Genomic DNA, 57,671 nt, shown 5'->3' on the forward strand with positions numbered 1-57,671 from the left:
GTTTTCGCATCGGCAGCGACGTTTGCCATGCTATCAGCGCCCGATGGCCACACCCCAGATCCTGATGCCCGCCCCGCTGGCACCCGACGTCGTCGCCGCACTCGACGAACGGTTCACGCTGCACCGTTTGTGGGAGCAGGACGACCGCGATGCGTTTCTGGCGAGGGTCGGTCCGGATATCGTCGGCCTCGCCGCGACGACGCTGGCGGGAACGATCGATGCGGCGTGGCTCGACCGGCTGCCTGCGCTGGAGATCATTGCCAGCTTCGGGGTCGGGTACGACAATGTCGATGCCAAGGCCGCTGCGGCGCGGGGCGTGGTAGTTACCAACACACCCGGCGTCCTCGACGACGAGGTTGCCGACCTGACCGTCGGGCTGCTGCTGGCGACGCTGCGCTGCATCCCGCAGGCTGACGCCTTCGTACGGGCGGGGGAATGGCCGTCGGGCGCATTTCCACTGTCGCCGACGCTGCGTGGGCGGCGGGTCGGCATCGTCGGGCTGGGGGCGATCGGGAAGGCGATTGCGCGGCGGCTGGAGGCGTTCGGGGTGGCCATCACCTATCACGGACGCTCGCGGCAGGATGGGGTCGCCTATCGATATTACGACACGCCGGTCGCGCTGGCGGCGGCGTCGGACGTCGTCATCGCGATCGTGCCGGGCAATAGCGGTACCCGGCACCTGATCGACGCGGCGGTATTGGAGGCGCTGGGGCCGGACGGCGTGCTGATCAACGTGGCGCGGGGGAGTGTCGTCGACGAGGCGGCGCTGGTGGCGGCATTGCAGGCGGGCACGATCGGCGGTGCGGGGCTGGACGTGTTCGAGGACGAGCCGCATGTGCCCGACGCGCTGCTGACGATGCCGAATGTCGTGCTGCTGCCGCATATCGGATCGGCGTCGGTGGCGACGCGGGCGGCAATGGGGCGGCTGGTGGTCGACAATCTGGTGGCGTGGTTCGATGGGGAACCGGCGTTGACGCCGGTACCGGAGACCGGTCAGCTAAACCGGGCGGGTGCCCATCGCCTCGCCTAGCCGGACCGGGCGTTCGGGGGCCCAATCGGGGTTGAAGGCGATCTGGCCGGGTTCGAACAGCATGACGATGGTCGATCCGAGCAGGAAACGGCCCATTTCATCGCCCTGTGTCAGTGCGACTTCGCCGGGCGCGTAGCTCCATTCGGCGATGCGGCCGGTCCGTTTCGGGTTGACGACGCCGTGCCAGACGGTCGCCATGCTGCCGACGATCGTCGCACCGACCAGGACCATGATGAAGCGGCCATGTTCCGCCGAGTCGAAGACGCAGACGACGCGTTCGTTGCGGGCGAACAGGTTCGGCACGCCGCGGGCGGTGACCGGGTTTACCGAGTAGAGCGAGCCGGGGACGTAGATCATCCGCGAGAGCGTACCGTCGCAGGGCATGTGCAGGCGGTGATAGTCGCGGGGCGAGAGATACAAGTTGGCGAAGTTGCCACGTTGGAATGATTGCGCGAGGGTCGCATCGCCTCCAATCAATTCGACTGTATTGAACCAGTGACCTTTGGCCTGGACGATGCGGCCATCGTCGATCGGGCCGAACTGGCTGATCGCGCCGTCCACCGGACACACGAAGTTGACACCGGCGAGCGGGCGGACGCCGTCGCGAAGCGGGCGGGTGAAGAAATCGTTGAACGATTTGTAGCTATTGAGGTCCGGATTCGCCGCTTCGGTCATGTCGACACCATAGTGCCTAGCGAACCAGCGGATGAGGCGCGGCGCGACCAGCGCCGATTCCGAACGCGCCACCCGGCCCGCAAAGCCGGTCAGATGGCGTTTGGGCAGGAGGTGCTGGAACAGGATCTTCAGACGGTCGGACATTAAGCCTCGGCATGGGACGCGCGGATAGCGATGACGTCGCGACCGGCTGGACAGGTCGCCAGACGCTAGGCAGGCGGCGACAGATGTCCAGCGGAAACGCGTGGCGTCACCGACCGGTCCGCCCTATAGCCGCCGCCCATGACCATCCTGTCCCGCGTCGCGCGCATCGTCGCCCTCCCGCTGCTGGCGGTATCGCCCATCGCCCATGCCCAGACCCCGCCAGCGGCAGCGGTGAAGCCCAACAACGCCATCATCCCCCTGCCGCTCAACCCGATCGTGCCGGCCGCCCAGCGGCTGTGTACGGCGAAGACCGCGTCGGGGCTGGGCTATACCGTGCTGCGTCCCGGCACGGGCACGAAGCCCACCGCGAACGATATCGCGCTGGTCAACTATCTCGGCTATCTAGCGGCGACCGGTGCGGTGTTCGACCAGAACATGCAGTCGCCGCTGCCGATCGATCAGGTCATCCCCGGCTTTTCGGAAGCGTTGCAGACGATGAACCGGACGGCGGTGGTGCGGTTCTGCATTCCCGCGACGCTGGGCTATGGCGCGCGGGAGGCCGGATCGATCCCGGCCAATTCCGATCTGGTGTTCCAGGTCGAATTGCTCGATTTCAAGACCGCCGCCGAAGTGCAGGCGATGAACAATCCCGCTGCCCCGCCCCCCGCCGAGCCGCAGCCGGCCACACCGACCAAGCCGTAAGGCCCGAGAGTTTGATGAGCCTGAACCGTTCGTGCTGAGTAGCCGTTGAGCTTGTCGAAATGGCGTATCGAAGGACCGCTGGTGGCGGGTGCTTCGATACGGGTCTTCGTCAGGCTCAGTCCCTACTCAGCACGAACGAGGCAGGCTCCTGTCATCACACCCCAGATTCTGATTCAGTAACGCTGATGAGTTCCGTCATACCAGCGAACGCTGGGATATCCCGGTGGTAGCGTGGAGCAGGAGCCGCCAGAGGCCCCAGCCTTCGCTGGAGCGACGATTCCGGGCAGATGGATCACACCTTAACGGGCCGCCAGCGTCGGTGCGGCGGCCCCGTCGGTCATCCGGATCGGTAGGATGCGGCCATCGCGGGCATAGCGGACCCGGTCGACCGCCACCTGCCGTTCGCCGCGATAGGGTTCGGTCCCTTTCGGATTTTCCCAGCGGTGATAGACAATCAGCCACTCACCGTTCGGCGCCTTCACGAAGCTGTGATGCCCCGGCCCCTTGTGCGTTGCATCGCTGGTCAGGATCGCACCGCGATATTTCCATGGGCCGACCGGCGATGGCGCGGTGGCATAATGGACCGAATAGCTGGGTCCGTTGAAGCGGCCATGGCTGTACGACAGGTAATAGGTGCCGCCGCGTTCATGCAGGAACGCGCCTTCGGTAAATTGCGGCGGGTTGGCGACCGGTACCTCGCGGGCGATCGTCACCATGTCGGGTTTCAGTTCCCAGACGCGCAGTTTCGAACCGGCGCTACCGCCCGCGTAGAGATAGCTTTTGCCCGAACGCGCGTCGTTGAAAACCATGGGGTCGATCGCCTCGAACCCCTGCCCCCCGGTCACCAGCGGGCGGCCGCTGTCGGTGTACGGTCCCTCCGGCCGATCGGCGACGGCGACGCCGATCCGGCTGGGCGTGGGGTTTTGCGGCCCGACCGAGAAATAGAGATAATATTTGCCGTTTCGCGTCGCGACGCCCGGCGCCCACAGGAAATGTTCGGGCGCGCCGTCATCCTTGATCCAGCCGATCTGATCGCGACGGATCAGTTCACCGCGCGGTTGCCAGCTTTTCAGGTCGCGGGTCGAAAAGGCGCCGAACCGGTCGGCGGCCCAACTGCCGCCGGGGCCGCCGGTCGGAAAGACCCACAGTTCGTTGCCGATGAACATGGCGTGCGGATCGGCGCCCTCGAACTGCGGGTTGCCGGCCGGGGCGGCGGCGACGCTGGTGAGGAGGATCAGCGGCAGGAACAGGTGTTTGCGCATATGGGGTTCCCGTGAGGTCGGAGGAGGCAGTCGGTGATCGGGCCTTCTCCCCTCCCTGACAAGGGAGGGGTCGGAGGTGGGTTGGCCCGCGAAGGAGCGTTGCGCGCGCCACGAACCTACCCACCCCCGGCCCCTCCCTTCCAGGGAGGGGAGAACCGTCAGAAGCGGAAGCGGACGCCGAGCGAATAGACGCGTTCGAGATACTGAATCTGCCGGGTGTAAACGTCCCCAGCATCGTTGAACTGGCGGGTCCGCTTGATCGGGTTGCCGAGCAGGTTGACGATATCGAAGGCCAGCGTGACGTTCGGCACCGGCGTCAATGTCGTCGAGAAGTCAAGCTGCCCCCGCCCCTTTTCGATCACGGCGCGGGTGCGCGGCGACCCGTCCGTGCCGACGTCGAGCGGTTCGACGCTGTAATAGCTGACGAAGTCCGACCGGTAATTGTACGCCAGCCGCGCCGAGAAGAACGAGCGTTCGTAGAGGCCGACAAGGTTGCCCGACCATTCCGACACGCCGGTGAACGGCACCCGCGTTCCCGCAACATTGGGCGAGGCGCTGAGGCCGGTGGCGAGGTCGCCGCGCGCGTCGATATAGGTCGCGTTGGCCTGTACGCCGAAGCCGCGCATCCATTCGGGCAGGCTATCGAAGTCGAGAAAGCTGGTGAAGGCGACCTCCGCCCCGTTGAACCGGGTCTTGCCAGTATTTTCCGGCCGGTCGAAGCGCGACGGGCCATAGCCCAAATCGACCGGGGCGATGGCGACGCGCGAGATGAACCCCTGCGCATCGCGGCGGAACAGCGCGCCGGTCAGCGATCCGGTGCGCGAGAAATACCATTCGAGGCTGACGTCGTAGTTATCCGACGTCAGCGGGTTCAGTTCGGGGTTTCCGCCCGAGATGTTGCGCAGATTGCTGTTCGGATCGTTCGGGTTGGGCGGATTGTTCGGATCGATCACCGGCGGCGGCCCGACGGTCAGCGTCGGGTTCAGGTCAAAGAAGTTCGGCCGCGTCCGCGTCTGGGTATAGGCGAGGCGCATCTGCAATTCTTCTGTGAAGCGGACCCGCGCGCTGACGTTGGGCAGGTAATCAGTGTATTCGTTTTCGGCCGTAACCGGGCTGAAGGTCGGATTGGCGGGATCGGTTTCGTCACGCGCGAAGCCGCCAATACGCGTCTTTGTCTTGACCGCGCGCACGCCAACCAGACCGTCGACGCTCATCGTCGCGCCGAGGTCGAAGCCGTATTTGACCTGTGCATAGGTCGCGAACGCCTTTTCATTTGCGCGGAAGTTTTCGGTCGGGTTGTAGGCCGGGTTGCCGGCCGGCGCGCCGAAGAACGAGCGCAGTTCGGCGATGTTCGCGCGGATGCTGGGTTCGGTGATCGACGCAAAGGTTTTGACCGGAAAAGCATTGTCGAATTTGAACGCGGGCCGCGTCGATCCGATTTCGATCGGCAGCGCCGAAATCGGAATACGCTGATCGGTCAGCGCACTGCCGTTCAGTGTGCTGATATAGGGCGCGCCGCGATCGCGGTTGGCGTCGCGGTCGTTGTAGCGGAAGCCGACCTTGAATTCCTTCAGGAAGCCGTCGCCGAGATCATATTGCGCGTCGAAGCGAGTCTGAATGTCCTTGCCGCCGACCTTCAGAAATTCCTGGAAGAAACCGCGCGTCAGGAAATTGGCGGGATCGGTCACGTCGAAATCGACGAAGTTGAAGCTCGGCCCGCCATAATTGGCGCTGGGCGTTTCGAACACGACGTTGCGGGTCGGCGAACTGGCGAACAGATAGTCGATATTGTTGAGGGCGAAGGTATAGGCGCTGTCGGTATAGGCGACGTCCGCCGACAGGCGCAGCCGGTCGCGGCTCCAGGTGGCGCCGCCGCCGACCTGATAGGTATCGGTGCGGCCGTTGGCCGAGGTGAAATAGCCATCGGGCGTGTTGGCACCGACCACGGTTGCGCCTTGGGCGATGGTCGGATTGCCGTCGCGGGTGGTCAGGTTGTTCAGCCGGAACGCATCGCCGCCGAAGATCGGCACGAACATCCACTGGTTGGAATCATGGCCGCGATAGCCCTGATAGAGACCGTCGACATAGATTTCGAGTTCGCTGCTCGGCCGCCACTGGAACGCGGCGTTGGCGGAGGGGCGGAAGCGCTTGCCGTTGCTGGTGAAGCGGCCCTGCGCATCGGGATAGCGGACGCCGTCGGCGCCGGCGTTGGCGACGCTGGTCGTGCCGATCACCAGCGACTGTTCGCGCGTCGCGTCGAGATAATTCAGCCCGACATAGGAGGCGTTGACGAGCAGCCCCATCTCGCCGATGCCGGTGTTCCACCGTCCGCTGACCAGGAGGTTGCCGTTCCACGTCAGCCCGCCCGATTGCTCCCAGTTGACGCCGTTCAGCGAGCCGGAGATTTCGAGGCCCTTGAAGTCGAACGGCCGACGGCCGCGAACGTTGACCTGCCCACCGATGCCGCCCTCGATCAGGTTCGCGGTGCTCGATTTATAGACTTCGAGGGCGGCGACGGTGCCGGCCGGGAAATCCTGGATCGCGACGAAGCGCCCTTCGGCGGTGAAGATCTCGCGGCCATTATAGGTGGTGCTGATATCCGGCAGGCCGCGGATCTGGACGCCCGCCGCCTCGCCCGCGCCGCGCGTCACCTGTACGCCGGTCACGCGCGCAAGGGCGGCGGAGGCGAAGGTGTCGGGGAGCTTGCCGATATCCTCGGCGATGATCGCATCGACGATGCCGTCCGAATTCTGCTTCAATTGCTGCGCCGATTGCAGGCTGCGGCGCAGGCCGGTGACGACGATGTCGCCGTCTTCGGTGGTGCCGGCCTGTTCATAGGGCGCGGGTACGGTCGGGCTGACCGACTGGTCGGACGGGGTTGTCGGCTTGGGCGTTTCCTGCGCGCCGGTCTGTGCGAGCGCGGTCAGCGGCAGCGTGCCGGCGGTGGCGGCCAGCAACGACGCCGATGCGCGCCATAGATGGTTGCGGTGCATATTTCCTCCCCAGTTCAAATCGTTGCGGTCTGTTGCCGCCGATTTGTCCGACCTAACAGCGCGGGAAGGCGTTCACAATACAGATATATGTGATAATTGAAAACGGTTACGAACGAAGCGTTTTCGCTGTCGGGTCGCACCGAGCGGTCGGATGGAGGAAACGGATAAGGGAGAGAATGGATGAAGGGATTTGCCGTCGCGCTGCTGGGCGCGACCATGCTGACCATGGCCCCGGCCGAGGCGCGCGATCGCTGGACCGAGGCACAGGCGAATGCGTGGTATGCGAAGCAGCCATGGCTGGTGGGTGCGAACTTCACGCCCGCAAGCGCCATCAACCAGTTCGAAATGTGGCAGGCCGAAACCTGGGATCCGAAGCGGATCGATTACGAACTCAATCTTGCGCAGGGCATCGGCATGAACACCATGCGCGTGTTCCTGCATGACCAGCTGTGGACGCAGGATCCCGAGGGCTTCAAGCGGCGGATCGACGAGTTTCTCCAGATCGCGGCACGTCACAAGATCAAGCCGCTGTTCGTGCTGTTCGACAGCTGCTGGGATCCGAACCCGAAGCTGGGGCCGCAGCATCCGCCGATTCCCGGCGTCCATAATTCGGGCTGGGTACAGGGGCCGGGCATGGCGGGCCTGCGCGACAAGAGCCGCTATCCGGCGTACAAGGCCTATGTGCAGGGGGTGATCGCGGCGTTCGGGCGCGACGAGCGCGTGCTCGGCTGGGACGTGTGGAACGAACCGGACAACGGCGCCGACCAGTATAAGGGGCAGGAGGGAAAGGAGCCGCTGGTCCGGGCGCTGCTGGCACAGGTGTTCGACTGGGCGCGCGATGCCGATCCGATGCAGCCCATCACCTCGGGCGTATGGATCGGTCAGGACTGGACGCCGGGCGGCAAGGGTTCGGCGATGGAGAAGCTGCAGCTTGGTCAGTCGGACGTCATTACCTTCCACGACTATAGCTGGCCGGAGACGTTCGAGGGGCGCATCCGGCAATTGCTGCCGTATAATCGCCCGATCATCTGCACCGAATATATGGCGCGCGGCAACGGATCGACCTTCGACGGGTCGCTGCCGATCGCCAAGCGGTACAATGTCGGCATGATGAACTGGGGCTTCGTCGATGGAAAGACGCAGACGCGGTTGCCATGGGACAGCTGGCAGAAGCCCTATGTGCTGAGCGAGCCGACCATCTGGTTCCACGAGGTGTTCCGCGCCGACGGCACCCCCTATCGCACCGCCGAGACCGACCTGATCCGGCGGCTGGCGGCGGCGCCAAAGGGGGTGGTGCCGGCGGTCGGGTCCGTGTCGCCGATGCCGCAACGCCGCCGCTGACCACCGCCCTGCCCGCTGCCGTCGCGGACGGTAGCGGGCGGGTCGTTTTCTAACTTCTTGGTAATTTCTTTACGCTACTTTCCGACGTTCCACGGGGAGTCGCCGGTGCATCTCTCGATTTCGACCAAGGTAACTGTCGCGTGCGCAGCCGTGTTGCTGCCGGCGCTGTTGCTGTTGGCGAGCTGGCTGCACATCGGCGCGGAGGTCGGATCGGCGGCGGGGCATATCGGCCACCTGACCGAATTGCTGCGCGGACAGGAGCGGCAGGATGCGGCCCAGCGGGCGCTGCGGCTGTCGATCGGCGATGCGACCCGCCAGGCCGAGCGGCACGGCACCGTGCCGGAGGCGCAGTGGCGCGCGCTGTCCGCCGAATTGCTGGCGTTCCGCGCGCTGTCCGACGTCCCCGCGACCGATCCGGACCAGGCGCTGCCGGGCGAGCTGCGCGTCGCGGTGGCACAGACCCGCGCCGCGACGCTGGCGTTCGTGCCGATCGGACAGGAACTGATCGACACCGCCCGCCGCGATCCCGACGGCATCAAGCCGGCAATGCCGCATTTCCTCGACGCGCTCAAACGGCTCGAGAACGAGCGGACCCGGACGCGCGACGTGCTGGGCCGCGCGATCGGCGATGCCGCCGACGACGCCATCGCGCTCAATCATCGCGGCACCTTTCGCGCGCTGCTGAGTGCCGGGGCGGTGATCCTGACGCTGCTGGTCATGGCGCTGTGGCTGCACCTGCGCGTCATCGAACCGATCACCGCGATCGCCGGCATCCTGCGCGCGTTCCGCGCCGATCGGCCGGTCGGGCAGAGCGTGCCGTGCCTCGACCGCCATGACGAGGTCGGTGACCTGGCGCGCGGCGTGTCCGAATATCACAAGGCGATGGAAGCGCAGCGCTGCGCCCAGCGACGTGTCGATTTCCTGGCGCACCACGACGCGCTGACCGGCCTGCCGAACCGGTTGCTGTTCGAAAACCGCCTGACCCACGAACTGATCCGTGCACGGCGAACCGGCGAGAAGGTGACGCTGTTCGCGATCGACCTCGACGAATTCAAGAGTATCAACGATCGCTGCGGCCATGCCGGCGGCGACGATGCGTTGCGGCGCGCGGCCAAGCTGTTGTCGGGGTGCGTGCGTGCCAGCGACCTCGTCGCGCGGATCGGCGGCGACGAATTCGCGATCATCCAGGTCGCACAGTCCCAGCCCGCCGCCGCCGAGGCATTGCTGCGCCGCATCGCCCGCGCGAGCGAGGCGACGATGACCGCCGACGTGCCGATCCAAATGAGCATCGGCGTCGCCATCGCCACGCCCGATCAGGGTGGCGACGACCTGCACAACCTGGCCGATATGGCGCTGTATCGGGCGAAGTCGGATGGGCGGAACACCGCGCGCTTCTTCGATACCGGGCTGCTGGAAGAAGTCAGCCTGCGCAGCCGGCTGGGCCGCGACCTGGAACGTGCGATCGACGCGAACCAGCTGCACATCGCCTACCAGCCGATCGCGACCCCCGATGGCCGCATTACCGGGTTCGAGGCTCTGCTCCGCTGGACCCATATCGATCTGGGCGACATCCCCCCCGACATCTTCATCCCCATTGCCGAAGCGACCGGGCAGATCGGGCGCATCGGCCATTGGGTCGCCGATACGGCGATGGCCGCCGCCGCGCGGTGGCCCGAGGCGATGCGGCTGGCGCTGAACCTGTCGCCGCTCCAGTTCCGCGATGCCGAACTGGCCGGCGGCCTGCTCGACCTCGCCGCGAAACATGGCATCGCCAGCCGCCGGCTCGAACTGGAAGTCACCGAGAGCGCGACGCTGCTCGACCAGCATCGCCATGCCGTCCAGACGACGCTGCGCCGGTTGCAGGCAGCGGGTGCGATCATCGCGATGGACGATTTCGGCACCGGCCATTCGTCGCTCAGCAACCTGAAGGAATTCACCTTCGACAAGCTGAAGATCGATCGCAGCTTCGTCGCGACGATGTTGTCGGACGCCGCCTCCGCCGTCATCGTCAAGGCGACGATCGGCCTCGGCAAAAGCCTCGGCATGTCGATCGTCGCCGAGGGGGTCGAGACCGCCGAGCAGCTGACCCAATTGCGCGAATGGGGCTGCGACCAGTTGCAGGGATATCATATCGGGCGACCGATGCGCGTCGTCGATCACCTGCTGGCACCGCCCGAAATGGCGATCTGACCGAAGCGACCTTGCGCCCCGGCCGTTCAGTCGCCAAGCAGCGGCGATGCGGATCGCCCTGTATGAACCCGAAATCGCCGGCAATGTCGGGGCCGTGCTGCGGCTGGGCGCCTGTCTCGGCGTCGCGGTCGACCTGATCGAACCGCTCGGGTTCGCATGGGACGACCGCAGGGTGCGGCGGACGGCGATGGACTATATCGATCATGTCGCGGTCACCCGCCATACGGGCTTCGATGCATTCCGGTCGGTGGTGGCGCCGCCGCGCCTCGTGCTGTTCACTACAAAGAGCGACCGGTCGGCCTATGATTTCGCGTTCCGGCCGGACGACGTGCTGCTGTTCGGGAAGGAGAGCGCCGGCGTTCCCGCCGCGATATCCGATGCCTGCGACGAGCGGCTGCGCCTGCCGATCCGGGCGGAGGTGCGATCGATGAACCTCGCCACCGCCGCCGCGCTCGCGCTGGGCGAGGCGCTGCGCCAGACCAGCGGACTGCCGGGCTGAACCCCCCGCTTCGCGCGATTGCGTACCGTCGTTGATCGCACGGGGCGATCGGCGCATTCGTGCGTTGTCCCGGTTTCCGGGATGTTCCCCGACAAGGATGATCGATCGAATGGCGGATAGGCCCGAACTGGAAATCTCGCGCCGTGGCGTGTTGGCAAGCGGCGCGATGGGTGCCGCGATCGCGGTGGCACCCGGCGCGGCGGTGGCGCAAGGAACCTCGGCACCACAGGCGCCGCCGACCATGCCGGTCCGGTTCAAGGTGAACGGCAAGCCCCAGCAGATGACGCTGGATACGCGGACCACGCTGCTCGACGCGTTGCGCGAACATCTGCGCCTGACCGGTACCAAGAAGGGGTGCGATCACGGGCAATGCGGCGCCTGCACCGTGCTGGTCGGCGGCAAGCGGATCAATTCGTGCCTGACGCTGGCGGTGATGCACGAGGGCGACGACATCGTGACGATCGAGGGGCTGGGCACGCCCGACAAGCTGCATCCGATGCAGGCGGCGTTCGTCAAGCATGACGGATATCAGTGCGGCTATTGCACGCCAGGCCAGATTTGTTCGGCGGTGGCGGTGCTCGACGAGATACGGCGCGGGGTGCCGAGCCATGTCCAGTCCGACCTAACCAAGCGTCCAGCCGCAACCGGCATGGAAATGCGTGAACGGATGAGCGGCAATATCTGTCGCTGCGGTGCCTATTCGAACATCGCCGAGGCGATGGCGGAAGTCGCGGGAGCCAAGGCATGAGAGCCTTCACCTATGAACGCGCCAGGGACGCGGTCGAAGCCGCTCGGATCGTCGCCGGTCGTCCCGATGCCAAGTTCATCGCCGGCGGCACCAACCTGCTCGACCTGATGAAGCTGGAGATCGAGACGCCGACGCATCTGGTCGACGTGCAGGACCTGGGCTTCGACAAGATCGAGAAGACGCGCGACGGGGGCCTGCGCATCGGAGCGCTGGTTACCAATACCGATCTGGCCGCCGACGAACGAGTGCGGCGCGATTATGGCGTGCTGACGCGGGCGATCGTCGCCGGTGCGTCGGGCCAGTTGCGCAACAAGGCGTCGACCGCCGGCAATCTGCTGCAACGGACGCGCTGCCCCTATTTCTACGACACCAACATGGCCTGCAACAAGCGCAAGCCGGGTTCGGGATGCGCGGCGATCGGCGGCTATTCGCGGCAATTGGGCGTCATCGGCGTCAGCAACGCCTGCATCGCGACCTTTCCCGGCGACATGGCGGTGGCGATGCGCGTGCTGGATGCCTCGATCGAGACGGTCGACGGCGGCGGGCAGCGGCGTACCATCCCGATCGCCGAGTTCCACCGGCTATGGGGCGACCGGCCCGAGGTCGACACGGTGCTCAAGCCCGGCGAGCTGATAACCGCCGTCACCCTGCCCCGCCCGATCGGCGGCAGGCACTTCTATGAAAAGGTCCGCGACCGCGCATCCTATGCCTATGCACTGGTATCGGTCGCGGCGGTGATCCAGCGCGACGGCACGGGACGCGTCGCGTTCGGCGGCGTGGCACCCCGGCCCTGGCGGGTCGAGGCGGCGGACGCGCTGCTGCCGCAGGGTGCCGCCGCGGTCACGGCCCGCGCGTTTCAGGGCGCTACCCCGACGAAGGACAATGCGTTCAAGCTGCCGCTCGCCACCCGCGCGCTGGCATCGGTCATCGCGCAAGCCAAGGCGTAATCCATGCAGTTCGACACCCCCGCGACGACCAATCCCATCGACCGGATGAAGGTGGTCGGTCGTCCGCACGACCGCATCGACGGGCCGCTCAAGACGACCGGCTTCGCGCCCTATGCCTATGAGCATAAGGAGATCGCCAATGCGGCCTATGGCTATATCGTCGGGTCGGCGGTCGCGAAGGGCACGATCCGGTCGATCAACCTCGACGAGGCCCGCGCGGCAACGGGCGTGCTGACGATCGTCACTGCGCAGAATGCCGGCAAGCTTGGCAAGGGGCAGATGAACACTGTCAAGCTGCTCGCCGGGCCGCAGGTCGACCATTATCATCAGGCGGTGGCGCTGGTCGTTGCCGAGACGTTCGAACAGGCGCGGGCCGCCGCCGGGCTGATCCGCATCGATTATGCGCGGTCGCCGGGCAGCTATGACCTTGCCGAAGCGCTCAAGGCCGCGCCGCTGACCGGCGGTGATAGCGGCGAGGGTAGCGGTGCGCCGCCGGTCGACCGGACCGGCAAGTTCGAGGACGCCTTCGCCGCCGCGCCGGTCAAGATCGATGCCGAATATACGACGCCCGATCACAGCCATGCGATGATGGAGCCGTTCGCGTCGATCGCGTCGTGGAAGGGCGACGAACTGACGCTGTGGACGTCGAACCAGATGATCGACTGGGGGCGCGGCGACCTTGCCAGGACGCTCGGCATTCCGAAGGACAAGATCACGCTGATGTCGCCCTATGTCGGTGGCGGCTTCGGCGGCAAGCTGTTCCTGCGTGCCGACGCGGTACTGGCGGCGTTGGGGGCGAAGGCGGCGAAGCGGCCGGTGAAGCTGGCGATGCAGCGGCCGATGATGGTCAACAATGCCACTCACCGCCCGGCGACCCGGCAGCGCATTCGGCTGGGCGCACAGGCGGACGGAACGATCACGGCGATCGCGCATGAGAGCGGATCGGGCGATCAACCGAATGGCGGCCCGGAGGCAGCGGTCAACCAGACCAAGCTGCTCTATGCCGGGGCGAACCGTCTGACGTCGATGCGGCTCGCGGTGCTGAACCTGCCCGAGGGCAATGCGATGCGCGCGCCGGGCGAAGCACCGGGCATGATGGCGCTCGAAATCGCGATGGACGAACTGGCCGAAAAGCTCAGGATGGACCCGGTCGCGCTGCGGATCAGGAACGATACGCAGGTCGATCCAGAAAAGCCCGAGCGCCGCTTTTCGCAGCGGCAACTGGTCCGGTGCCTGACCGAGGGTGCGCAACGCTTCGGCTGGTCGCGCCGCAATGCGACGCCGAGACAGGTGCGCGACGGCAAATGGCTGGTCGGCATGGGCGTCGCCGCCGCCTTCCGCAACCACGTCAACCGCACATCGGGGGCGCGGGTCCGGCTGGGACGCGACGGGGTGGTGATGGTCGAGACCGACATGACCGATATCGGCACCGGCAGCTATACGATCATTGCGCAGACCGCCGGCGAGATGCTGGGCGTACCGGCCGAGGCGGTGGTGGTGAAGCTCGGCAGCTCGGCCTTTCCGGTGTCCGCCGGGTCGGGCGGGCAATGGGGCGCGGCCAATGCCACGGCCGGGGTCTATGCCGCATGCGTCAAGTTGCGTGAACAGGTGGCGCAGCGGATGGGGATCGATCCCGCGAGCGCGGATTTTGCCGATGGTCGGGTCAGCGGCGGCGGGAAGAGCGGTGACCTGCGCGCGGCGGCGGCGGGCGCGGAGCTGGTCGGCGAGGACAAGATCGAGTTCGACAAGCTCGACAAGACCTATCAGTTCGCGACGTTCGGCGCGCATTTCGTCGAGGTCGGGGTGGACGCCTATACCGGCATCACCCGCATCCGCCGGATGCTGGCGGTGTGTGCCGCCGGGCGGATCATCAACCCCAAATCGGCGCGCAGCCAGGTGATCGGCGCGATGACGATGGGCGCCGGATCGGCGCTGATGGAGGAACTGGCGGTCGACAAGCGCTTCGGCATGTTCGTCAACCACGACCTCGCCAGCTACGAAGTGCCGGTCCATGCCGACATTCCGCATCAGGAGGTCGTGTTCCTAGACGAAGCAGATGACAAGGCCAACCCGATGAAGGCGAAGGGCGTCGGCGAACTGGGCATGTGCGGGGTCGCGGGCGCGGTGGCGAATGCGGTCTATAACGCGACCGGCGTGCGGGTCCGCGACTATCCGCTGACGCTTGAAAAGCATCTAGAGCGGTTGCCGCCGGTCGTCTGACGGCGCTTCAGGGGGTGGCAGCCTTCGCCACCTCCACCGCATAGATATGCGTGGCACCTTCGAAATTGCCGCGGAACACCACCCATTTCGCGTCGGGGGTGAAGGTCATGTTCGGTTCCAGCCGGTAGTCGTGCTGGCGCATATCGACCAGCTTCTCGACCTCCAGCGTGCCGGGCACGATCAGCGTGTCGGCATTGGCGGCGTGGATATCGGCGACGTCGGGGATCGCCTTGGGCGTGAACAAGTAGAGATATTTGCCGTCGGGTGCATGGGCGACCATCTCGCTGTCACCGCCGTCCCCTGAGAAACGCTGTCCGCCGGGCATCTGGTTGTAATGGACCGACCATTGGTTGCGGTCGACCTTGTACCAGTGGCGCTTGGCCGTCGTCAGGTCATAGCCGGCGATCCAGAACACCTCCCCGCGCGGGGTCTGCAGATCGTACCAGATCGTCTTGCCGTCGACCGAGAAGAACTCGTGGCCGGCAATCTCCATGTTCATCGCGCGCTTGTGGACCAGCGTCTTGCCGGTGCCGTCGGCGCGGATCGTCCAGATGCGGTCGACCTTGTGCCATGGCCCTTCGTGGCAATACATGATCTGCTGCGGATCGGTCGGCGAGAACTGGATATGGTTCAGCCAGTCGGTCGAGGCGGTGACGACGCGGCGCTGGCCGGTGCGCAGGTCGATGGTGAAGATCTCCATCGGGATGCCTGCCTCCAGCCGTTCGTTCAGGCGGCGTTCCTTGGCGTCGGCGAAGCTGTAGGGCGTGCCGTCGGCGCGGGTGGCGCGATAGTCGGCCTCGCCCGGCCCGACGACGCGGCCGGGGGCATGGCGATCGTCCTGTCGCGTACCGTCGGGGCGGAGCGTGCCTTCGCCCAGCGCAACCTGTCCCAGCAGCAGCGTTTCGTCGGCATTGATCGAACCGATCGATCCGCCGGGGACGTCGGCGACCTTCCGGCTCCGGCCACTGTCGATATCGACGGCATAGATCGACGACGGTCCGCTGGCATCGTTGCGAAGCTGCCGCGCGTAATATGCGCTGCGTGTGCGCCGACCGGTGAACAGCAGCGTCACGCCCTTCTCACGGACCAGCGGCTTCAGTTCCCATGTCTTAAGGTCGACGGTGGCGATGCCGCCGGGGACGCTGACGACCATCCGGTCGCCCTGCGGCGTATAGCTGTTCTGATGGAAATACAGGCTGGTGCTGTCCGGCACGCGGCTGATGCGGACGATGCGGTGGCCGGTCAGCCGATCGACCCATTCGGCCGCCGGCCTGGCGGGTGCCGGGGCGGCGGTCATCAGCATCGCCGCGAGGCCAAGGATCATCGGGGTCCGCATTGCACTCTCCAAACGCACTTGTGAATGTTCCACATAGTATGATAGCAATTCACATATTGAGCATGCCGAGCCGGGCGACGCAAGCCCGGACCATGCGTAGGAGAGAGCGCGCGTGATATCCGCCCCACCAGCCAAGCGTCCGGTCCGGCTTATTAATTACCTCGCTTACGGGTCGAACGACGTGCTGGGCGCGGGTTCGATGGCGGTCATTTCGGGCTGGGTGCTGATCTTCTACACCCAGTTCTGCGGACTGACGGCGGGGCAGGCGGCGCTGATCTTCGCCGTGGCCCGTATCCTCGATGCGATCGCGTCGCCGGTGATCGGCTATCTCTCCGACCATTTCGGCACGACGGCGCTCGGGCGGCGGTTCGGGCGGCGGCGCTTCTTCATCCTCGCCGCGATCCCGTTGCTGCCGAGCTTCGCGCTGATGTGGCTGCCGGGCATGACCTTCTGGTATTATCTGGTCAGCTATGTCGGGTTCGAGCTGGTCTATGCGATGGTCATCATCCCGTACGAGACGCTGGCTGCAGAAATGTCGACCGACTACAAGACCAAGGCGAAGTTTGCCGGCTTCCGCATCCTGTTCGGTCAGACCGCCGCGATCCTCGCCGGATTCCTGCCGCTGTGGCTCATCAACTATCTGGGGCGGGACAGCGCGCAGACGTTCTTCTATATGGGGTTGATCTTCGCGGCGCTGTTCATGGCGACCGCCGCCTTCCTGTACCGGTTCAGCTGGGAACGCCCCCTGCCCCCGCAGGCCGCCGGACGGCAGAGCGCGGGCGTCGGTTCGGCGTTCAAGGCGCTGTATCGCAACCTGTTCTCGACGATGCGCATCCGGGCGTTCCGCCTGCATCTCGGCATGTATCTGGGCGGCTATATCAGTCAGGACATCTTCAACGCCGCCTTCACCTTCTTCGTGATCTTTGCGCTGGCGGGCACGACCGCGATGGCGTCGGGGCTGCTGGGGACGATGTATATCGTCCAGTTCGTGGCGGTGGTGATCGCGATCAACCTGGCGCTGCGGGCCTCGCCGGCCTTTGCCTATCGGCTGGCGGCAGTCACTTTCGGCCTCGGCGTCATCGTGTTGTTGTCGCTGTGGGCGGGGGGTACGACCGCGACCAGCCCGCTCATCTATCTGGCGATCGGTCTTGCCGGGCTCGGTCGTGGCGCGCTAAACTATATCCCATGGGCCACGTACAACTACATGGCTGATGTCGACGAGATCGTGACCGGACAACGGCGCGAGGGCAGCTTTGCCGGCGTCATGACCTTCGTGCGCAAGGCGACCCAGGCGGCGGCGGTGGCGGGCGTCGGACTTATCATCCAGGCGGGTGGCTTCGTATCGGGCGCGCAGACGCAGACCCCGGAAGCGGTCAACACCATCGCGCTGCTGCTGGGCGTCGGGACGCTCAGCGTGCTGACGGCGGGCATCCTCGTGTCGCTGCGTTTCCGCCTCGATCCGACAACGCATGCGATCCTGATGGAGGAGATCGAACGGCTGCGTACCGGCGATACCACGCCCCCCGATCCGCAGCACAAGGCGGTGGTCGAGGATCTGTCGGGCTGGTCGCATGACCGGCTGTGGGGCAACAATCCCGTCGCGCGGAAGCTGGCATGATCTGGGCGGCGCTTCTGGCACAAGCGGCTCCGGCCACCGCCCCGGTCCCGCTGTGGCGCGATCCGGTGCATGACGGTGCGGCCGATGCGTCGACGGTGCGTGATCCCGCGACCGGCGAATGGGTAATGTTCTACACCAATCGCCGCGCCGACATGTCGTTGCCCGACAAGGAGGACGTGTCGTGGGTGCATGCCACCGCGATCGGGATCGCCCGGTCGAAGGACGGCGTCCGCTGGCGCTATGGCGGGACGGCGGCGATCCCGACCGCCTGTACCGGCGTGACCTTATGGGCGCCGGAAGTACAGCGGATCGGCGGACGCTGGCATATGTGGGTCTCCGTCGTGCCGGGGGTGTTCAAGGACTGGAGCGGACCACGCTTCATCGTCCATCTGACCAGCCCCGACCTGAAACGCTGGGACTGTGGCGAGCGGCTTGATCTCGGGTCCGACCGGGTGATCGATGCCAGCGTCGCGGTGCTCGGGCCGAACCGCTACCGGCTGTGGTTCAACGACGAACGCACCGGCAAATCGATCAAATTTGCGGATAGCGGCGACCTGACGCACTGGACGGTCAAGGGCACCGCTACCGACACGCCGGGCGAAGGGCCGAAGGCGTTCCGCTGGCGTGGGCACTGGTGGCTGGTCAGCGATGCGTGGAAGGGGTTGCTGGTCCAGCGATCGGACGATGCGACGAACTGGACGCGGCAACCGGACTATCTGCTCGCCGGTGTCGGACGGCGGCCGACCGACCAGGCGAAGGGCCAGCATCCCGACATCGTCGTCGTCGGCGACCGGGCGTGGATCATCTATTTCGTGCACCAGTCGGGCGAACCGGAAGCTGCCCGCGATCCGCGCTGGCATCAGCGTACCGTGTTGCAGATCGCCGAATTGCGCGAGAAAGATGGCGTACTGACGGTCGATCGCGAAGCTGCGGTGGTGCAGCCGCTGCGATAGCCTTACTCCCCACCCTGACAAGGGAGGGGTCGGGGGTGGGTCGGCCCGCGAGGAAATGTCACGCCCGCCAACGGGCCAACCCACCCCCAGCCCCTCCCTTGTCAGGGAGAGGAGTTGTCTTACTGCGGTGACTTACCCCCCGATCATGTTCCCGTACCCGATCACGATGGTCGCGAGGATCAGCAGCGCGACCCCGCCCCATACCATGGCGCGGGTGCGCGGCGCGGCATCCTTCCACTCCTTCAGCGCGAAGCCCCACAGCGTGCCGAAGATGATGATCGACGCCATATGCAGCGTCCAACTCGAAAAGCCGAACTGCCCCATCTGGCTTTCGCCCATGGTGTAGAAGAAGAACTGGAAATACCAGGCGGTGCCGGCCAGCGCGCACAGGACGAAGTTGCGGCCCATCGGCGCGCCGGCCGCCTTACCGCCGCCGAACCATTCGCTGCCGCTGCGGTTGCGGACGATCAGGATCGTGCACCACACCGCGTTCGTCAGCAACCCGCCGAACATGACGAGGCACAGCACCGGCAGGCCGGTCCAGAGCGGCCCGGTTCCCGCCGCCGCCGACAGCCCCTTGATCGGTTCGCCCGCGGCGAGGCCGAAGGCGAAACAGGCCGACATGATCCCGGCAAAGATCGCGACGACGATCCCCTTGCGGAAATCGAACTCGGCGACGGCAGCGGCCTTTTGTTCGGGGGACAGCGCCTGATCCTTTCGGGCGCCAGCCATCGCGACCACGATGATCCCGGCGAGCGTCAGGGCGAGGCCGAGCAGGATGATGTTGCCCGACACCGTGTCGAGCAGTTTCGCGGCGAAATCCCCGGCGAACAGCGGGGGGATGAGCGTGCCGAACACGGTGCAGAGACCCAGCACCACCGCCATGCCAAGCGACAAGCCGAGATAGCGCATCACCAGCCCATAACCGAGGCCGCCGAACCCCCACAGCACGCCGAAGAAAATCGGCCAGAGCAGCGTGGACGTCGGCGTTGCGGCGAGCACGCCGAGCAGGTCTTGGGTCTGGATACTCGCGAAGAACCACGGCGCCAGCACCCAGGAGAAGATGCCGCCGGTCAGCCAGTAAATCTCCCACGACCAGCGTTTGACGCCGCGATAGGGGACGTAGAAGCTGGCCGAGGCGAAGCCGCCGAGCCAGTGATAGAGGACGCCGGTCAGCGGATTGGGTGTCATAGCGTCAGTCCCAGTCGATAGAGGCGGTTGGCGTTGCCGGCGAACAGTGCGCGGCGTTCGGCATCGGTGAAGTCGGCGGTGATGGTGGCATAGGCGCCGAGCGTCTCGGCAAAGCTGCCGAACAGCTTGTCGGTCGGAAAGTCGCTGGCGACCATCGCCCGGTCGGTGCCGAACAGGTCGATGGCGGTCAGCACCAGCGCACGAGCCTGCTCGAGAATCCACGGACGATGGGTGAAGCCGATACCCGACAATTTGATGGCGACGTGCGGCAGGCGGGCCAGCGCAGCCAGTCCCTGACGCCACGCACCTTCCTCGCCGGGCACGCACATGCCCATATGGTTGATCATCACCGGCGTTTCGGGATGGCGTTCGATCAGCCGGGCGAGACCGGCGAACTGACCGGGATAGGCTTGGAGATCGAAGCTCAGACCGTGGGCAGAGAGGCGGGCATAGCCCCTGCCCCATGCCTCGTCCTGCGTGACGTCGCGCGGGGTATAGGTGCGGCGCGGATCGCGATGCCAGTTGACGATGTGGCGGATACCGCGGACGTTGGCATGCGCGGCATGGGCGGCAAGCAGCGTGTCGACGTCCGGATCGCCCAGGTAGGCGAAGGCGATGATTGCGCTGGGCAAACCCTCGCGATCGGCCATCGCCTGTAGCCAGCGGGTTTCCTCCGCCGCATCGGCGGGGTCAGCACCGGCATCGACATGGACGATACCGCGCACGTCCCAGTCGCCGGCGTCGGTACGATAGTCGTCGAGCAGATAGGTCTTGGCGATAGGTTCGACCGAGCCGTTGGGACCGTCATCGGCGAAGGGTGGGGTCAGCCACGGGTAGCGGATGTGGTCGAGGTCCCAGAGGTGGACATGGGCGTCGACGAAGGGGAGTTTTGTCATTTTCAGACCGTTCGTGCTGAGTAGGGGCCGAGCTTGTCGAAGACCCGTATCGAAGTACCTGCCTCGACCTGTCCTTCGATACGCCATTTCGACAAGCTCAATGGCTACTCAGGACGAACGGTTTGGCCTGGGGAGGGTCAATACGTCGTCCGCCCACCCGACGTGTCGAACACCGACCCGGTGGTGAAGCTACATTCCTCGCTGGCCATGAAACACACCATGGCCGCGCTTTCCTCGACCTCACCCAGCCGTCCCATCGGGATTTTCGAGCGCATGTAATCGACTTGGCTCCGCGGCAATTGCGCGAGGATCGGGCTTTCGAAGGTGGCCGGGGTCAGCGCGTTGGCGATGACGCCCTTGCCCGCCAATTCCTTGCCGAGCGACTTGGTGAAGCCGATCACCCCCGCCTTGGTCGCCGAATAGGCGCTGGCATTGGGGTTGCCTTCCTTGCCCGCGACCGAGGCGACGTTGACGATCCGGCCATAGCCGTTCGCCAGCAGATGCGGCACGACCGCGCGGTTGCAGTAGAACAGGCCGTTCAGGTTGACGTTCACGACCTGCAACCAGCTGTCGATCGGAAATTCGTGCACCGGCACCGTCGCGCCGGTGATGCCGGCCGAACAGATCAGGATATCGATCTTGGCCAGCGCGCCCACGCTTTCCTCGGCAGCGGCGGCGACCGCCGCTGCGTCGGAAACATCGAGGCGGACGCCGTGCAGACCGGCGCGTTCACAGGTCTCCTCCAGCGCGGGGTTCATGTCCCACACCGATACCTGTCCGCCCTCCGCGACGATGCGTTCGGCCACGGCAAGGCCGAGGCCCGATGCGCCGCCGGTGATGATCGCGTTCCGCCCGGCGAACCGCCCCGAATAGGTCGTCATCCGAGCACCACGTCGCCAAGGTTGCGCCATTCGACGACCTGCTGGTTCTGTTCACCCAGACCGGCGATGCCGAGCTTCATCGTGTCGCCCGCCTTCAGATAGATGGCGTTCGGCTTCTTGCCTTCGCCCACGCCCGGCGGCGTACCGGTGATCATCACGTCACCCGGATAGAGGGTGATATATTCGCTGACGTACGAAATCAGTTCGGCGACGTCGAAGATCATCGTCTTCGTATTGCCGGTCTGCATCCGCTCGCCATTCACGTCGAGGAACATGTCGAGACCCTGGTGATCGCCGACCTCATCCGGGGTGACCAGCCATGGGCCGAGCGGGCAGAAGGTGTCGTGGCCCTTGCCCTTCGACCACTGGCTGCCGCGCTGCTTCTGATTGAAGCGTTCGGACACGTCGTTGGCGATGGCGAAGCCGGCGACATGGGTGAGCGCATCTTCCTTCGACACGTAGCGCGCGGTCTTGCCGATCACGACGGCCAGCTCGACTTCCCAGTCGGTATGGGTCGAACCCTTGGGGATCATCACTTCGTCGTTCGGGCCGGTCAGCGACGACAGCGCCTTCATGAACATCATCGGTTCGGGCGGAACCGGCAGGTTCGATTCGGCGGCATGGTCGGCATAGTTCAGGCCGATCGCAACGATCTTGCCGATGCCGGCCACCGGCACGCCATAGCGCGGCGTGCCTTCCACAATGGGCAGGCTACCCACGTCGACATTCAGTCCGGCGATGCTGGCGACGGTGATGTCGTCGATCACGCCCGATAGATCGCGGATCTGTCCGTTCGCATCGACGATGCCGGGCTTCTCATCGCCCTGATTTCCATAGCGGCAGAATTTCATGGTCTAGTTCTCTCAGTGTTCGAAGGGACGGTGCATGGTCAGGTCGCGGTTCAGTTCGACGCCGAAGCCGGGTGCGTCGAGCTTGCTGGTCCGCATCCGTCCATTTTCCGGAATCGGTTCGCCGATCAACTGCGGATGGAACATCGGCTGCACATGATCGGCTTCCGGCGCCATCATCAGATATTCGGCGAAGGGCGAATTGTGGCGGGTGACCACGAAGTGATAGCTGTAGACCGACGACCCGTGCGGCACGACCAGCTTGCCGCGAGCATCGGCCAGCGCCGAAATCTTGAGCAGTTCGGTGACCCCGCCGCACCAGCCAACATCGGGCTGGATGATGTCGCAACAATCCATGTCCAGCAGCATGCGGAAGCCCCAGCGGGTCGCCTCATGCTCGCCGGTGGTGACCAACATGCCCTTCGGCGCGTTGCGCTTCAGTTCGGCATAGCCCCAATAATCGTCCGGGCTGATCGCCTCCTCGATCCACTTCAGGCCATGTTCGTGCGCAGCGTGCGCCAGCCGCGTCGCATAATCGACGTCGAGCGCCATCCAGCAGTCCCACATCAGCCAGAAGTCCGGCCCGACGCGCGAGCGCATCTCGGCCAGTTCGGCGATGTTCTTCTTCAGCCCCTCGACACCCTCGGCCGGGCCATGATGCAGCGGCATCTTGCCGCCGATAAAGCCCATCTGTTTGGCAAGATCGGGCCGGGCGCCGGTCGCGTAGAATTGCAGTTCGTTGCGGACCGCACCGCCCAGCATCTGATAGACCGGTTCGTCGCGCAGCTTGCCGAGCAGATCCCACAGCGCGAGATCGACGCCCGAAATGGCGTTCACGACCAGACCCTTGCGCCCATAATATTGGGTCGAGAAGTACATCTGGTCCCAGATCTTCTCATATTCGGTCGGCGAGCGCCCTTCGAGGAAGCGGGCGAGATGCTTCTCGACGATGAAGCAGGCGGGTTCGCCGCCGGTCGTGACTGCGAAGCCGATCGTGCCATCCTCCGCCTCGATCTCGACGATCAGCGTACCGAGCACGTTGATGCCGAAGCTCTGGCGCGACTGGCGATATTCGGGATAGCGGCTCATCGGCGTCGCGATATGATCGTCGATCCAGTGATAGCCCTGTTGATCGTGATAGTCCGCCCCGCCGCCGCGCACGGTGAACGCGCGGACATGTTTGATCTTGGGAAGCGCCGCCTTCATTGCCACCACCTTCGTTACGCGCGCGGCCATCGAAGTCCGCCGCCGACTGATCCGAAATCCGCACGCCCCCGCGTACCATCATGTGGTATGTTCACGACGCCATGCGGTCTGAATTGTTGGAAACCCCCGCTGCGGGAAATCCCGCGAACATCCGCACCGACTGGTTTACTTTCTCACTTTATGGGATAGGATGCTACTAGATGAGACAGAAACCGTCAAACGAAGAATCGCCGCTCGCATCGGGGAGCGATGCCGAACCCGGAGCGAAGGGCACAGGCAAGGCGCAAGGCAGCCAGACGCTGGTGCGTGGGCTCGACCTGCTCGATCAGGTGATCGACGGCCCGGTGAAGCTGGCCGAGTTGTCGCAGCGCATGGGGCTGACGCGGTCGACGACGCACCGGCTGGCCAACGCGTTGATAGACCGCGGCTTTTTGACGTTCCTGCCGCGTGAGGGCTATCTGTTGGGGCCGAAGCTGTTGCAACTCGGCTTCCTTGCGCAGGGACAGGCCGATATCGTGCAGATCGCGCGGCCACGGATCGAGGAACTCGCCAGCCAGACCGAGGATACGGTCCATTTCGGCCGCCTCGACAGCGATCTCGCCCTTTATCTCGACAAGATCCCCGGCCGTCGCCGTGTCGATATCTCCAGTCGAATCGGCGATCGCCAGCCGCTGTCGTCGACCGGTCTGGGCAAGGCGTTGCTGCTCGATGATTCGGAAGCGCGCTGGGTCGAGATTTTCGAGGCGGAGCATCCGCCGGGCGCTCGCCGTCCTGACTTCGACGTGTGGATGGATCGGATGCGCGGCTATGTCGCCAGCGGCCATGCCTATGACCTTGAGGAAAACGAGGATCTGATCCGCTGTGTCGCCGCCCCGGTGCGCGATGCGTCGGGCCGGATCGTCGGCGCCATCAGTGTGTCGAGCGCCGCGCAATATATGGACGATGACCGCATGCAGACGCTGAGCGTCGACGTGCGCGGCACCGCCGAACGGATCAGCCGCGATCTCGGCTGGTCCCCGGATACACAAGCGCTGCAAAAGCGGCGCAAGCGATAAGGACGAGGACCAGATGAAGCTGTTGGAAGGCAAGACGGTATTGGTGACCGGCGCATCGACTGGCATCGGTCGCGCGGCGGCGATCGGCGCGGCGCAGCATGGCGCGAACGTCGTCATCAACTATCACAGCCGCGACGACGATGCCGACGCCTGCATCGCCGCGATCGAGGCGACCGGGCAGCGTGGTCTTGCGATCAAGGGCGACGTAGCCGAAGCGGCGACCGCGGCCGATTTCGTCGCGAAGGCCGTGGCCGAGTTCGGCGGCGTCGACGTAATGGTGTCGAACGCGGGCATCTGCCCGTTCCACAGCTTCCTCGAAATGCCGGCGGAAACGCTGGAGCGGACACTGCGGGTCAACCTGCACGGCGCATATTATATGTGTCAGGCAGCGGCGAAGGCGATGGTCGAACAGGGTGATGGCGGTGCGATCGTCGCGGTGTCGTCGATCTCGGCGCTGGTCGGCGGCGAATATCAGACGCACTACACCCCGACCAAGGCCGGCGTGCATTCGTTGATGCAGTCGACCGCGATCGCATTGGGGCGGCACGGCATCCGCTGCAATTCGGTGCTGCCGGGCACGATCCTGACCGAGATCAACAAGGACGACCTGGCCGACGAATCGAAGCGCAAATATATGGAACAGCGCGTTCCGCTCGGCCGGCTGGGTCAGCCCGAAGATATGGTCGGGCCGATCGTGTTCCTCGCCTCCGACATGGCAGCCTATGTCACCGGCGCGGCATTGCTGGTCGATGGCGGCATGTTCGTGAACCTGCAATGAGGACGATCGCGCTCGCCCTCTCCCTGTTGGCGGCGTGCCCGGCGGCGGCCGAAACGATCTTCATCGCCGGCGATTCGACTGCGCAGACCTATCGGGAAGATCGCTACCCACAGACCGGATGGGGACAGATGCTGCCCTGCGGCCTTACCGGCGACGTAAAGGTCGAGAACCGGGCGATGGGCGGCCGTTCGACCAAGAGCTTCATCGCCGAGGGGCGCTGGGACAAGATCATGGCCGAGGTGAAGCCCGGCGATGTCGTCCTGATCCAGTTCGGTCATAACGATGCCAGCCAGAACAAGCCCGAACGCTATGCCCCCGCCGCGACCTTGTACCGCGACAACCTGCTGCGGATGGTGTGGGAGACGAAAGGGCATGGCGCGACGCCGATCCTGATCACCCCGGTCACGCGCCGCTCGTTCGGGCCGGACGGCAGGACCAAGGCGGATTTCGCGACTTGGTCAGCGGTGGTGCGCGATATCGCCGCGACCACCGGTACGCAGTTGATCGACCTCGAAGCATCGTCGCGCGGCTGGGTCGACGGCAAGGGCGTCGAGGGGTCGAAGGCACTCTTCCTCCACTATCCCGCCGGGCGCTGGCCGGGGTTCAAGGACGGGATCGACGACGATACCCACTTCAGCGAACTGGGCGCGCGCGGCGTGGCGGACCTGATCGCCGCCGATCTGGCGCGAACCGGGCTTCCGGTCGCGGCGAAGATCGCGAAGGATCGGCCGGACCTGACGCGAACCACGCCCCTGGGGAAGCTGGGATGTCGGTAAAGTCCTCTCCCCCATCGTCACCCGGGCGCAGGCTGGAGTCTCCCCGTGGCGAACCGGACGCTGCGAGCGGAAGAGACCCCAGCCTGCGCTGGGGTGACGTTCGTGGCGGGGGATTGGCCCGCCGCGCGTTTCTGGGTATGGGGGCTGCCCTTGGCATCGCCACCGCCCTGCCCGCCTTCGCGCAACCCGGCTCCTCCCCCCTGACCTACCGCCCGATCTGGCCGGGCGCGGCACCGGGTGGGGAGAAGGTAACCGAACCCGAACAGGAAATCCCCCGCTCACCGACCGGACCGAAGGACGATACCGCCTTCCTGCACGTCCGCAACCCGACCATCGCGCATATCGCTCCCGCCAAGCCCAATGGCGCGGCGATCCTGCTGATCCCCGGCGGCGGCTATCTCCGCGTCGCGATCGGCAATGGCGGGCGGGCGCTGCTGCAATTCTTCGCCGATCGCGGCTATCACGCCTATCTGCTCAAATATCGCCTGCCCGGCGATCCATGGGCGGCGGGGCCGGACACGCCGTTGCAGGATGCACAGCGCGCGCTGCGCCTGATCAAGGCCGAGGCGAAGGGTAACGGCGTCGCGATCGACCGGATCGGGGTGATGGGCTTCTCGGCCGGCGGGCACCTCGCCGCAATGCTGGCCTATCGGACCGACGAGACCTACAAGGCGGTCGACGCTGCCGATGCCCAGCCGCTGGGCGTTCGTGCGGCAGGGCTGCTCTATCCGGTCGCGCTGATGGGTACGCCCGGCACGCACAAGGGGTCGCGGGACCAGTTGCTCGGCAAGGACCCGACCCCCGACCAAATGCTGCGCGCCCGGACGGATGCGCGGATCAACGCGGCCAGCCCGCCAACCTTCATCGCCCACGCGATCGATGACAAGGTGGTGAGCGTCGACCACGGGCTTACGCTGCTGGCGGCGCTGCGGCGGGCGAAGCGTTCGGTCGAGGCCTATTTCCCGGAAATCGGTGGCCACGGGTTCGGCGTAATGCTCGACGGACAACCCGCCCCATGGACGACCCTGTTCTTCGCCTTCGCCAGGCGGCACGGGCTATGAGCCGGCCGTCGGTCGCGCTGTTCGTCACCTGTCTGGTCGATGCGATGCGGCCGGCGATCGGCTTTGCCAGCCTGAAGGTGTTGGAGGAGGCCGGGTTCGACGTGATCGTCCCGCCGAGCCAGACCTGTTGCGGACAGCCGGCGCTCAATTCGGGCGACCATGACGGCGCGGTCGCGATTGCCAAGGCGACCATCGCCTGCCTCGAACCCTATGACGCGATCGTGGTGCCCAGCGGATCGTGCGGCGGCACGATCAAGGTCCATTATCCCGAACTCTTCGCCGACGATCCGGCATGGCTGGCGCGCGCGAACGCGGTTGCCGCGAAGACGCATGAGATCCTGTCGTTCCTCGACGCACAGGGCTGGCGACCGGACGGTGTCAGTCTGCCGATGACCGCCGCCTATCACGACAGTTGCTCGGGCCTGCGCGAACTGGGCATCAAGCGCCAGCCGCGCGCGCTGCTGTCGGCGGTCGCCGGTCTCGAACAAATACCGCTGAAGGGCGCGGAGACCTGTTGCGGCTTCGGCGGCACCTTCTGCGTCAAATATCCCGCCATCTCGAACGCGGTGGTCGAGGAAAAGGCGCAGGCGATCGAGGATAGCGGTGCGGCGCTGCTGCTGGCCGGCGACCTCGGCTGCCTGATGAACATGGCGGGCAAGCTGCATCGTCGCGGCAGCGGCGTCCGCGCCTTCCACACCGTCGAAATCCTTGCCGGCATGGGCGATGGTCCGGCGATCGGGGAAGCGTCATGAGCTTCGGGCAACGCGTCGAGCTGGCACTGGCCGACAAGGTGCTGAAGGTCGCCGTCGAGCGCACCGCCGGCACCGCCGAGGCCAAGCGCGCGCTGGCGGTCGAGGCATTCCCGGCATTCGAGGACGCCCGGACGCGGGCTGCGGCGATCAAGGACCATGTGATCGCGCATCTCGGCCATTATCTGGAGATGTTCGAGGCGAACGCGATCGCGGTTGGTGCACAGGTCCATTGGGCGCAGACCGCCGGCGAAGCCGCGACGATCGTCATCGACCTGTGCCGGAAAGCCGGTGCGAAATCGGTGGCCCGCTCCAAATCGATGCTGGGTGAGGAAATCGGCCTGCCCCATGCGCTGGCCGAGGCGGGGATCGAACGGGTCGAGACCGACCTTGCCGAACATATCATCCAGCTGGCGGGCGAGCGGCCGTCGCACATCGTGTGGCCGGCGATGCACAAGACCCGCGAGCAGGTGTCGGCACTGTTCCGCGCCAAGCATCGCGACCCGCATGTCGAGGAAACGATCGCGGCGATGGCCGAGAGCGCGCGGCGGCATCTGCGCAGCGAAATGCTGGGTGCCGATGTCGGCATCTCCGGAGCGAACTTCCTGATCGCCGATACGGGAAGCATCTGCACCGTCACCAACGAAGGCAATGCCGAACTGTCGATCGTGCCCCCGCGCGTGCATATCGTGACGGCGGGGATCGAGAAGATCGTGCCCTCGCTTCCCCACGCCATCCATATGCTGCGGATGCTGGCGCGATCGGCGACCGGGGCGGCGCTGACCCAATACACGACCTTCTATACCGGGCCGAAGCGCGATGGCGACCGCGACGGGCCGGAGGAAATGCACATCGTCCTGGTCGACAATGGTCGGAGTGCAATGGCGGCCGATGCGGCGCTGAAGGAGATGCTGCGCTGTATCCGCTGTGGGGCATGTATGAACCATTGCGTGGTATTCCGGCAGGTCGGCGGCCACGCCTATGGCGGCACCTATCCGGGGCCGATGGGCGCGGTACTGACCCCGGCGCTCGACGGGCTGTCGGCCAATCGCGACCTTGCGCACGCCTGTACGATGAACGGGCGGTGCCAAGAGGTGTGCCCGGTAAAGATTCCCTTGCCCACGCTGCTGCGCGGCTGGCGGGAAAAGAGCTGGCGCGAGGGGCTGGAGCCGGTGTCGATGCGGCAGGGTCTGGGCATCTGGCGGCGCGCGGTGCTGCGCCCCCGGCTCTATCGGATGGCGAGCGGTGCGGTGGTGCGGGCGATGCGCGTGCTGGCGCGGCAGGGCTGGATATCGAGGCTGCCCTTCGCTGGTGCATGGACCAGCTATCGCGACATGCCCGCCCCCGAAGGCGGCACTTTCATGGCGCAATATGCGAAAGGCCGACGGCGATGAGCGCGCGCGATGCTATCCTCGGCAAACTACGCGCGTCGGTGCCGGTCGATCTGGCGGCGCAGGCGGCGGCATTGGTGGCAGGAAGCGAGCGTCCGCCCGAACCGGCGGGTTCGCTGGTCGAACGCTTCGTCGCAAGGCTGGCCGGGCCGAGCGTATCGGCGACGTTAGACCGGATCGACGATGCCACGGCGCTGCCCGATGCGGTGCGACGCTATCTGGCGACGCACGCCCTGCCCGCCGCGCTCTACCTGCCGCCCGCTGCGCGCGTCGCGGCGCTCGACTGGTCCGGATTCCGGATCGACGCGGCGGTTGTCCCCGATCAGGTCGCCGCATTGGCGGTAGCAAAGGCGGGAGTAGCCGAAAGCGGGTCGCTGATGTTCGAAACCGGTCCGGACGCGCCGATGCTCCCCAACTTCCTGACGCTGCATCATATCGTGGCGCTGGCGACGGACGATCTGGTCGCGACGCTGGAAGATATTCCCGCCGATCTGACGAAGCACCGCGCGCATTACTGGGTGACCGGGGTGTCGGGAACGACCGATATCGAAGGGCAATATGTCCGCGGGGCGCACGGGCCGCGGTTCCTGCATGTCGTTCTGGTGGGTGAGGTGCGTCACCGTTGACACGGTTCTCGACGGTCGCTTCTCGACAGGCTCGAAGCCGCTCGAACTGAACGGTGTGGTTGGAGGCAACCATTCCCAACCACTGACACCTCCCCCACCCACTCCGTTTGGTTCGAGCAGCTTCGAGCGAAGTCGAGAAGCGACCGTCGAGAACGCCCCACCGAACTACTTCACGTCAATACGAAACCAACCGCACCCCCCTTCAAAAACGTTGCGCAACGTTAATGACCGCTAACCCGATGGTAACGGGAACGACGCATCGCACGCATACGTATTGCGCGTGACAAGCGTTCGACAATGGATACTGTCGTCCCGACCCTGTTCAGAGGAACCTGCGTGACTCAGCCTGCCCTCACCGCCGTTTCCCCTGCGTCCCCGCCGCTCGCCGAGGCGATTCTCGACACCCTGATCCACCGGATCGGCAAGGATGCGCAGGCCGCGCTGCCGCATGACTGGTTGGCGGCGACGATCCTGACGGTGCGCAACGACATCATCGAACGCTGGATGGCGTCCAGCAAGGAAGCCCATGCGGCGGGTGCCAAGCGAGTCTATTATCTCAGCCTCGAATTTCTGATCGGTCGCCTGCTGCGCGATGCGATCGCCAATCTGTCGCGGACCGACGAGGTGCGCGATGCGTTGACATCGCTGGGTGTCGACCTCGCCGCTCTGGAGGGTGAGGAGCCCGATGCCGCGCTGGGCAATGGCGGTCTCGGCCGGCTGGCGGCGTGCTTCATGGAAAGCCTCGCGAGCCTCGACCTGCCGGCATACGGCTATGGCATCCGCTATGTGAACGGCATGTTCCGGCAGCGGATCGACAATGGCTGGCAGGTCGAATTGCCCGAAACGTGGCTGCGCCACGGCAATCCGTGGGAATTCGAACGGCGCGAAAGCAATTATCGCATCGGTTTCGGCGGCGAAGTTATCGGCGACGAGAATGGCGATTGCCACTGGATGCCGGGCGAGAGCGTCGAGGCCGTCGCGGTCGATACGCCGGTAATCGGCTGGCGCGGTGCGCGAGTGAACACGCTGCGGCTGTGGACGGCGCGGGCGCGCGATCCGATCCGGCTCGACCGGTTCAATGCCGGCGATCACGAAGGCGCGCTGGCGGCATCGGTGCGGGCCGATACGCTGGTCCGTGTCCTGTACCCGGCGGATTCGACCCCGGCTGGTCAGGAACTGCGGCTGCGGCAGGAATATTTCTTCTCCTCGGCCTCGATCCAGGACATCGTCCGCCGCCACGTCCAGTATTTCGGCGATATCCGCACCCTGCCCGACAAAGCGGCGATCCAGTTGAACGACACGCACCCGGCGGTGTCGGTCGCGGAACTTATGCGCATCCTGATCGACGACCATTCGCTCGATTTCGAAGGCGCATGGGACATTACCAAGGCGACGTTCGGCTATACCAACCACACGCTGCTCCCCGAAGCGCTAGAAAGCTGGCCGCTGCCGCTGTTCGAACGGCTGCTGCCGCGACACATGCAGCTGGTCTATGCGATCAATGCGAAGGTGCTGCGCGAGGCGCGGACACAGGGACAGGACGACCGCGCCATTTCCGCGATCAGCCTGATCGACGAAGGTGGCGAGCGACGGGTGCGGATGGCGAACCTCGCCTTCACCGGCAGCCACAGCGTCAACGGCGTCGCGGCGCTCCACACCGACCTGATGAAGCAGACGGTGTTCGCCGACCTCCACCGCCTGTATCCCGACCGGATCAACAACAAGACCAACGGTATCACCCCGCGCCGCTGGTTGTTCGAGAGCAATCCCGCGCTGACGTCGCTGATCCAAGAAGCGATTGGCGACGCGTTCCTCGACGACGCGACGAAACTGGCCGATCTGAATCCCTTTGCCGCCGATGCGGCGTTCCGCGAAAAATTCGAGAGCGTAAAGCGCGCCAACAAGGTGCGGCTGGCTCATCATCTGCGCGAGGTGATGGGCGTCCGGCTCGATCCCGATGCGATGTTCGACGTGCAGGTAAAGCGCATCCACGAATATAAGCGCCAGTTGCTCAACATCCTCGAAACGGTCGCACTCTACGACCAGATCCGCAGCAACCCCGACAAGGACTGGACGCCGCGGGTGAAGCTGTTCGCGGGCAAGGCGGCGTCGAGCTACCACAACGCCAAGCTGATCATCAAACTGGCCAACGACGTCGCGCGGCGGGTCAATGCCGATCCGGCGGTGCGCGGGCTGTTGCGCGTGGCGTTCGTGCCGAACTATAACGTGTCGCTGGCCGAACTCATCATGCCCGCGGCCGACCTGTCCGAACAGATCAGCACCGCCGGCATGGAGGCATCGGGTACCGGCAACATGAAGCTGGCGCTGAACGGTGCACTGACCATCGGTACGCTCGATGGCGCCAATGTCGAAATCCGCGATCATGTCGGGGCGGACGACATCATCATCTTTGGCCTAACCGCCGACGAAGTCGCCGAAAAGCGCGCCAACGGCTACGACCCGCGCGAGGCGATCGCGGCGTCGCGCGAACTGCAACAGGCGTTGTCGGCGATCAAGGGCGGCGTGTTCAGCCACGACGATCCGGGCCGCTATGCGGGCCTGATCGACGGGATCGAGAATAGCGACTGGTTCCTGTGCGCCGCCGACTTCGACAGCTATGCGCAGGCGCAGCGTGATGTCGACGCCCGCTGGGCCGACAGGGCGGGCTGGAACGCCAGCGCGATCCGCAACGTCGGCGGCGTCGGCTGGTTCTCGTCCGACCGCACGATCGGCGAATATGCCCGCGACATCTGGAACGTGATGTGAAGCCGCCGGCCGACGCCATCGCGGCGCTGCTCGCGGGGCGTCACGCCGATCCTTTTGCGCTGCTCGGCCCCCATGCCGGCCCAGAGGGGACGTTCGTCCGCGCATGGCTGCCGAATGCGCAGAAGGTGCTGGCCCATGACCTGTCGGGCAAGCTGCTGGGCGAGCTGCGGCCGGTCGGCGACGGCATTGTCGAGGGTGTGATCGATGGTCCACCCCAGCCGATGCTTTATTATGCACGCGGTGGTGCCGGGGAATGGTGGGTCAAGGAACCCTATTCGTTCGGACCTGTACTCGGTCCGACCGATGATTTCCTGCTCGCCGAGGGCACCCATTTGCGCCTGCACGACAAGCTCGGCGCGCATCCGATCCGGCACGAGGGGGCCGATGGCATGCACTTTGCCGTCTGGGCACCCAATGCGCAGGTCGTCAGCGTCGTCGGCGACTGGAACCATTGGGACGCCAAACGCCACCCGATGCGGCGGCGCAGCGACGTTGGCGTCTGGGAAATCTTCCTGCCCGATGTCGGTCCGGGGCAGGCGTATAAATTCGCGATCATCGGCCCGAACGGCGAACGGCTGCCGCACAAGGCCGATCCATTCGCCTTTGCCAGCGAGTTGCGACCGGCCACCGCATCGCGCACCGCCGCGCCGCTCGACCATGACTGGCGCGACGCCGACCACCGCGAACATTGGGCGTCGATCGACCCACGCCGGGTGCCGATCTCGATCTACGAAGTCCATGCCGGCAGTTGGCAGCGCGGTGACGATGGCTGGTTCCTGCCTTGGGACCAGTTGGCCGACCGGCTGATCCCCTATGTCGTCGACATGGGGTTCACCCATATCGAATTCCTGCCGATCAGCGAGCATCCCTATGACCCGTCATGGGGGTATCAGACGACGGGGCTGTACGCGCCGTCCGCCCGGTTCGGCGATGCGGCCGGTTTCGCCCGCTTCGTCGATGGCGCGCACAAGGCCGGTGTCGGAGTCCTGCTCGACTGGGTGCCCGCACATTTCCCTACCGATGCCCATGGCTTGGCGCGCTTCGATGGCACCGCGCTCTACGAACATGACGATCCGCGGCTGGGCTTCCACCCCGATTGGAACACGGCGATCTATAATTTCGGCCGCCGCGAAGTCTCGCAATTCCTGGTCAACAACGCGCTGTTCTGGGCCGAGCGCTATCATGTCGACGGCCTGCGCGTCGATGCGGTCGCGTCGATGCTGTACCGCGACTATTCGCGCAAGGACGGCGAGTGGATCCCCAACGAAGCCGGCGGGCGCGAGAATTGGGAGGCCGTCGAGTTCCTGCGCGCCACCAACCGCGCCGTCTATCGCGAGCATCCGGGCTTCTTCACCGTCGCCGAAGAATCGACGTCGTGGCCGGGCGTGTCGAAGCCGGCGCATGAAGGCGGCTTGGGCTTCGGGTTCAAATGGAACATGGGTTTCATGCACGACACGCTCGCCTATATGGCGCGCGAGCCGGTGCATCGCTCGCACCATCACAACGAAATCACCTTCGGCCTGACCTACGCCTTCAGCGAGAATTTCGTTCTGCCCTTGAGCCATGACGAGGTGGTGCATGGCAAGGGATCGCTGCTGACGAAGATGGCGGGAGACGACTGGCAGAAATTCGCCAATCTGCGTGCCTATTACGCATTGATGTGGGGGTATCCGGGCAAGAAGCTGTTGTTCATGGGACAGGAGTTCGCGCAGCGCCGCGAATGGTCGGAGGAGCGTGCCCTCGATTGGGAGTTAATGGACGCGCCGGCGCATCGCGGGGTTGCGTCGCTGATCCGTGACCTGAACCGGCTGTACCGCGACACGCCTGTCCTCCACGCGCGCGATTGCGAAGGCGACGGCTTCCAGTGGGCGGTAGTCGACGATGCCGCCAATTCCGTGTTCGCGTGGGAACGCCGCGCGCCGGGCGAAGCGCCGATGCTGGTCGTCAGCAACATGACCCCGGTGCCGCGGGAAGGTTACCGCGTGCCGGTGTCGCAGGGCGGGCGCTGGCGCGAGGTGCTGAACAGTGATGCGTCCGATTACGGCGGCAGCGGAATCGGCAATCTGGGCGTTGTCGAAGCAAGCGACGGGGCGGTCGTGCTCACCTTGCCGCCTCTGGCAACGCTTTGGTTTCAATACGAAGATTAAAACGGGGAGAGATGCATGGAACGGCGGGGACAACCATTGGCGCGCGACGCGATGGCCTATGTTCTGGCGGGCGGACGCGGCAGCCGGTTGTTCGAGATGACCGACACCCGCGCCAAGCCGGCCGTCTATTTTGGGGGCAAGAGCCGGATCATCGATTTCGCGCTGTCGAACGCGATCAATTCGGGCATCCGCCGCATCGGTGTAGCGACTCAGTACAAGGCGCACAGTCTGATCCGGCATTTGCAGCGCGGCTGGAACTTCCTGCGCCCCGAACGCAACGAGAGTTTCGACATCCTGCCCGCCAGCCAGCGGATCAGCGAGTTTCAATGGTATGAGGGCACCGCCGATGCGGTGTTCCAGAATATCGATATCATCCAGAGCTATAGTCCGGAGTATATGGTCATCCTTGCCGGGGACCATATCTACAAGATGGATTACGAGCTGATGCTCCAGCAGCATGTCGACACCGGTGCCGACGTGACGGTGGCGTGCATGGAAGTCCCGCGAATGGAGGCAGTCGGCTTCGGCGTGATGCATGTCGATGCGCAGGACCGGATCATCGATTTCGTCGAAAAGCCCAAGGATCCGCCGGCCATCCCGGGACAGCCCGACCGGGCGCTTGCCAGTCTCGGCATCTATGTGTTCCGCACCAAATTACTGTTCGAGGAACTGCGCCGCGATGCCGATACGAAGGATTCGAGCCGAGATTTCGGCAAGGATCTGATCCCGTGGCTGGTCAAGCACGGCCATGCGCAGGCGCACCGCTTCTCGGCATCCTGCGTGCGCAGCCCCGAGGAGCCACGCGCTTATTGGCGCGACGTGGGGACGGTCGACGCCTATTGGGAAGCGAACATCGACCTGACCGATGTGGTCCCCGAACTCGATCTGTACGACGGGACGTGGCCGCTGTGGACCTATTCGGAGATCACGCCACCCGCCAAGTTCGTCCACGATGTCGATGGACGGCGGGGCAGCGCGGTATCCAGCCTAGTCTCCGGCAATTGCATCGTGTCGGGATCGAGCATCCATCGCAGCCTGCTCAGCACCGGCGTCCGCGCGCACAGCTATAGCAACATCGATGAATCGGTGATCCTGCCGATGACCCGCATCGGGCGCGGCGCGCGGCTGACGCGGTGCGTGGTCGATGCCGGGGTTACCATTCCGGACGGGCTGGTCGTCGGCGAGGATCCGGTGATCGACGGCCACCGCTTCCGCCGGACCGAACGCGGCATCTGTCTGATCACGCAGCCGATGATCGACCGGCTGGAACTGTAATGTGCCGCTCTGAAATCCTCCCCGTCACGCGGAGAGCGAGACCGTCCGGAGGACGGCGGAGGGGCGTGTCCACGAATGGCGCCGGTGGGGGTGAGGCGACGCCCCTCCACCAGCCTGTGGCTGGTCCCCCTTCTCGCATAGCGGGGAGGATGTAGGTGCGTGTCCTTTCGGTTGCGTCGGAAGCATATCCGCTGGTCAAGACCGGCGGTCTCGCCGATGTCGTCGGTGCGCTTCCCACGGCACTCGCGCCGCATGGCGTCGCGACGACGACCCTGCTCCCGGGCTATCCTTCGGTCCTGAAGCATCTGGGCAGAGCGAAGCCGGTCCATCGCTGGGACGACCTGCTCGGATCGCCGGCCCGGCTGATCGAGGGTAAGATCGACGGGCATCCGCTGCTGGTCCTCGACGCGCCCGACCTGTTTGCGCGCGATGGCGGCCCCTATGCCGATGCGACCGGACGCGATTGGAGCGACAATTGGCGGCGTTTCGCCGCGCTGGGGCGGGCAGTGGCGGATATCGCTCCCCGGTTCGACCTGCTGCATGCCCATGACTGGCAGGGGGCGATGGCCCCGGCCTATCTGCGCTATGCCGGCGCCACCGTGCCGAGCGTCCTGACGATCCACAACATCGCCTTTCAGGGCCGCTACGACGCCAGCGTCTTTGCGGGGCTGGAACTGCCGGATACGGCGTTCTCGCTGGACGGGGTCGAATATTATGGCGGGGTCGGTCTGCTGAAGGCCGGATTGGCGTCCGCCGATGCCATCACCACCGTATCGCCAAGCTATGCCGAAGAAATCCGAAGCAGCGAGTTCGGCATGGGGTTGGAAGGATTGATAGAAGCACGGCGTGACCGGGTAAGCGGGATCGTCAACGGTATCGATCCGGCAATCTGGTCGCCCGGCGGGGATACCGCCCTGCCCGCCCCCTATACGACGCGGAACCTGTCGCGCCGCCGGACCAACAAGCGTGCCGTCGAGGCCGCGTTCGATCTCAATCGCGGCGACGGGCCGATCTTCATCGTGGTCAGCCGCCTGACGTGGCAAAAGGGCATGGACGTGCTCGCCGACTGCCTCGACGCACTGGTAGCGATGGGCGGGCGGCTGGCCCTGCTCGGATCGGGCGATGCCGCATTGGAAGGCGCATTCATGGCGGCGCGTAGCCGACACCCGGGACGCGTCGGCGTGCGGATCGGCTATGACGAGGCGCTGTCGCATCTGTTGCAGGGTGGCGGGGATGCTATCCTGATCCCGTCGCGCTTCGAACCGTGCGGTCTGACGCAGCTATATGGCCTCGCTTATGGCTGTGTGCCGGTGGTGGCGCGGACCGGCGGGTTGGCCGATACGGTCATCGACGCCAACGAAGCGGCGGTGGCGGCGGGCGTGGCAACCGGCGTTCAGTTCGCTTCGGTAACCGCGGATGGACTGCTGCACGCGCTGCGGCGAACGATGACGCTTTATGCCCGCCCGGATTCGTGGACGACCATGCAGAAACAGGGGATGCGCGCGGACTTCTCCTGGAAGCGGAGCGGCGCACGCTATGCCGAACTCTATCGCAGCCTGACCACCAAGTGACCCCCGGCGCCAGTCCGATCGCCGGCGGCACCCGCTTCGCCGTGCGTGCACGAGATGCCGCAACGATATGGCTGTGCCTGTTCGATGGTGATACCGAACGGCGTGTCGCGATGACACGCGATGGCGACTGGTTCGTCTGCAACGTCGCAGGGGTCGGTCCCGGACAGCATTATGGTTATCGCGCCGAGGGCGAATGGGCGCCAAGCGCCGGACGCTGGTTCGATCCGGCCAAACTGCTGGTCGATCCTTACGCAGTCGAGTTGGACCGGCGCTTTGCCTATGACCCGGCTTTGTCGCAGTTCGGCGCGGAGACTGCATCGATCGTTCCGCGGGCGATCGTGCCGACACCGGTCGAACCGGTGACATTCGATGGTCCACGCATCGATCCTGCGCGCCCGATCTACGAGTTGAATGTCCGTGGTTTCACCATGCTGCACCCGGATGTGCCAGTGGCGCAGCGCGGGACGATCGCCGCGCTCGCCCACCCCTCGGTCATCGCCCATCTCCGGAAGATCGGCATCGGTGCGGTCGAACTGATGCCGATCGTCGCATGGATCGACGAACGGCATCTGCCGCCGCTGGGGCTGACCAATGCCTGGGGCTATAACCCGGTTGCGATGATGGCGATCGATCCCGGACTTGCGCCGGGCGGGGTCGCCGAACTGCGCGACACGATCGCGGCACTGCATGCGGCCGATATCGGAGTGATCCTCGACGTCGTGTTCAACCATAGTGGCGAGAGCGACGTTCACGGCCCGGTCCTGTCGCTGCGCGGGCTGGACAATCGCAGCTATGCCCATGCGCCGGACGGCAGCCTCATCAACGATACCGGTACCGGCAATACGCTGGACGCCGGGGACGCAGGGGTTCGCGACCTGATCATCGCATCGCTGCGCCATTTCGCGGCACTCGGTGTCGACGGGTTCCGCTTCGATCTGGCGCCGGTCATTGCTCGCTCGCCCGGGTTCGACGCCAGGGCACCGATCTTTGCCGCGATCGCCGCCGACCCGCTGCTGGCGGACCGGGTGATGATTGCCGAGCCATGGGATATCGGTCCGGGCGGCTATCAGCTTGGGCAGTTTCCGGCCGATTGGCTCGAATGGAACGACCGCTATCGCGACGATGTCCGCCGGTTCTGGCGCGGCGATGGTGTCGTCGGCACCCTGGCGACACGGATCATGGGATCGACCGACATTTTCGGATCGCCGACCCGCAGCGTCAATTTCCTTGCCGCACATGACGGCTTCACCCTCGCCGACCTCGTGTCGCATGTCGATCGCCACAACCACGCCAATGGCGAGGATAACCGCGACGGGCATGGCGACAATCTGTCGTGGAACCACGGTGTCGAAGGGGCAACCGACAACCCCGCAGTCACCGCAGCCCGCGCGGCCGACCTGCAGGCTCTGCTGGCAACCCTGTTCGTGACGCGCGGCCATATCCAGTTGACCGCAGGCGACGAATTCGGCCGCAGTCAGCAGGGTAACAACAACGCCTATGCGCAGGATAACAGGATCACCTGGGTCGACTGGAGCGCGCGCGACGTCGCGCTGGAGGACCATGTCGCCGACCTCGCCCGCTGGCGGCGCGAGCGGCCGGCGGTGTTCGATCGGGCCGTACCGGATCAGGCGACATGGCTGACGCTCGACGGCGAACCGATGACGCCCGAACGCTGGGAAGCAAGCGACTGTCCCGGCTTCGAACTTCGTTTGCGCGGCGCGTCGATCCGGATCGATCGCGCCGGGCGGACGGTCACGCTGGGTTAGGTTCGCGCACCCGCAGCATCGCGACCGCCGCCAGCGCCATCACCGTCGCGGCGACCAGCATGGTATAGGCCGGGTTGGCCGGAAACCATGTCTTGATGACCCCGCCCATCACCGTCGCGACGATGAGCTGCGGCAGGACGATGAAGAAATTGAAGATGCCCATATACACGCCCAGCTTGCGCTGCGGCAGCGCGTTGGCGAGCAGCACATAGGGCATGGTCAGCACCGATGCCCATGCGATACCGATGCCGATCATCGGCAGGATCATCGCCATCCGGTCATGGGTTACGAAAATGCCGATATAGGCCGCCGCCCCGATCGCGAGGCAGAGCAGATGCGTCCGCGCCGCGCCGATCGCCTTCGCCAGCACCGGCAGCGCGAACGCCGCCACCGCCGCGACGCCCGAATAGATGGCGAACAGCACCCCGACCCAGCTACCCGCCTGATTATAGCCATCCGACGTCGGATCGATGGTGCCCCACACCTGCTGCGCGATCACCGGCGTGGTATAGACCCACATGATGATGAGCGCGCCCCACGTAAAGAACTGAACCAGCGCGAGGCGGCGCATCGTATCGGGCATCGTCGCCAGATCGGCGATGATGTGGCCGAGCACATTGTCTCCGCGCCCGCTTCGGACCAGTGCGCCCGACACGAGCTGCGCGAGGCCGTAGAGCGCAATGCCGGCGGCGACGAAATAGGCTTCGCGTCCGCTTTCCAGCGCGCCGGTCCGCTCGGTCCATGCGATCAGCAGCGCGACGACGATGCCGCCCATGATCCACAACGGCCCGCGCTGCGGCACGACGGGCGGCACATGGTCGGCAGGCTCCTCCGCCTCCTCGCCGAACGCCGCCAGTTCGGCCGGGCTGTATTCGCGGACGCTCAGCACCGTCCACAAAACCGCTGCGAGCAGCATCACGCCACCGAAATAGAATCCGTAGCGAACGGCATCCGGCACCTGACCCGCAGGCGCGGCGTTGCTGACCCCGAATACCTTTTCGAGGACGTAGGGCGCGATGCTGGCGACGACCGCGCCTGCGCCGATGAACCACGTCTGGAACGCATAGCCCGCCGGGCGCTGTCTAGGCGCAAGCATGTCGCCGACAAAGGCACGGAACGGCTCCATCGACACGTTGAGCGACGCATCGAGGATCCACAACGTCATCGCGGCGGCGAGGATGCTCGGTGAATTCGGCATGAAGAACAGCGCGCCGGTGCACAGGATCGCCCCGACCAGAAAATACGGCCGCCTGCGCCCCAGCCGCCCCCAGGTCCGGTCGGAATAATGACCGATCAGTGGTTGCACCAGCAGTCCGGTCAGCGGTGCCGCGATCCACATCAGCCCCAATTGGTCGATCGGGGTGCCGAGCGACTGAAAGATACGGCTGGCATTGGCGTTCTGCAGCGCGAAGCCGATCTGGATGCCGAAGAAGCCGAACGAGATATTCCAAAGCTGGGCGAAGCCGAGCGTCGGGCGGGTCTGCATCTAAATCCTCCCCATTCATGGGGAGGGGGACCGTCCGCAGGACGGTGGAAGGGCGTGCCCCAAATGCCACCGTTGCGTTCGGGCCTATCCCCCTCCACCACCGCCTTTCGCGGCGGTCCCCTCCCCGCGCGCGGGGCGGATTTGTTATCGTCTCTTCGCTGCCACGAAACGGATCGCTTCGCCACCGCCGGGTGCCAGCGCGATCGTCATCATGTCGCCCTTCTTCACCTGCCGCTGTTCGATCGTGATCGAATGGCGCGCATCAGTGCGGTAGTCGGCACCCGGACCATCGCGATAGATTTCGGCGGTATAGGTCTTGCCGGCGTCGAGGAAGTCGAGCTTCACCGTCGAACTGCGCGCCTCTTCGTCGCCGATCGCGCCCAGATACCAGTCGGTGCTGCCAGCCGCCTTGCGCACGATCGTCGCATAGTCGCCGACCTCGCCATTCAGCACGCGCGTGTCGGACCAGTCGGTCGGCACGTCGCGGATGAACTTGAAGGCTTGCGGGTAGCGGGCATAGTTTTCCGGCGTATCGGCCGCCATCACGACCGGCGAATACAGCACGACGTACAGCGCCAATTGCTTGGCGATCGTCGACTTGATCGCGCTGCCATTGCTGCCGGTCAGGCTGAGCACGCCCGGCGTGAAGTCCATCGGTCCGCCCAGAAACTGGGTAAAGACCATGTTCGCCTCATGCTCGGGCGGGTTCTTGCCACCCTCCCACGCATTATATTCCATGCCGCGCCCGCCTTCGCGGCTCAGCCAGTTGGGGTAGGTGCGGCGCAGGCCGGTGTCCTTGACCGGTTCGTGGCTGTCGATCGACACCTTGTAGCGCGCCGCTGCGTCAAGGACACGCTGGTGGTGGTTCACCATCCATTGTCCTTCATGCCATTCGCGGTGCTGCGACCCGTCGGCATCGACGCGCTCGATCTGGCCGGCATCGGTGACGTAGCCGGTCTTGACCACCCGCTCGCCATGATCGGCCGCCCATTTGAACGCGCTGTCGAGCTGCGCGTCGTAATGGCTCACTGAACCGCCGGTTTCGTGGTGGCCGATCAGACGAACGCCCTTCGACTTCGCATAGGCCGCCAACGCTGCCGCATCGAAATCCGCGGTCGGTCCGCTGAAGTTCATGTCGTTACCGTTGCCCAGCCAATCGCCGTCCCAGCCGACATTCCAACCCTCGACCAGCACGCCCTGAATGCCGTTGGCGGCGGCGAAGTCGATATAGCGGCGGACATTGGCGGTGGTCGCGCCATGTTTCGGCCCGCGCGCCCAGGTCCAGTCACCCTTGATCATGTTCCACCACACGCCGACGAACTTGCCCGGCTGAATCCAGCTTGCGGTGTCGCCCAGCTTGTTGGGTTCGTTGAGGTTCAGCCCGATCCGGCTGGCATTGTAGAGGCCGGCGGCATCGTCGGCGATCGCGATCGTCCGCCATGGCGTCGAGAAACCGGCGGCGCGCGTCACCTTCGGACCGTTCGATCCCGGCGTCAGCACCGCGCGAAACGTCGTACCCTCCGAACGGGCGAGGTTCATCGCGGAATAGTCGGTCAGCGCCGCTTCATGGATCGCGACGTGGCGACCGCTGGCCAGCTTGACCGTCATCACCGTCTGCGCGGTACCGACCGCGTCGAGCGGCGTCTTGTTGTACAGATACTCCTCGCGGTTCCATTCGAACGCCGGCTTCCACCATGCGGTGCCGGGTTCGGCGAAGGCGAACTGGGTCAGTTCGTCGGCGATGTTCGCCGTCGTGAGGTTCGGCTGTTTCGGCAGCGTGTAGCGAAAACCGACCCCGTCATCGAACAGGCGGAAGGTTACCGCCATCTCGCGCTTCAGATTCTTCGCCTCGCGAAAGGTGACCGTCAGTTCGGTATGGTTGTCGCGGATGGTCTTCCATTCACCGAACGGTTGCGTCCAGCTGCTGTCCGACCGGTCGCGCTTCGTTCCCGCCAGCGTCAACCCGCGCTCGATCTTCGGCGCGTCGGTGAACAGGAAGCCGAGCTTGCTGTCGTTCAGCACGGCCTTGCCGTCCTTGGCGATCGAATAGCTCGGGCGGCCTTCGTTATCGAGGCTGACCGCAAGTGTCAGCTTGCCGTCGGGCGAGGCGGCTCGCGCGACGACCTCCGCAAAGGCGGGCGACGCCATCGCGGTCATGCCGGCAAGCGCCAGCGCCAGTTTCATCATCCTCAACAGTCTGTTCCTTATGCTTCGTCGCAGATGGCGACGCGCGCCGCGAACGGGCCGAACCGGTCGCCATCCACGTCGCCAATGGTTTCGATTGCGCGCCAGCCGGTACCAGCGGAAAACTGCGCCGGTGCATTCGACAGATTGAACACGCAAAGCATGCGCTGTCCGTCCAGCTCGCGTTCGAAGGCGAGGATCGCAGCGGAAGCCTCGACGATCGTCATGCTGCCCGAACGCAGTGCCGGATGGGCGTTGCGCAGGCGCAGGACATGGCGAGTGAAGTTGAGCAGCGAATGCGCGTCGGCTTCCTGTTTGTCGACGGCGAGCGGCCGATGTGTAGCGCCCGCAGGCAACCACGGCTTGCCCGCGCCGAAGCCGAGATTTTCGGCGTCGGCGACCCACGGCATCGGCGTGCGGGCACCGTCGCGCGACAGCGTCAGCGGCCAGTTGGCGATCGCCTCCGGATCCTGAAGATCCTCGAACGCGATGTCGACCTGTGGCAGCCCCAGTTCCTCGCCATTGTACAGGAAAATGTTGCCGCGGAGACAGGCGAGCAGCAGCATCTTGACCCGCCCGAACGCATCGGCATCGGCACCTTCGGGCAGCCAGCGCGATACGGCACGCGGCGCGTCATGGTTTTCGAACGCCCAGCTCGGCCATGGCGAGCCTTCGTCCCACGGCTCGATCGCGTCGCGCAGAATGCGCGGGCTAAGTTCGGGGGCGTAGAGAAAGTCGAAGCCATAGGCGGTGTTCAGCCGGTTGCCGCCGCCGCAGAACAGCTTCATCTCACGCGTCGCGTCGTCGCCGCCAATCTCGGCGACGGTGAAGCGGTCGCCGTCATAGCTGTCGAGCAACATTCGCACCCGTTCGAGGAACGCCGGAATGTCGGGATGGCTCTGGTTATACAGCTTGCGCTGGAAATCGAACGGGCGGGTCCGGGTCTTGCCGTTGCTCGGCATTGGCGGATTGTCGCGCAACTCGGGGTCGTGCATCGCAAAATTGATCGCGTCGAGCCGAAACCCGTCGACTCCGCGATCGAGCCAGAAGCGTGCGGTGTCGAGTAGCGCTTCCTGCAATTCCGCATCGTGCCCATGGAGTTGCGGCTGTTCCTTCAGGAAGTTGTGCAAATAATATTGGCCACGCCGCGCGTCCCACGTCCATGCCGGGCCACCGAACACCGACTGCCAGTTGCTGGGCGGCGAGCCATCGGGCTTCGCATCGGCCCAGACATACCAGTCGGCCTTCGGGTTGGTGCGGCTCGAGCGGCTCTCGACGAACCACGGATGCTCGTCGCTGGTGTGGGACCACACCTGGTCGATGATGATCTTCAGGTTCAACGCATGGGCACGAGCGATCAGGGCGTCGAAGTCGGCCAGCGTGCCGAAGATCGGGTCGACATCGCAATAGTTTGCAACGTCATAGCCGAAGTCCTTCATCGGCGACGTGAAGAAGGGCGACAGCCAGATGGCATCGACGCCGAGCGACGCGACATGGTCGAGATGGGCGGTAATGCCGGGCAAATCGCCGATCCCGTCGCCATTGCTGTCGGCAAAGCTGCGCGGATAGATTTGGTAGATCGTCGCACCGTGCCACCAGCGGCGGGCATTCGCAGTCTCAGTCATCAGAGGGTCTCCGCGGCGCATACCGCATAGCCAAGGGCGGGAAGTTCGACGCGGACCGCACCGGGCGCGGTCACGCTGCCACAACGTCCGGCGAGCGCGCGGAAGCCGGTCGAGGCGGTTTCGACCTGCACGTTGCGCGTGATCGGCGCGGTCGAGGTGTTGAAGAGCAGCAGGACTTCGGCGTTGCTGGTCGGATCGAAGCGCGAGATGGCGAGCAGGCCGGGCGTCTCCTCCCGCGCACGCAGCACCTGACGCCCACGGGTCAGTGCCGGCGTGGTCGTGCGCAGCTTCGCCAATTCGGCGATCTGCCGATAGAGCGGATGCGTCGGCGTAAAGTTGGCAGTCGCGGTGGTGGCGTTGGTGCCGACCAGCTTGTTGTCATTGTACGACCCGACCTGCGACGCGAACATGTCCTCGCGGGCGTCCTGATCGTTGCCGTCGCCGGCAAATCCCTGTTCATCGCCCGAATAGATGGTCGGCACGCCGCGCAAGGTCAGCAGCATCGCGTTCGACAGCATCACGCGCGACAGGATTTCGGCATCGCTCGCCTCGGGCCGAGCTTGCCGCAGATAGAAGGCGAACCGGCCATTATCGTGGTTGCCGGTGAAGGTCGGCAATTGCCGCGCCATCGCCTCGCCACCCGCATAGAGTACGTCGCCATCGAACACGGTTTCGAAGGCGTCGGTACCCTTCTTGCCCGCAACCGTTTGCACGACACCCTCGCGGAACGAGAAGTCGAGGACGGCCGGGAACTTGCCGGTCTTGGTCCATGCCGCCAGTCCGCCGGCATCGAGCGAAGACAGCGCGACCTCACCAAAGATATGGAAGTTCGGAATGCCCTTCGCCTTGGCGCGTTCGAGCATCGCCGGTACGAACGCCGCCCAGAATTCCGGGTTCACGTGCCGCGCGGTATCGATGCGATAGCCGTCGATGCCGAATTGGTCGATCCAGCCGCCGAAGATATCGATCATGCCAGCAACGACGCGGGGATTTTCGGTCATCAGATCGTCCAGCCCGACGAAATCGCCCATTTGCGAGCTTTCGTTGGTGAAGGTCGTGTTGCCGCGATTATGGTAATAGATCGGATCGTTGAGCCAGACCGGCACCTTCACCGTCTTTTCAGGCGAAGGCACATAGGGCGTGTAGGCGAAGGACGGGTCGGTCAGCTTGGCGAAATTTTCCGCCGTCTGTATGCCATCGCCCGCAAACCCCCGGTTCTTGCCCTTGGCCGCATAGGGATAGTCCGCCCGGCTGCGATAGACGCAGGCGCTCTTGCCGGCACATTCGCGATACTGGATCACATCGGCGGTGTGGTTGGCGATGATGTCCATATAGACCTTCATCCCGCGTGCATGCGCCGCGTCGACCAGCGCCTTGAAATCGGCATTGGTACCGAGATGCGGGTCGACCTGGGTGAAGTCGGTGATCCAATAACCGTGATAGCCAGCTGATTCCTGTCCCGGACCGCCCTGCACCGGCTTGTTCTTAAAGATCGGCCCCACCCAGATCGCGGTGGCGCCGAGCGACTGGATATAGGGCAATCGCGCGGTCAGCCCTTTGAGGTCGCCGCCATGATAAAAGCCCTTAGCCGTCGGATCATAGCCATGGACCATGCGGTCGCCACTCAACCCGCCGCGATCGTTCGAACGGTCGCCATTCTCGAACCGGTCGGGCAGGACGAAATAAATCACCTCGTCCTCGGGCGCACGAGCGCGATAGTCCTGCGCGGCGGCGGGTAGCGCGCTGGCGCCGAGCGTCAGGGCAAGGAGGAGGGATCGGATCACGCGGCAACCTTTGCATCGGGCGCCGGACAATGGGCGCGCAGGAACTGGTCATGGGTCGGCATCCGCGCGACCGTGGCGGCGACATGTTTCGAACTCATGTCGAGAAACTGGGTTCGGCGATCGGCGGGCAGCGCGTCGGCGAGCGGATGATAGCCCTCGGCGCGCACCCCCTGCCCGACCAACAATTGCAGCCACGCAACCTCGGCGAACAATTCATGTTCGTCGCGGACGATGCGACCGGATTCACGGAACAGTGCGATGCGCTCCGCCAAGCTGTCGGGCAGCGGCGTAGCCCGCCGTTCCTGCCAGAAGGGCTCGTCGCGACCGTTCAGCGCGTAATGCGCGATCAGGAAGTCGCGAACACCCAGCCATTCGCGCGCCGACTGGCGGTTGAATTCGGCGATATCGGCCGGCCGCGGGCGCGCCGCCGGCCATAGCGACAGCAGCCGGGCGATGCCCGACTGGACCAGATGAATCGACGTCGATTCCAGCGGCTCCAGAAACCCGGCCGCCAGCCCCAGCGCTACGCAATTGCCGATCCACGGCGCATGGCGACGCCCGGTGGTGAAGCGCAACGCCTTCGGATCGGCCAAGGGCGTTCCATCGAGATTCCCGAGCAACGTCGCCGCCGCTGCATCGTCGGACAGGTACGCACTCGAATAGACCAACCCGTTGCCGGTCCGCGCCTGCAACGGAATACGCCACTGCCACCCCGCCGCCCGCGCGGTGGCGCGGGTGTAAGGGGTGATCGGCTGCGTGCCGGCGCACGGTACCGCCAACGCCCGGTCGCATGGCAGCAATTGCGACCAGTCGTCCCAACGATCGCCGGCCAACCGCCCGATCAGAAGCGCCGCGAACCCCGAACAATCGATAAAGAAATCGGCAGCGATCAGGCGTCCGTCGTCCAGCGTGACCGTATCGATCCCGGCGTCGTTCAGGTCGACCGCGACCACCCGCCCCTCAACCCGAGTGACGCCCCCCGCCTCTGCCCGTTCGCGCAGATAGGCGGCATAGCGCGCGGCGTCGAAATGATAGGCCCAGGCGACGCCGGATGGTGCCTGCGGATTACCCGGATCGCGATCGAAGCGATCCGCCGCAGCCGCTTCGGCGCAGACGCTGTGCGACCACAGCGAAGCCGGCGCGTCGCCACCCCCCGCCGCCAGCCAGTAATGATGGAACGGCACCAGCCCCAGCGAACGACCGATCGTGCCGAATGCGTGGAGGTAGCGGCCGTCCGCCCCGGTCCAGCCAGCGAATTCGATGCCCAGCTTGAAGCTGCCACCGGTGCGGGCGACGAACTCATCCTCGTCGATGCCGAGACGCTGGTTGAACAGGCGAAGCTGCGGAATCGTCGCCTCGCCCACGCCGACCGTTCCGATCGCTTCGGATTCGATCAGCGTCACGCGGGTGTCCACCGGCAGGAACCGGGCGAGCGCCGCCGCCGTCATCCAGCCGGCGGAACCGCCGCCGACGATCGCGACACTGCGGACGGGGTTCTGATCGATCGCCATCAACGCCTCCCGTCACCGCCGCCCGTCCGACAAGGGACGGGCAGGCATGTGGCTTCAGAACCGGAACGATGCCCCGGCAAGGAAGCGCCGGCCATAGCTCTGATAATCGATCACCGCGAGATCGTACGCCGGATCGACGGTCGCAAAGCGTTCGTCGGCCAGGTTCTGACCCTGCACGAACAGCGACAATCCTTCGAGCGTGGTGCCCTTCGGGAATTCATAGCCGACCTGCGCATCGATGATCGTCTCGTCCAGCGCACGGCGACGCTGGCGATTGCCGCCGAAGCCGGACAGCTCGCCGACGAAGGTGGAGCGGTACCGGGCCGAACCGCGCGCGCTGAACCCCCACTTCTCGAAATAGGCGGTGCCGTTGATGACCCATTTCGAATAGCCGGGGATATTTTCCGGCGGCGAGTTGGGATCGGGTTTGATCTGGGTCTTGGTCCACGAACCGCCCCCAGTCACGCCGAACCCGTCGAGGAGCGACACGAACGTGCTAAGCGGCAGCGTGGCGGCGAGTTCGACGCCGTAGATGCTGCCACCATCCCCATTGATGGGCTGATCAATACGCCCGACGGTCGACGTTCCTGCCGGCGCACCAGTGGGGGTCGGGAAATTCGCGTAATCGAACGGGCGCGTCTGGTTGTAGACGTAGGATTTGAGATCCTTGTAGAATCCTTGCGCAGCGACGTACCCTGCACGCCCGAAATACTTCTCCAACGTCAAATCAAACGAGTTCGATCGGATCGGGCGAAGATACGGATTGCCGCCGCCGCCGGTAATGAGCCGTTCTGCAGGATTATAGCCATAGCCAATGGCCATCCGCATGTCGTCAAGACGGGGGCGTTGCACCTGACGAGCGGCACCCGCGCGGACAACCCAGTCACCCGGCATACGAAGCGACAAGTTCAGGCTCGGCATCACGTCCCAGTAATCCGTACCGCGAGTTACCGGGGTCAGAATGCCGCCCGCCGCGACAAGACCGGAAGACTTTTGTTCGGTCGTTACGGCCTGAACCCCGATATTGCCGGTGAGGACGGATCCACCGATATCTTGGTTAATGTCCGCCTGAACGTACATCGTCATCAGATCTTCTTCGACGCGGAACGCCTTTACCGGAACGTCGTCGCTGGTGTTGATGTCCAGTCGGTACACGCCGCCTGCCAAAAGCTCGCGCGGATCGTAGCTCAACATCGGCCCCAGCCCGAGATAGGACAGGCTGGTCGGCTCCTTAAGATACTGATCGGGAACCCGCAGTTCACGCAGACCGCCGTTCAGCCGCAGGAGCGACTCTTGGGGGGAAAGCGACTTGTCCCGATCGGTATAGTTCAGCCCGGCCTTCACCGCGCCGAAGAAGCCGTCCAGCTCCTTTTCGACTTCAAAGCGATATTGCGCGATCCGGTCCTGCACCTCGCGGTCGTTGTAATAGCCGGCCTGCAGGTTCGATCCGCCCCAGCCGAGCGGATCGGTCAGCAGGATCAGGTTCGGATCGGAATAGTTCAGCGTTGGGCTGAAGCGCGTGCCGGTCTTGCCGCTGGTGAAGCCGATCGTATCCTTCGCGCCGACATTCTGGCCGTAGCCGGTGCCGGCATAGCTTTCGAGGATGATCTCCTCGCGGTCGGTGCGCGAATAGCTGGCGTCGAGCGTCGCGTTCCAGCCATCGTCGCCGCGCCACGCCATGTTGTAGCCGAACGCGTACAGCTTCGCCTTGCGCTCGAACGCGTCGTTGCGGACCACACCCTCGACATTGCCGAAGGTGCCCGACGTAATGAAACCGTCGCTGTTGGCGGTCGTGCCGGTCAGCTTGACGCCCTGCGGCTGGGTCGGGTCGTTGAACGCCTGCCCATAGCCGAGCGGCAGTTCGATCCCGCGCTTCAACTGATCGTCGTTGAAGTCCGAATAGAAGCCATCGACCGTAACCGTCAGGTTGTCGACCGGCTTATATTGCAACGTGCCCGACAGGCCGAGCCGCTTGAGGCGGGTCGAGGTGACGTACGATTTCGATCCGCCGATCACCCCCTGCCCGTTGAAGCCGGCATAGCCCCAGGCGTTGAATTCCTGAATCTGATACGGTTCGTCGAGATAGTTGGCCGACAGGGCGATGCCGATCGTGTCGTCGGCGAACTGGTCGATATAGGTGCCGCTGACACGGTAGCCCTTGTCGCGCGACCCGGCGTTCAGCTCGCCGAGATCGGCATAGGTACCTCGCGCGCCGATCGAGATCGCCTGCCGGCCATATTCGAGCGGACGGACGGTGCGCAGGTCGACGGTGCCCGACAGACCCTGTCCGATCAGGTTCGCCTGACCGGTCTTGTAGACGACGACCTGGCTCATGATTTCGGCCGGATACTGGTCATATTCGACCGCGCGGTTGTCGCCGGTCGAGGTCTGCTCGCGGCCGTTGAGCAGCGTGGTCGAAAAGTCGGGCGCGAAACCGCGGATCGAGATCGAGTTCGAGCGGCCCGAGACGCGCTGCGAGGTCAGGCCCGGCAGGCGGGCGATCGATTCCGCGATCGAAGCATCGGGCAGCTTGCCGATATCCTCGGCGCTGATCGATTCGACGACCTGATCCCGGTTCTTCTTTTCGGCGACGGCATTCTCCAGGCTGGCGCGAAAGCCGGTGACGACGATATCTTCGTCCTGGTTCGCGGTCGGATCGGTCGGATCGGTGCCGTCGGGCTGTGCCGTGGTCGGCTCCGGCGTAGTCGTTGCCGTCTGCGCGAACGCGGTACCGGCCCCTGCCAGCGCACCGGCTGCGATCAATGCCGTGATGCTGGCGCCGCGCGTCAGCCGGGCGCACGACCGCGCCTGCGATGAATACCGCATTTCCCAAACCTCCCCAAAAATATCTGATTCCCCGGTTCTTTCGCCCGGTTCGTCCGTACCCTCCTATTGAAACCATCCACCCTGATTGAGAAGCGGACAGCATACGTATTCAGTCGGCGCTTGCCGGTGACCGCTCGCGACCGCTACACCGGTCGCTCACCGATACCGATCAGGCCCGAAGCGGCCATAAAGGACCAGGCATGGCGGCGGGCGACAAGCCGACCTCGTTCGATATCGCGGCGCTGGCCGGCGTATCGCAACCGACCGTCAGCCGGGCGCTACGCGGCGACCGGACGGTCAGCGCCGCCACGCGCCTGCGGATCGAGGCAATCGCGGCGCAGCTGAATTACAAGGTCGACAAGAATGCGTCGGCGCTACGGCGTGGCAGCACGTCGACGCTGGCGCTGTTGTTTTTCGAGGATCCCGCGCCCGATGGTTCGCGGATCAACCCGTTCTTCCTGTCGATGCTGGGGTCGATCCTGCACACCTGTGGCGCGCGCGGCTATGACTTGCTGACCTCGTTCCAGCAGCTCTCGGCCGACTGGCATGTCGATTACGAGGACAGTCGCAAGGCCGATGGGCTGATCCTGCTCGGCTATGGGGATTTCGACGCCTATTCGCGGCGGCTCGATCAGCTGGTGGCGCAGGGAACGCATTTCGTCCGCTGGGGATCGCCCGATCCGGCGCATCCGGGCACGGTCATCGGCTGCGACAATTTCGCGGGCGGGCATGATGCCGGGCGGTATCTGATCGAACGCGGACGTCGGCGGATCGCGTTTCTCGGCGATGCGTCGAGCCAATATCCCGAATCGCGTGACCGGTATCGCGGTTTGACGGCGGCGTTGCAGGGGGCCGGGCTGCCGGTCGATCCGGGATTGCAGGTTGACGCGCTGTCGAGCGAGGCTTCGGGCTATGACGCTACCAGCCGCCTGATCGCGCGCGACATCGCCTTCGACGCGATCTTTGCGGCGTCCGACATGATCGCGCTGGGCGCGGTGCGCGCATTGGCCGAGGCGGGGCGGAGCGTGCCCGACGACGTCGCGCTGGTCGGGTTCGACGATATTCCCGCCGCCTCGCTGGCCCAGCCGCCGCTCACCACCATCCGACAGGATTATGCGCGCGCCGGCGAGTTGCTGGTCGACATGCTGATCCGACGGATCGACCGGCGGGACACCGCCCCGACGCTGTTACCGCCCGAACTGGTCGTACGAAAGTCGACCTGACCCCCTTGCGGTCAATGATACAAAGTATCATTTGAGCGACATGTCCCGATCGTCCTTCCTCGATGGCGCTGCCATCGGTGCATCGCTGCTGTGCCTGATCCACTGTATCGGCCTGCCCATCCTGTTCGCGCTGCTACCGGCGCTGGCTACGCTGGGACTGCCATCGTCGGAGGGGTTGCACCTGATCCTGTTGCTGACCGCGATCCCGATCAGCGCGCTGGCGCTGGTCGGCGGATGGCGCGCGCACGGAGCGATCGTGCCGCTGCTGCTGGGCGCGGCGGGACTGGCTGGCCTCAGCGCCGGGCTGGCGTTCGGCAGCATTCCGGGGGCCGAGACGGCGCTGACCGTCGCCGGCAGCCTCGCGCTGGCATCAGCGCATATCGGCAACTGGCGACGGTTGCGAACCGTCTGACGGGTTCAGATGCCGATCGAAATCTCGGCCGCCTTCACGCCCGGCACGTCCACCTCGAACCGGAACAGATTGCCCGCCAGCGGTTGCGCGGCGGCCTGATCGGCATCGTGGTGCTTGTTGGCGGTCGTCGCGAACACCGTCTTGCGGTCCGGCCCGCCGAACGCGACCTTGGTGATCGCATCGACCGGCAGGCGGATCGTCTCGAGCAATTCGCCCTTCGGCGAATAGCGGCGGATGCCCCAGCCGGTATACAGGCTGATCCAAACGCACCCCTCGGCATCGACCGCCGGACCGTCGGGATAACCTTCGGCATTCGGGATCGTCACGAACAGGCGCCGATCGGTCAGCGATCCATCGGCGGCGATGGTGCAGGCATAGATGTGACCGCCCAGCGTATCGACATGGTACAGCGTCTTGCCATCGGGGCTGACCGCCGGCCCGTTGGTGATCGCGACCTGCGGGCTGGATGCGATGGTCGCGCCGTCGGCGGCAAGGCGATAGATCGCCCCGGTCGCCGCGCGCTCGCCATCATCCATCGTCCCGAACCAAAGTTGGCCGTTCGGTGCGACGGTCGCGTCGTTCAGCCGGTTGCCCGGCAGATTGGGTTCCGGATCGACCAGCAGCGTGAACGCGCCGGTCGTCGGGTCGAACCGGTGCAACCCGCTTTGCAGCCCGGCAATGAACTTGCCATCGGCCGACGGCAGGACGAACCCGCACTGGCCCGGCGCTGCCCAGCTGCGCCGCTCGCCGCTCGCCGGATCATAGCGGTGGATGCGTGGCGTCTTGATACAGACGAACCACAGCGCATTGTCGCGGTCGACCCAGTTCGGCCCCTCCAGCAATGGTGCCGACAGATCCCAGACGCTGACCGGTTCGGACTTCTGTACCTTCGTCATCCTATCGCCACCCTGCATCCACGAAGAAGCTGTGCCCGGTTACCAGCCGCGCATCGTCGGAGGCAAGGAAGAGGATCATCGCCGCGATGTCACCGGCGACCAGCCGCCCGTTCAGGCACTGCGCCTTGACGATCTCGGCCTCGCCTTCGGGCGTGTACCATTTCAGCTGGCGCGGGGTGCGAACGTTACCGGGGATGACGCAGACCGAGCGGATGCCGTCACCGCCCAGTTCGCGCGCGAAGCTGCGGGTCAGCCCCTCGATCGCCGCCTTGGCAGTCTGGTAGAGGGTCAGTTCCTCCAGCGCCAGATGCCAGCTGATCGACCCCATGTTGACGATCACGCCCTTGCCCTTGGCCTTCATGCCCGGAATCACCGCCTGTGCTGCAAAGAACAGGTGGCGCAGGTTCACGCCCATCCGATTGTCCCAATAGGCTTCGTCGACCTGCTCGATCGAATGGCGATCGTCGCTGGCGGCATTGTTTACCAACACGTCAAACTCGCCGCCCTCCGCAATCGCCTGCGCAATCGCAGCCTTCAGCGCGGCGATATCGGTTAGATCGACCCGCTGGAACGACGGGACCGGGCCGACGCCGGCAAGTTCCTCGATCAGCTTGCGTGAATCAGCTTCCGCGATATCGAAGAAGGTGACGTGCGCGCCCTGCCGCACAAAGCCCTCAACCACGCCCGCACCGATCCCCGACCCGCCGCCGGTGATGAGCACGCGCTTGCCGGCGAGCGAGGGAAACGAGGCGCGGGCTTCGGGCGCGATCGGGTAGGCGAAATCGTCAGGCGACATGGAAGATATCCAGCAAAGAGGTGTCAGGCGGCGATCAGGCCGCGGCGCGCAAGGTTGCGCATCAGGTCGCGGATACCGAACGCCCATGGATCGGCAGCCTTGGACGTGGTCACGGTGTTCGCCAGTTCGCCGAGCGACGGGGTCGAGATACGCACGACATCGCCCGGCTTGTGGGTGAAGCCACGGCCCGGTTCGTCACGGTCCTGCACCGGCGCGAACAGCGTGCCGAGAAACAGGACGAAGCCGTCGGGATATTGATGCTCCGACAGCGCCTGCCGCACCAGATCTTCCGGATCGCGGCTGATCTCGCGCATCGTGCTGGTCCCGGTCAGGACATAGCCTTCCGGACCGTCGATGCGCAGGTCGACCACGGCGTCGCGGACGGTGTCCATGGTGAAGTCACCGTCGAATAGCCGGATGAACGGACCGATGCCGGTCGAGGCGTTATTGTCCTTTGCCTTGCCGAGCAGCAGTGCCGAACGCCCTTCGAAATCGCGCAGATTGACGTCGTTGCCGAGCGTCGCGCCGACCGCCTTGCCGTCGCTGGTGGCGACGATGACGATCTCCGGTTCAGGGTTGTTCCACGACGAGTCCGACCGGATGCCGACCTCGGCGCCCCAGCCCACGGTCGAGAGCACCGGCGCCTTGGTGAACACCTCCGCATCCGGGCCGATCGCGACCTCCAGATACTGCGACCACATGCCCGCCTCGATCAGCGCGGCCTTCAGTTCGGCGGCTTCGCTCGACCCCGGCTTCACTGAACGGATACCGCCGCCGATGCGCGCTTCGAGGTCGCCGCGAATGCCCTGCGCCGCATCGGCATCGCCGCGCGCGCGTTCCTCGATCACGCGTTCCAGTGCCGAGACGGCAAAGGTTACGCCCGCCGCCTTCACACATTGCAAGTCGATCGGCGACAGGATCGGCGGGTGCTCGCCCGCCGGATCGGCGATCGCGGCGGTGTCGCACACCACCGGACCGTCGAGCAAGGCGATATCGCTCCGCTCCAGCAGGTCGGCGACGGTCGCGGCATGGGCCGATACGTCGATGACCTTGCCACCCTTCACCACCACCGGCGTCGGGCCATCCGCCAGTTGCATCCGCCCGACCAGCAGCGCCTTGTCATGATCGGCCGGCAGCATCCGCGCGGCATGTTCGCTCTTCATGTGCGTTTCCTCAGTGATTGTGGCGCGGCGTCGTTTCCGACGTCCGGCGGTATTTCAGAGCAAGGTCGAGCACACCGCCTTCACCCAGCTGGCCGACCTTCTCGCGGTAGATTTCTTCCCACGGCGTCTGGCTGGCCGGGACCGGGGGGATGCCCTCGCTCTGGCGTCGTGCGATTTCCGCATCGTCGACCAGCATGTCGCAGCGGCCATGGTTCAGGTCGATACGGATGGTATCGCCGGTGCGCAGCCACGCGAGGCCGCCGCCGACCGCACTTTCGGGCGAGGCGTTGAGGATCGACGGGCTGTCCGACGTCCCCGACTGCCGACCGTCACCGATCGTCGGCAGGCTCTGGATACCGCGCTGGAGCAGGGCGGCGGGCGGCTGCATGTTGGTGACCTCGGCCGAACCCGGCCAGCCGATCACGCCCGCGCCGCGGATGACGAGGATGCAATTCTCGTCGATATCCAGCGCCGGATCGTCGATGCGGTGGTGGTAATCGTCCGAGCCGTCGAACACGATCGCGCGGCCCTCGAAACAGCCTTCGTTGCCCGGCTGCGACAGATAGCGGGCGCGAAAATCGGGACCGATCACGCTGGTCTTCATGATCGCCACGTCGAACAGGTTGCCCGTCAGTACGAGGAAGCCGGCCTGTTCCTTCAGCGGTTGATCATAGGACCGAATGACCTCGCGATCGGTCGCGACGCGGTTGGCGACATTCTCGCCCAGCGTCTTGCCGGTCACGGTCGCGACATTGCCGTCGACCTTCCCCACCGCGATCAGTTCGCTGAGCACCGCCGGCACGCCGCCGGCACGGTGGAAGCGCTCGCCGAGGAAGCGCCCGGCGGGTTGGACATCGACCAGCAGCGGCAGGTCATAGCCATAGTCCATCCAGTCGGACGGGTTAAGTTCGATATCGGCATGGCGGGCCATGGCGTGGAGGTGTGGATGTGCGTTCGACGATCCGCCGATCGCAGTGATGAGCGCGATGGCGTTCAGGAACGACTGGCGCGTCAGGATCTTCGACGGGCGCAGATCGTCATAGGCCATCTCGACGATGCGCTTGCCCGTCTCGTACGCGATCTGCCCGCGCTCGCGATAGGGCGCCGGGATCGCCGCGCAACCGGGCAGCGACATGCCCAACCCCTCGGCGATGGCGTTCATCGTCGATGCGGTGCCCATGGTGTTGCAATGGCCCGCCGATGGGGCCGATGCGGTCGCGGCTTCGAGGAACTCTTCCTCGGTGATCTCGCCCGCTGCCAGCTTGCGCCGCGACCGCCAGATGACGGTGCCCGATCCAACGAGTTCGTTGTCGTGCCAGCCGTCGAGCATTGGCCCGCCCGACAGGACGATCGCCGGAATGTCGACCGTCGAAGCCGCCATGATCGCCGACGGCGTGGTCTTGTCGCAGCCGGTGGTCAGCACCACCGCGTCGATCGGATAACCGTTCAGGATTTCGACCAGCCCAAGATAGGCGAGGTTGCGGTCGATCGCGGCGGTCGGGCGGCGGCAATTCTCGAAGATCGGATGGGTCGGGAATTCCATCGGAATCCCGCCCGCCGCCTCGATCCCGGCCTTCACCCGCTTGACCGTTTCGAGGTGGATGCGGTTGCACGGCGTCAGGTCCGATCCCGACTGGGCGATGCCGATGATCGGCCGCCCGCTGGTCAGTTCCCTGGGCGTAATGCCGTAGTTCATGAACCGTTCGAGATACAGCGCGGCCATGTCGAGACGGCCGGGCGCGGCGAACCATTCGCGCGATCGGAACGGACGGGCGGGGGTACGGGTCATCATGGCTACTCGGTCGAAAGGCCCCGCGAGAAGCGGGGCCGAAGGTGGCGAAGGTTACACGTAACGCAGATTTTCAGCCCTGCATTTCCTCCAGTTCCTTACCCTTGGTTTCATGGATGAACTTCTGGACAAGGAAGAAGCTGATGACCGCGCAGGCTCCATAGAAGCTGTAGGTGATCGTCAGGCCGAGACCGGCAGCCATGATCGGAAAACTCTGCGCAATCAAATAGTTAGCGAACCACTGTGCGAAGCCGCAGATTGCCAGCGCCGATCCACGCATCTGGTTCGGGAACATTTCGCCCAGCATGACCCACATGATCGGGCCCCAGCTGACG

At 65.2% G+C, this 57,671-nt stretch carries 44 protein-coding genes (1 of these 44 cut by a window edge); 24 read left to right on the forward strand and 20 right to left on the reverse strand.

What is annotated here, in order from left to right:
• Nucleotides 1-43: 43 nt before the first annotated feature.
• Nucleotides 44-1,030, forward strand: a complete 987-nt coding sequence (locus tag ASE59_RS03405; RefSeq protein ID WP_056451925.1) for a 2-hydroxyacid dehydrogenase — start codon at nucleotides 44-46, stop codon at nucleotides 1,028-1,030.
• Here the strand turns inward: ASE59_RS03405 and asd are convergent.
• On the reverse strand, nucleotides 998-1,849 hold the full coding sequence (asd, locus tag ASE59_RS03410; protein ID WP_056451927.1) for an archaetidylserine decarboxylase: 852 nt from the start codon (nucleotides 1,847-1,849) through the stop codon (nucleotides 998-1,000). The genes ASE59_RS03405 and asd overlap by 33 nt on opposite strands.
• 138 nt (nucleotides 1,850-1,987) lie before the next feature.
• Between asd and ASE59_RS03415 the strand changes: the two genes are divergently transcribed.
• On the forward strand, nucleotides 1,988-2,551 hold the full coding sequence (locus ASE59_RS03415; protein ID WP_056451930.1) for an FKBP-type peptidyl-prolyl cis-trans isomerase: 564 nt from the start codon (nucleotides 1,988-1,990) through the stop codon (nucleotides 2,549-2,551).
• 299 nt (nucleotides 2,552-2,850) lie between these two features.
• On the opposite strand, the gene ASE59_RS03420 is transcribed toward ASE59_RS03415, so the two are convergent.
• Both ASE59_RS03420 and ASE59_RS03425 read right to left on the reverse strand, forming a co-directional pair.
• Entirely contained in the window at nucleotides 2,851-3,813 is a 963-nt protein-coding gene (locus ASE59_RS03420) for a family 43 glycosylhydrolase (protein WP_056451932.1), read from the reverse strand.
• Between the two features lie 158 nt (nucleotides 3,814-3,971).
• Nucleotides 3,972-6,806, reverse strand: a complete 2,835-nt coding sequence (locus tag ASE59_RS03425) for a TonB-dependent receptor (RefSeq protein WP_056451934.1) — start codon at nucleotides 6,804-6,806, stop codon at nucleotides 3,972-3,974.
• A 180-nt stretch (nucleotides 6,807-6,986) separates the two neighbouring features.
• Between ASE59_RS03425 and ASE59_RS03430 the strand changes: the two genes are divergently transcribed.
• From ASE59_RS03430 to paoC, 6 genes are all read left to right on the forward strand, one after another.
• Nucleotides 6,987-8,147: a glycoside hydrolase 5 family protein gene (locus tag ASE59_RS03430; RefSeq protein ID WP_056451937.1), complete on the forward strand. Its 1,161-nt coding sequence runs from the start codon at nucleotides 6,987-6,989 to the stop codon at nucleotides 8,145-8,147.
• Nucleotides 8,148-8,252: 105 nt separating this feature from the next.
• Complete coding sequence (locus ASE59_RS20970) at nucleotides 8,253-10,337, forward strand: putative bifunctional diguanylate cyclase/phosphodiesterase (protein ID WP_156359853.1); 2,085 nt, start codon at nucleotides 8,253-8,255, stop codon at nucleotides 10,335-10,337.
• A gap of 46 nt (nucleotides 10,338-10,383) precedes the next feature.
• On the forward strand, nucleotides 10,384-10,836 hold the full coding sequence (locus ASE59_RS03440; RefSeq protein WP_056451941.1) for a tRNA (cytidine(34)-2'-O)-methyltransferase: 453 nt from the start codon (nucleotides 10,384-10,386) through the stop codon (nucleotides 10,834-10,836).
• Between the two features lie 109 nt (nucleotides 10,837-10,945).
• Nucleotides 10,946-11,584, forward strand: a complete 639-nt coding sequence (paoA, locus tag ASE59_RS03445) for an aldehyde dehydrogenase iron-sulfur subunit PaoA (RefSeq protein WP_056452803.1) — start codon at nucleotides 10,946-10,948, stop codon at nucleotides 11,582-11,584.
• Complete coding sequence (locus tag ASE59_RS03450) at nucleotides 11,581-12,531, forward strand: FAD binding domain-containing protein (protein ID WP_056451943.1); 951 nt, start codon at nucleotides 11,581-11,583, stop codon at nucleotides 12,529-12,531. Before paoA ends, ASE59_RS03450 begins: the two co-directional genes overlap by 4 nt.
• 3 nt (nucleotides 12,532-12,534) lie before the next feature.
• Nucleotides 12,535-14,751: an aldehyde oxidoreductase molybdenum-binding subunit PaoC gene (gene paoC / locus ASE59_RS03455; protein WP_056451945.1), complete on the forward strand. Its 2,217-nt coding sequence runs from the start codon at nucleotides 12,535-12,537 to the stop codon at nucleotides 14,749-14,751.
• A 7-nt stretch (nucleotides 14,752-14,758) separates the two neighbouring features.
• Here paoC and ASE59_RS03460 read toward each other — a convergent pair whose 3' ends face one another.
• Nucleotides 14,759-16,087, reverse strand: a complete 1,329-nt coding sequence (locus ASE59_RS03460) for an oligogalacturonate lyase family protein (protein WP_056451947.1) — start codon at nucleotides 16,085-16,087, stop codon at nucleotides 14,759-14,761.
• A gap of 112 nt (nucleotides 16,088-16,199) precedes the next feature.
• Between ASE59_RS03460 and ASE59_RS03465 the strand changes: the two genes are divergently transcribed.
• Together ASE59_RS03465 and ASE59_RS03470 are read left to right on the forward strand one after the other, a co-directional pair.
• Entirely contained in the window at nucleotides 16,200-17,705 is a 1,506-nt protein-coding gene (locus ASE59_RS03465) for an MFS transporter (protein ID WP_056451949.1), read from the forward strand.
• A complete protein-coding gene (locus ASE59_RS03470; RefSeq protein WP_235515625.1) occupies nucleotides 17,702-18,658 on the forward strand; it encodes a glycoside hydrolase family 43 in 957 nt (318 codons plus the stop codon). The genes ASE59_RS03465 and ASE59_RS03470 overlap by 4 nt, the downstream gene beginning before the upstream one ends.
• Nucleotides 18,659-18,790: 132 nt before the next feature.
• Here ASE59_RS03470 and rhaT read toward each other — a convergent pair whose 3' ends face one another.
• The 5 genes from rhaT to rhmD all read right to left on the reverse strand — a co-directional run bounded on the left by rhaT (nucleotide 18,791) and on the right by rhmD (nucleotide 23,680).
• Entirely contained in the window at nucleotides 18,791-19,849 is a 1,059-nt protein-coding gene (rhaT, locus tag ASE59_RS03475) for an L-rhamnose/proton symporter RhaT (RefSeq protein WP_056451951.1), read from the reverse strand.
• Entirely contained in the window at nucleotides 19,846-20,745 is a 900-nt protein-coding gene (locus ASE59_RS03480; protein WP_056451953.1) for an amidohydrolase family protein, read from the reverse strand. The genes rhaT and ASE59_RS03480 overlap by 4 nt, the downstream gene beginning before the upstream one ends.
• A gap of 137 nt (nucleotides 20,746-20,882) precedes the next feature.
• A complete protein-coding gene (locus ASE59_RS03485) occupies nucleotides 20,883-21,626 on the reverse strand; it encodes an SDR family NAD(P)-dependent oxidoreductase (RefSeq protein WP_056451955.1) in 744 nt (247 codons plus the stop codon).
• The gene (locus ASE59_RS03490) at nucleotides 21,623-22,477 is read right to left on the reverse strand and encodes a fumarylacetoacetate hydrolase family protein (protein WP_056451957.1); all 855 of its coding nucleotides are present in this window, start codon (nucleotides 22,475-22,477) and stop codon (nucleotides 21,623-21,625) included. Before ASE59_RS03490 ends, ASE59_RS03485 begins: the two co-directional genes overlap by 4 nt.
• A 12-nt stretch (nucleotides 22,478-22,489) precedes the next feature.
• Entirely contained in the window at nucleotides 22,490-23,680 is a 1,191-nt protein-coding gene (gene rhmD, locus ASE59_RS03495) for an L-rhamnonate dehydratase (protein ID WP_056452809.1), read from the reverse strand.
• Nucleotides 23,681-23,880: 200 nt separating this feature from the next.
• On the opposite strand from rhmD, the gene ASE59_RS03500 reads away from it, so the two are divergent.
• The 12 genes from ASE59_RS03500 (at nucleotide 23,881) to glgX (ending at nucleotide 39,641) form a co-directional block, all read left to right on the forward strand.
• Nucleotides 23,881-24,735, forward strand: coding sequence for an IclR family transcriptional regulator (locus ASE59_RS03500; protein ID WP_056451958.1), 855 nt, complete (start codon nucleotides 23,881-23,883; stop codon nucleotides 24,733-24,735).
• A gap of 13 nt (nucleotides 24,736-24,748) precedes the next feature.
• Nucleotides 24,749-25,513, forward strand: coding sequence for an SDR family NAD(P)-dependent oxidoreductase (locus tag ASE59_RS03505; protein ID WP_056451960.1), 765 nt, complete (start codon nucleotides 24,749-24,751; stop codon nucleotides 25,511-25,513).
• Nucleotides 25,510-26,289: a rhamnogalacturonan acetylesterase gene (locus ASE59_RS03510; RefSeq protein WP_056451962.1), complete on the forward strand. Its 780-nt coding sequence runs from the start codon at nucleotides 25,510-25,512 to the stop codon at nucleotides 26,287-26,289. The genes ASE59_RS03505 and ASE59_RS03510 overlap by 4 nt, the downstream gene beginning before the upstream one ends.
• Nucleotides 26,290-26,426: 137 nt before the next feature.
• Nucleotides 26,427-27,350, forward strand: coding sequence for an alpha/beta hydrolase (locus ASE59_RS03515; RefSeq protein WP_056451963.1), 924 nt, complete (start codon nucleotides 26,427-26,429; stop codon nucleotides 27,348-27,350).
• On the forward strand, nucleotides 27,347-28,102 hold the full coding sequence (locus tag ASE59_RS03520; protein WP_056451966.1) for a (Fe-S)-binding protein: 756 nt from the start codon (nucleotides 27,347-27,349) through the stop codon (nucleotides 28,100-28,102). The genes ASE59_RS03515 and ASE59_RS03520 overlap by 4 nt, the downstream gene beginning before the upstream one ends.
• On the forward strand, nucleotides 28,099-29,493 hold the full coding sequence (locus ASE59_RS03525; protein WP_056451968.1) for a lactate utilization protein B: 1,395 nt from the start codon (nucleotides 28,099-28,101) through the stop codon (nucleotides 29,491-29,493). The genes ASE59_RS03520 and ASE59_RS03525 overlap by 4 nt, the downstream gene beginning before the upstream one ends.
• The gene (locus tag ASE59_RS03530) at nucleotides 29,490-30,116 is read left to right on the forward strand and encodes a LutC/YkgG family protein (protein ID WP_056451969.1); all 627 of its coding nucleotides are present in this window, start codon (nucleotides 29,490-29,492) and stop codon (nucleotides 30,114-30,116) included. The genes ASE59_RS03525 and ASE59_RS03530 overlap by 4 nt, the downstream gene beginning before the upstream one ends.
• A 297-nt stretch (nucleotides 30,117-30,413) precedes the next feature.
• A complete protein-coding gene (locus tag ASE59_RS03535; RefSeq protein ID WP_082458051.1) occupies nucleotides 30,414-32,882 on the forward strand; it encodes a glycogen/starch/alpha-glucan phosphorylase in 2,469 nt (822 codons plus the stop codon).
• Entirely contained in the window at nucleotides 32,879-35,029 is a 2,151-nt protein-coding gene (gene glgB / locus ASE59_RS03540; RefSeq protein WP_056451973.1) for a 1,4-alpha-glucan branching protein GlgB, read from the forward strand. Before ASE59_RS03535 ends, glgB begins: the two co-directional genes overlap by 4 nt.
• 15 nt (nucleotides 35,030-35,044) lie before the next feature.
• The gene (gene glgC, locus ASE59_RS03545; protein ID WP_056451975.1) at nucleotides 35,045-36,304 is read left to right on the forward strand and encodes a glucose-1-phosphate adenylyltransferase; all 1,260 of its coding nucleotides are present in this window, start codon (nucleotides 35,045-35,047) and stop codon (nucleotides 36,302-36,304) included.
• Between the two features lie 155 nt (nucleotides 36,305-36,459).
• Nucleotides 36,460-37,875, forward strand: coding sequence for a glycogen synthase GlgA (gene glgA / locus ASE59_RS03550; protein WP_235515626.1), 1,416 nt, complete (start codon nucleotides 36,460-36,462; stop codon nucleotides 37,873-37,875).
• The gene (glgX, locus tag ASE59_RS03555) at nucleotides 37,872-39,641 is read left to right on the forward strand and encodes a glycogen debranching protein GlgX (protein WP_056451978.1); all 1,770 of its coding nucleotides are present in this window, start codon (nucleotides 37,872-37,874) and stop codon (nucleotides 39,639-39,641) included. The genes glgA and glgX overlap by 4 nt, the downstream gene beginning before the upstream one ends.
• Here glgX and ASE59_RS03560 read toward each other — a convergent pair.
• The 6 genes from ASE59_RS03560 to ASE59_RS03585 all read right to left on the reverse strand — a co-directional run bounded on the left by ASE59_RS03560 (nucleotide 39,628) and on the right by ASE59_RS03585 (nucleotide 51,057).
• Nucleotides 39,628-41,127 (reverse strand): MFS transporter, encoded by a 1,500-nt coding sequence (locus ASE59_RS03560; protein WP_056451980.1) that lies wholly within the window; start codon nucleotides 41,125-41,127, stop codon nucleotides 39,628-39,630. The genes glgX and ASE59_RS03560 overlap by 14 nt on opposite strands.
• A gap of 144 nt (nucleotides 41,128-41,271) precedes the next feature.
• Nucleotides 41,272-43,314: a glycoside hydrolase family 97 protein gene (locus ASE59_RS03565; protein ID WP_156359876.1), complete on the reverse strand. Its 2,043-nt coding sequence runs from the start codon at nucleotides 43,312-43,314 to the stop codon at nucleotides 41,272-41,274.
• Between the two features lie 17 nt (nucleotides 43,315-43,331).
• On the reverse strand, nucleotides 43,332-44,936 hold the full coding sequence (locus tag ASE59_RS03570) for an alpha-glucosidase family protein (RefSeq protein WP_056451983.1): 1,605 nt from the start codon (nucleotides 44,934-44,936) through the stop codon (nucleotides 43,332-43,334).
• A complete protein-coding gene (locus tag ASE59_RS03575; RefSeq protein ID WP_056451985.1) occupies nucleotides 44,936-46,720 on the reverse strand; it encodes an alpha-amylase family glycosyl hydrolase in 1,785 nt (594 codons plus the stop codon). The genes ASE59_RS03570 and ASE59_RS03575 overlap by 1 nt, the downstream gene beginning before the upstream one ends.
• Nucleotides 46,717-48,231, reverse strand: coding sequence for a tryptophan halogenase family protein (locus tag ASE59_RS03580; protein ID WP_056451987.1), 1,515 nt, complete (start codon nucleotides 48,229-48,231; stop codon nucleotides 46,717-46,719). Before ASE59_RS03580 ends, ASE59_RS03575 begins: the two co-directional genes overlap by 4 nt.
• 54 nt (nucleotides 48,232-48,285) lie before the next feature.
• The gene (locus ASE59_RS03585) at nucleotides 48,286-51,057 is read right to left on the reverse strand and encodes a TonB-dependent receptor (RefSeq protein ID WP_056451990.1); all 2,772 of its coding nucleotides are present in this window, start codon (nucleotides 51,055-51,057) and stop codon (nucleotides 48,286-48,288) included.
• A 200-nt stretch (nucleotides 51,058-51,257) separates the two neighbouring features.
• Between ASE59_RS03585 and ASE59_RS03590 the strand changes: the two genes are divergently transcribed.
• Both ASE59_RS03590 and ASE59_RS03595 read left to right on the forward strand, forming a co-directional pair.
• Nucleotides 51,258-52,280 carry a LacI family DNA-binding transcriptional regulator gene (locus tag ASE59_RS03590; RefSeq protein WP_056451993.1) on the forward strand — a complete coding sequence of 341 codons (1,023 nt, stop codon included), beginning with the start codon at nucleotides 51,258-51,260 and terminating at the stop codon, nucleotides 52,278-52,280.
• Nucleotides 52,281-52,320: 40 nt separating this feature from the next.
• Nucleotides 52,321-52,692, forward strand: coding sequence for a MerC domain-containing protein (locus tag ASE59_RS03595; protein WP_056451995.1), 372 nt, complete (start codon nucleotides 52,321-52,323; stop codon nucleotides 52,690-52,692).
• A 5-nt stretch (nucleotides 52,693-52,697) separates the two neighbouring features.
• Here ASE59_RS03595 and ASE59_RS03600 read toward each other — a convergent pair whose 3' ends face one another.
• From ASE59_RS03600 to ASE59_RS03620, 5 genes are all read right to left on the reverse strand, one after another.
• A complete protein-coding gene (locus tag ASE59_RS03600; RefSeq protein WP_056451998.1) occupies nucleotides 52,698-53,588 on the reverse strand; it encodes an SMP-30/gluconolactonase/LRE family protein in 891 nt (296 codons plus the stop codon).
• Nucleotide 53,589: 1 nt separating this feature from the next.
• Nucleotides 53,590-54,384: an SDR family NAD(P)-dependent oxidoreductase gene (locus ASE59_RS03605; RefSeq protein WP_056452001.1), complete on the reverse strand. Its 795-nt coding sequence runs from the start codon at nucleotides 54,382-54,384 to the stop codon at nucleotides 53,590-53,592.
• Nucleotides 54,385-54,407: 23 nt separating this feature from the next.
• On the reverse strand, nucleotides 54,408-55,547 hold the full coding sequence (locus tag ASE59_RS03610; protein WP_056452005.1) for a fumarylacetoacetate hydrolase family protein: 1,140 nt from the start codon (nucleotides 55,545-55,547) through the stop codon (nucleotides 54,408-54,410).
• A gap of 10 nt (nucleotides 55,548-55,557) precedes the next feature.
• Complete coding sequence (locus ASE59_RS03615; protein WP_268795252.1) at nucleotides 55,558-57,339, reverse strand: IlvD/Edd family dehydratase; 1,782 nt, start codon at nucleotides 57,337-57,339, stop codon at nucleotides 55,558-55,560.
• Nucleotides 57,340-57,409: 70 nt separating this feature from the next.
• Nucleotides 57,410-57,671 carry the 3' end of a sugar porter family MFS transporter gene (locus tag ASE59_RS03620; RefSeq protein ID WP_056452011.1) on the reverse strand. 1,148 nt of this gene lie beyond the right edge of the window, so 262 of the gene's 1,410 nt are visible here — the last part of the coding sequence; the start codon falls outside the window, past its right edge; its stop codon occupies nucleotides 57,410-57,412.

This window comes from Sphingomonas sp. Leaf10, assembly GCF_001421245.1.
Taxonomy (GTDB): Bacteria; Pseudomonadota; Alphaproteobacteria; order Sphingomonadales; family Sphingomonadaceae; genus Sphingomonas.

What these genes read in the sequence shown, in the direction of transcription:
- ASE59_RS03600 (WP_056451998.1), bottom strand. Translation starts at nt 53,588, where the DNA reads ATGACGAAGGTACAGAAGTCCGAACCGGTCAGCGTCTGGGATCTGTCG.
- ASE59_RS03590 (WP_056451993.1), top strand. Translation starts at nt 51,258, where the DNA reads ATGGCGGCGGGCGACAAGCCGACCTCGTTCGATATCGCGGCGCTGGCC.
- rhmD (WP_056452809.1), bottom strand. Translation starts at nt 23,680, where the DNA reads ATGAAGGCGGCGCTTCCCAAGATCAAACATGTCCGCGCGTTCACCGTG.
- ASE59_RS03510 (WP_056451962.1), top strand. Translation starts at nt 25,510, where the DNA reads ATGAGGACGATCGCGCTCGCCCTCTCCCTGTTGGCGGCGTGCCCGGCG.
- ASE59_RS03610 (WP_056452005.1), bottom strand. Translation starts at nt 55,547, where the DNA reads ATGAAGAGCGAACATGCCGCGCGGATGCTGCCGGCCGATCATGACAAG.
- ASE59_RS03560 (WP_056451980.1), bottom strand. Translation starts at nt 41,127, where the DNA reads ATGCAGACCCGCCCGACGCTCGGCTTCGCCCAGCTTTGGAATATCTCG.
- ASE59_RS03415 (WP_056451930.1), top strand. Translation starts at nt 1,988, where the DNA reads ATGACCATCCTGTCCCGCGTCGCGCGCATCGTCGCCCTCCCGCTGCTG.
- ASE59_RS03485 (WP_056451955.1), bottom strand. Translation starts at nt 21,626, where the DNA reads ATGACGACCTATTCGGGGCGGTTCGCCGGGCGGAACGCGATCATCACC.
- ASE59_RS03525 (WP_056451968.1), top strand. Translation starts at nt 28,099, where the DNA reads ATGAGCTTCGGGCAACGCGTCGAGCTGGCACTGGCCGACAAGGTGCTG.
- ASE59_RS03470 (WP_235515625.1), top strand. Translation starts at nt 17,702, where the DNA reads ATGATCTGGGCGGCGCTTCTGGCACAAGCGGCTCCGGCCACCGCCCCG.
- ASE59_RS03490 (WP_056451957.1), bottom strand. Translation starts at nt 22,477, where the DNA reads ATGAAATTCTGCCGCTATGGAAATCAGGGCGATGAGAAGCCCGGCATC.
- ASE59_RS03580 (WP_056451987.1), bottom strand. Translation starts at nt 48,231, where the DNA reads ATGGCGATCGATCAGAACCCCGTCCGCAGTGTCGCGATCGTCGGCGGC.
- ASE59_RS03530 (WP_056451969.1), top strand. Translation starts at nt 29,490, where the DNA reads ATGAGCGCGCGCGATGCTATCCTCGGCAAACTACGCGCGTCGGTGCCG.
- ASE59_RS03520 (WP_056451966.1), top strand. Translation starts at nt 27,347, where the DNA reads ATGAGCCGGCCGTCGGTCGCGCTGTTCGTCACCTGTCTGGTCGATGCG.
- ASE59_RS03615 (WP_268795252.1), bottom strand. Translation starts at nt 57,339, where the DNA reads ATGATGACCCGTACCCCCGCCCGTCCGTTCCGATCGCGCGAATGGTTC.
- paoC (WP_056451945.1), top strand. Translation starts at nt 12,535, where the DNA reads ATGCAGTTCGACACCCCCGCGACGACCAATCCCATCGACCGGATGAAG.
- ASE59_RS03425 (WP_056451934.1), bottom strand. Translation starts at nt 6,806, where the DNA reads ATGCACCGCAACCATCTATGGCGCGCATCGGCGTCGTTGCTGGCCGCC.
- ASE59_RS03440 (WP_056451941.1), top strand. Translation starts at nt 10,384, where the DNA reads ATGCGGATCGCCCTGTATGAACCCGAAATCGCCGGCAATGTCGGGGCC.
- ASE59_RS03420 (WP_056451932.1), bottom strand. Translation starts at nt 3,813, where the DNA reads ATGCGCAAACACCTGTTCCTGCCGCTGATCCTCCTCACCAGCGTCGCC.
- ASE59_RS03535 (WP_082458051.1), top strand. Translation starts at nt 30,414, where the DNA reads ATGGATACTGTCGTCCCGACCCTGTTCAGAGGAACCTGCGTGACTCAG.
- ASE59_RS03480 (WP_056451953.1), bottom strand. Translation starts at nt 20,745, where the DNA reads ATGACAAAACTCCCCTTCGTCGACGCCCATGTCCACCTCTGGGACCTC.
- ASE59_RS03405 (WP_056451925.1), top strand. Translation starts at nt 44, where the DNA reads ATGGCCACACCCCAGATCCTGATGCCCGCCCCGCTGGCACCCGACGTC.
- ASE59_RS03585 (WP_056451990.1), bottom strand. Translation starts at nt 51,057, where the DNA reads ATGCGGTATTCATCGCAGGCGCGGTCGTGCGCCCGGCTGACGCGCGGC.
- ASE59_RS03430 (WP_056451937.1), top strand. Translation starts at nt 6,987, where the DNA reads ATGAAGGGATTTGCCGTCGCGCTGCTGGGCGCGACCATGCTGACCATG.
- glgC (WP_056451975.1), top strand. Translation starts at nt 35,045, where the DNA reads ATGGAACGGCGGGGACAACCATTGGCGCGCGACGCGATGGCCTATGTT.
- ASE59_RS03570 (WP_056451983.1), bottom strand. Translation starts at nt 44,936, where the DNA reads ATGACTGAGACTGCGAATGCCCGCCGCTGGTGGCACGGTGCGACGATC.
- ASE59_RS03500 (WP_056451958.1), top strand. Translation starts at nt 23,881, where the DNA reads ATGAGACAGAAACCGTCAAACGAAGAATCGCCGCTCGCATCGGGGAGC.
- rhaT (WP_056451951.1), bottom strand. Translation starts at nt 19,849, where the DNA reads ATGACACCCAATCCGCTGACCGGCGTCCTCTATCACTGGCTCGGCGGC.
- paoA (WP_056452803.1), top strand. Translation starts at nt 10,946, where the DNA reads ATGGCGGATAGGCCCGAACTGGAAATCTCGCGCCGTGGCGTGTTGGCA.
- asd (WP_056451927.1), bottom strand. Translation starts at nt 1,849, where the DNA reads ATGTCCGACCGTCTGAAGATCCTGTTCCAGCACCTCCTGCCCAAACGC.
- ASE59_RS03515 (WP_056451963.1), top strand. Translation starts at nt 26,427, where the DNA reads ATGGGGGCTGCCCTTGGCATCGCCACCGCCCTGCCCGCCTTCGCGCAA.
- ASE59_RS03460 (WP_056451947.1), bottom strand. Translation starts at nt 16,087, where the DNA reads ATGCGGACCCCGATGATCCTTGGCCTCGCGGCGATGCTGATGACCGCC.
- ASE59_RS03505 (WP_056451960.1), top strand. Translation starts at nt 24,749, where the DNA reads ATGAAGCTGTTGGAAGGCAAGACGGTATTGGTGACCGGCGCATCGACT.
- ASE59_RS03450 (WP_056451943.1), top strand. Translation starts at nt 11,581, where the DNA reads ATGAGAGCCTTCACCTATGAACGCGCCAGGGACGCGGTCGAAGCCGCT.
- ASE59_RS03565 (WP_156359876.1), bottom strand. Translation starts at nt 43,314, where the DNA reads ATGATGAAACTGGCGCTGGCGCTTGCCGGCATGACCGCGATGGCGTCG.
- ASE59_RS03605 (WP_056452001.1), bottom strand. Translation starts at nt 54,384, where the DNA reads ATGTCGCCTGACGATTTCGCCTACCCGATCGCGCCCGAAGCCCGCGCC.
- ASE59_RS03595 (WP_056451995.1), top strand. Translation starts at nt 52,321, where the DNA reads ATGTCCCGATCGTCCTTCCTCGATGGCGCTGCCATCGGTGCATCGCTG.